Origin of the sequence: Lacticaseibacillus pantheris DSM 15945 = JCM 12539 = NBRC 106106 (assembly GCF_001311175.1) — a bacterium.
GTDB classification, from domain to species: Bacteria; Bacillota; Bacilli; order Lactobacillales; family Lactobacillaceae; genus Lacticaseibacillus; species Lacticaseibacillus pantheris.
On the sequence record NZ_BBAI01000009.1, the window covers coordinates 1 to 57,671 of the forward strand.

Annotated in this window: 39 protein-coding genes and 16 pseudogenes (1 of these 55 running past the window's edge); 36 read left to right on the top strand and 19 right to left on the bottom strand. The window is 54.6% G+C overall.

Translation table 11 applies throughout. The annotated features are described in order from the left end of the window. The first annotated feature begins 930 nt into the window (after positions 1-930). The 8 genes and pseudogenes from JCM12539_RS04500 to JCM12539_RS04535 all read left to right on the top strand — a co-directional run bounded on the left by JCM12539_RS04500 (position 931) and on the right by JCM12539_RS04535 (position 8,017). On the top strand, positions 931-1,308 hold the full coding sequence (locus tag JCM12539_RS04500; RefSeq protein WP_054649594.1) for a GntR family transcriptional regulator: 378 nt from the start codon (positions 931-933) through the stop codon (positions 1,306-1,308). Further along, positions 1,301-2,014 carry an ATP-binding cassette domain-containing protein gene (locus JCM12539_RS04505; protein ID WP_054649596.1) on the top strand — a complete coding sequence of 238 codons (714 nt, stop codon included), beginning with the start codon at positions 1,301-1,303 and terminating at the stop codon, positions 2,012-2,014. The genes JCM12539_RS04500 and JCM12539_RS04505 overlap by 8 nt, the downstream gene beginning before the upstream one ends. Beyond that, positions 2,004-2,282, top strand: coding sequence for a hypothetical protein (locus tag JCM12539_RS04510; protein WP_054649598.1), 279 nt, complete (start codon positions 2,004-2,006; stop codon positions 2,280-2,282). Before JCM12539_RS04505 ends, JCM12539_RS04510 begins: the two co-directional genes overlap by 11 nt. Further along, positions 2,270-2,761 (top strand): hypothetical protein, encoded by a 492-nt coding sequence (locus JCM12539_RS04515; RefSeq protein WP_054649600.1) that lies wholly within the window; start codon positions 2,270-2,272, stop codon positions 2,759-2,761. The genes JCM12539_RS04510 and JCM12539_RS04515 overlap by 13 nt, the downstream gene beginning before the upstream one ends. Before the next feature lie 92 nt (positions 2,762-2,853). Next, positions 2,854-3,417, top strand: a complete 564-nt coding sequence (locus tag JCM12539_RS04520) for a PepSY domain-containing protein (protein WP_054649602.1) — start codon at positions 2,854-2,856, stop codon at positions 3,415-3,417. A 376-nt stretch (positions 3,418-3,793) separates the two neighbouring features. Further along, positions 3,794-4,663, top strand: a complete 870-nt coding sequence (locus JCM12539_RS04525; protein ID WP_225350242.1) for a serine hydrolase domain-containing protein — start codon at positions 3,794-3,796, stop codon at positions 4,661-4,663. 72 nt (positions 4,664-4,735) lie between these two features. Then, positions 4,736-5,697: pseudogene (manA, locus tag JCM12539_RS04530) on the top strand (mannose-6-phosphate isomerase, class I). A gap of 971 nt (positions 5,698-6,668) precedes the next feature. Next, positions 6,669-8,017: pseudogene (locus JCM12539_RS04535) on the top strand (MurT ligase domain-containing protein). A gap of 63 nt (positions 8,018-8,080) precedes the next feature. On the opposite strand, the gene JCM12539_RS04540 reads toward JCM12539_RS04535, so the two are convergent. Beyond that, the gene (locus JCM12539_RS04540) at positions 8,081-8,590 is read right to left on the bottom strand and encodes a GGDEF domain-containing protein (protein ID WP_054649604.1); all 510 of its coding nucleotides are present in this window, start codon (positions 8,588-8,590) and stop codon (positions 8,081-8,083) included. A 121-nt stretch (positions 8,591-8,711) separates the two neighbouring features. Then, positions 8,712-9,257 carry a hypothetical protein gene (locus JCM12539_RS04545; protein WP_054649606.1) on the bottom strand — a complete coding sequence of 182 codons (546 nt, stop codon included), beginning with the start codon at positions 9,255-9,257 and terminating at the stop codon, positions 8,712-8,714. Positions 9,258-9,455: 198 nt separating this feature from the next. Between JCM12539_RS04545 and JCM12539_RS04550 the strand changes: the two genes are divergently transcribed. The 5 genes from JCM12539_RS04550 (at position 9,456) to JCM12539_RS13095 (ending at position 14,574) form a co-directional block, all read left to right on the top strand. Next, positions 9,456-10,112 carry a histidine phosphatase family protein gene (locus JCM12539_RS04550; protein ID WP_054649608.1) on the top strand — a complete coding sequence of 219 codons (657 nt, stop codon included), beginning with the start codon at positions 9,456-9,458 and terminating at the stop codon, positions 10,110-10,112. Positions 10,113-10,133: 21 nt separating this feature from the next. Continuing rightward, positions 10,134-10,784, top strand: coding sequence for a histidine phosphatase family protein (locus JCM12539_RS04555; RefSeq protein ID WP_056956841.1), 651 nt, complete (start codon positions 10,134-10,136; stop codon positions 10,782-10,784). A 101-nt stretch (positions 10,785-10,885) separates the two neighbouring features. After that, a complete protein-coding gene (locus JCM12539_RS04560) occupies positions 10,886-12,208 on the top strand; it encodes a C1 family peptidase (RefSeq protein WP_054649612.1) in 1,323 nt (440 codons plus the stop codon). Positions 12,209-12,268: 60 nt separating this feature from the next. Then, entirely contained in the window at positions 12,269-13,609 is a 1,341-nt protein-coding gene (locus JCM12539_RS04565) for a C1 family peptidase (RefSeq protein WP_054649614.1), read from the top strand. A gap of 794 nt (positions 13,610-14,403) precedes the next feature. Next, entirely contained in the window at positions 14,404-14,574 is a 171-nt protein-coding gene (locus JCM12539_RS13095; RefSeq protein WP_156302063.1) for a hypothetical protein, read from the top strand. Between the two features lie 59 nt (positions 14,575-14,633). Here JCM12539_RS13095 and rpiA read toward each other — a convergent pair. Both rpiA and JCM12539_RS04575 read right to left on the bottom strand, forming a co-directional pair. Then, positions 14,634-15,319 (bottom strand): annotated as a pseudogene (gene rpiA, locus JCM12539_RS04570) (ribose-5-phosphate isomerase RpiA). Next, positions 15,319-15,633, bottom strand: a complete 315-nt coding sequence (locus tag JCM12539_RS04575) for a GNAT family N-acetyltransferase (RefSeq protein WP_054649616.1) — start codon at positions 15,631-15,633, stop codon at positions 15,319-15,321. Before JCM12539_RS04575 ends, rpiA begins: the two are co-directional and overlap by 1 nt. A gap of 289 nt (positions 15,634-15,922) precedes the next feature. Between JCM12539_RS04575 and JCM12539_RS04580 the strand changes: the two genes are divergently transcribed. From JCM12539_RS04580 to rlmB, 11 genes and pseudogenes are all read left to right on the top strand, one after another. Next, on the top strand, positions 15,923-16,462 hold the full coding sequence (locus JCM12539_RS04580) for a dCTP deaminase/dUTPase family protein (RefSeq protein ID WP_054649618.1): 540 nt from the start codon (positions 15,923-15,925) through the stop codon (positions 16,460-16,462). 31 nt (positions 16,463-16,493) lie between these two features. Continuing rightward, a pseudogene (radA, locus tag JCM12539_RS04585) lies at positions 16,494-17,881 on the top strand (DNA repair protein RadA). 272 nt (positions 17,882-18,153) lie between these two features. Continuing rightward, positions 18,154-19,389: a PIN/TRAM domain-containing protein gene (locus JCM12539_RS04590; RefSeq protein WP_082405342.1), complete on the top strand. Its 1,236-nt coding sequence runs from the start codon at positions 18,154-18,156 to the stop codon at positions 19,387-19,389. A gap of 43 nt (positions 19,390-19,432) precedes the next feature. Then, positions 19,433-20,155 carry a sulfite exporter TauE/SafE family protein gene (locus tag JCM12539_RS04595; RefSeq protein ID WP_338043279.1) on the top strand — a complete coding sequence of 241 codons (723 nt, stop codon included), beginning with the start codon at positions 19,433-19,435 and terminating at the stop codon, positions 20,153-20,155. Between the two features lie 362 nt (positions 20,156-20,517). After that, a pseudogene (gene gltX, locus JCM12539_RS04600) lies at positions 20,518-21,931 on the top strand (glutamate--tRNA ligase); the annotation flags it as partial. Positions 21,932-22,142: 211 nt separating this feature from the next. Next, positions 22,143-24,170 (top strand): putative glycosyltransferase family protein, encoded by a 2,028-nt coding sequence (locus tag JCM12539_RS04605; protein ID WP_054649620.1) that lies wholly within the window; start codon positions 22,143-22,145, stop codon positions 24,168-24,170. A gap of 21 nt (positions 24,171-24,191) precedes the next feature. After that, positions 24,192-24,659: an NUDIX hydrolase gene (locus tag JCM12539_RS04610; RefSeq protein ID WP_054649622.1), complete on the top strand. Its 468-nt coding sequence runs from the start codon at positions 24,192-24,194 to the stop codon at positions 24,657-24,659. 1,084 nt (positions 24,660-25,743) lie between these two features. Next, positions 25,744-27,151: pseudogene (gene cysS / locus JCM12539_RS04615) on the top strand (cysteine--tRNA ligase). Further along, positions 27,148-27,567: a Mini-ribonuclease 3 gene (locus JCM12539_RS04620; protein ID WP_054649624.1), complete on the top strand. Its 420-nt coding sequence runs from the start codon at positions 27,148-27,150 to the stop codon at positions 27,565-27,567. Before cysS ends, JCM12539_RS04620 begins: the two are co-directional and overlap by 4 nt. Then, positions 27,551-27,748 carry a hypothetical protein gene (locus JCM12539_RS04625; protein WP_054649626.1) on the top strand — a complete coding sequence of 66 codons (198 nt, stop codon included), beginning with the start codon at positions 27,551-27,553 and terminating at the stop codon, positions 27,746-27,748. The genes JCM12539_RS04620 and JCM12539_RS04625 overlap by 17 nt, the downstream gene beginning before the upstream one ends. Next, complete coding sequence (gene rlmB, locus JCM12539_RS04630; RefSeq protein WP_054649628.1) at positions 27,745-28,437, top strand: 23S rRNA (guanosine(2251)-2'-O)-methyltransferase RlmB; 693 nt, start codon at positions 27,745-27,747, stop codon at positions 28,435-28,437. Before JCM12539_RS04625 ends, rlmB begins: the two co-directional genes overlap by 4 nt. 443 nt (positions 28,438-28,880) lie before the next feature. Here the strand turns inward: rlmB and JCM12539_RS04635 are convergent, their stop codons facing one another. Continuing rightward, complete coding sequence (locus JCM12539_RS04635) at positions 28,881-30,086, bottom strand: acetate/propionate family kinase (protein WP_054649630.1); 1,206 nt, start codon at positions 30,084-30,086, stop codon at positions 28,881-28,883. 194 nt (positions 30,087-30,280) lie between these two features. Here JCM12539_RS04635 and JCM12539_RS04640 point away from each other — a divergent pair. From JCM12539_RS04640 to JCM12539_RS04655, 4 genes and pseudogenes are all read left to right on the top strand, one after another. Continuing rightward, positions 30,281-31,131 (top strand): annotated as a pseudogene (locus JCM12539_RS04640) (NAD(P)H-hydrate dehydratase). A gap of 2 nt (positions 31,132-31,133) precedes the next feature. Further along, on the top strand, positions 31,134-31,655 hold the full coding sequence (locus JCM12539_RS04645) for a biotin transporter BioY (protein WP_054649632.1): 522 nt from the start codon (positions 31,134-31,136) through the stop codon (positions 31,653-31,655). A gap of 157 nt (positions 31,656-31,812) precedes the next feature. Then, entirely contained in the window at positions 31,813-33,120 is a 1,308-nt protein-coding gene (locus JCM12539_RS04650) for an NCS2 family permease (RefSeq protein ID WP_054649634.1), read from the top strand. Positions 33,121-33,258: 138 nt separating this feature from the next. Beyond that, positions 33,259-34,452, top strand: a pseudogene (locus tag JCM12539_RS04655) (DUF2075 domain-containing protein). Positions 34,453-34,560: 108 nt separating this feature from the next. Here JCM12539_RS04655 and JCM12539_RS15100 read toward each other — a convergent pair. The 12 genes and pseudogenes from JCM12539_RS15100 to JCM12539_RS04720 form a co-directional block, all read right to left on the bottom strand. After that, positions 34,561-35,276 (bottom strand): annotated as a pseudogene (locus JCM12539_RS15100) (homoserine O-acetyltransferase/O-succinyltransferase family protein). A 15-nt stretch (positions 35,277-35,291) separates the two neighbouring features. Further along, positions 35,292-36,416 (bottom strand): annotated as a pseudogene (locus JCM12539_RS04665) (trans-sulfuration enzyme family protein); the annotation flags it as partial. Between the two features lie 23 nt (positions 36,417-36,439). Further along, a pseudogene (locus tag JCM12539_RS04670) lies at positions 36,440-37,352 on the bottom strand (PLP-dependent cysteine synthase family protein). Between the two features lie 1,163 nt (positions 37,353-38,515). Further along, positions 38,516-39,256 carry an amino acid ABC transporter ATP-binding protein gene (locus JCM12539_RS04675; RefSeq protein WP_054649638.1) on the bottom strand — a complete coding sequence of 247 codons (741 nt, stop codon included), beginning with the start codon at positions 39,254-39,256 and terminating at the stop codon, positions 38,516-38,518. Beyond that, a pseudogene (locus JCM12539_RS04680) lies at positions 39,257-40,714 on the bottom strand (ABC transporter substrate-binding protein/permease). It abuts the gene before it with no gap. Positions 40,715-42,038: 1,324 nt separating this feature from the next. Next, complete coding sequence (locus JCM12539_RS04690; RefSeq protein WP_054649642.1) at positions 42,039-42,782, bottom strand: amino acid ABC transporter ATP-binding protein; 744 nt, start codon at positions 42,780-42,782, stop codon at positions 42,039-42,041. Beyond that, a complete protein-coding gene (locus JCM12539_RS04695; RefSeq protein ID WP_225350244.1) occupies positions 42,782-44,185 on the bottom strand; it encodes an ABC transporter substrate-binding protein/permease in 1,404 nt (467 codons plus the stop codon). The genes JCM12539_RS04690 and JCM12539_RS04695 overlap by 1 nt, the downstream gene beginning before the upstream one ends. A 207-nt stretch (positions 44,186-44,392) precedes the next feature. Continuing rightward, complete coding sequence (locus tag JCM12539_RS04700; RefSeq protein ID WP_054649646.1) at positions 44,393-45,625, bottom strand: chloride channel protein; 1,233 nt, start codon at positions 45,623-45,625, stop codon at positions 44,393-44,395. A 218-nt stretch (positions 45,626-45,843) separates the two neighbouring features. Further along, positions 45,844-47,067, bottom strand: a complete 1,224-nt coding sequence (locus JCM12539_RS04705) for an MFS transporter (protein ID WP_054649648.1) — start codon at positions 47,065-47,067, stop codon at positions 45,844-45,846. Between the two features lie 204 nt (positions 47,068-47,271). Further along, a pseudogene (locus JCM12539_RS04710) lies at positions 47,272-48,742 on the bottom strand (ABC transporter substrate-binding protein/permease). Between the two features lie 127 nt (positions 48,743-48,869). Next, positions 48,870-49,514, bottom strand: coding sequence for an MFS transporter (locus JCM12539_RS04715; protein ID WP_054649650.1), 645 nt, complete (start codon positions 49,512-49,514; stop codon positions 48,870-48,872). Then, entirely contained in the window at positions 49,511-50,092 is a 582-nt protein-coding gene (locus JCM12539_RS04720; protein ID WP_054649652.1) for an MFS transporter, read from the bottom strand. Before JCM12539_RS04720 ends, JCM12539_RS04715 begins: the two co-directional genes overlap by 4 nt. A 273-nt stretch (positions 50,093-50,365) precedes the next feature. Between JCM12539_RS04720 and JCM12539_RS04725 the strand changes: the two genes are divergently transcribed. The 4 genes and pseudogenes from JCM12539_RS04725 (at position 50,366) to nusG (ending at position 52,497) form a co-directional block, all read left to right on the top strand. After that, the gene (locus JCM12539_RS04725; protein ID WP_054649654.1) at positions 50,366-50,908 is read left to right on the top strand and encodes a hypothetical protein; all 543 of its coding nucleotides are present in this window, start codon (positions 50,366-50,368) and stop codon (positions 50,906-50,908) included. 584 nt (positions 50,909-51,492) lie between these two features. Then, a pseudogene (gene rpmG / locus JCM12539_RS12620) lies at positions 51,493-51,643 on the top strand (50S ribosomal protein L33). A 10-nt stretch (positions 51,644-51,653) separates the two neighbouring features. Continuing rightward, positions 51,654-51,848, top strand: a complete 195-nt coding sequence (secE, locus tag JCM12539_RS04730; RefSeq protein WP_054649656.1) for a preprotein translocase subunit SecE — start codon at positions 51,654-51,656, stop codon at positions 51,846-51,848. A gap of 106 nt (positions 51,849-51,954) precedes the next feature. Then, the gene (gene nusG, locus JCM12539_RS04735; protein ID WP_054649658.1) at positions 51,955-52,497 is read left to right on the top strand and encodes a transcription termination/antitermination protein NusG; all 543 of its coding nucleotides are present in this window, start codon (positions 51,955-51,957) and stop codon (positions 52,495-52,497) included. Between the two features lie 201 nt (positions 52,498-52,698). Here nusG and JCM12539_RS14595 read toward each other — a convergent pair whose 3' ends face one another. Beyond that, positions 52,699-52,929, bottom strand: a complete 231-nt coding sequence (locus tag JCM12539_RS14595) for a DUF1949 domain-containing protein (protein WP_263849747.1) — start codon at positions 52,927-52,929, stop codon at positions 52,699-52,701. Positions 52,930-52,980: 51 nt separating this feature from the next. Then, a pseudogene (locus JCM12539_RS14600) lies at positions 52,981-53,274 on the bottom strand (IMPACT family protein); the annotation flags it as partial. Positions 53,275-53,367: 93 nt separating this feature from the next. Between JCM12539_RS14600 and JCM12539_RS04745 the strand changes: the two are divergent. The 4 genes and pseudogenes from JCM12539_RS04745 to secA form a co-directional block, all read left to right on the top strand. Continuing rightward, a complete protein-coding gene (locus JCM12539_RS04745) occupies positions 53,368-54,681 on the top strand; it encodes a helicase-related protein (RefSeq protein ID WP_054649660.1) in 1,314 nt (437 codons plus the stop codon). A gap of 158 nt (positions 54,682-54,839) precedes the next feature. Beyond that, the gene (locus JCM12539_RS04750; protein ID WP_054649662.1) at positions 54,840-55,352 is read left to right on the top strand and encodes a ComF family protein; all 513 of its coding nucleotides are present in this window, start codon (positions 54,840-54,842) and stop codon (positions 55,350-55,352) included. A 124-nt stretch (positions 55,353-55,476) separates the two neighbouring features. Further along, positions 55,477-56,042: pseudogene (gene hpf / locus JCM12539_RS04755) on the top strand (ribosome hibernation-promoting factor, HPF/YfiA family). Between the two features lie 1,181 nt (positions 56,043-57,223). After that, a protein-coding gene (gene secA, locus JCM12539_RS04760) for a preprotein translocase subunit SecA (protein WP_054649664.1) crosses the window boundary here: on the top strand, positions 57,224-57,671 show its beginning. It continues 1,919 nt past the right edge of the window; only the first 448 of its 2,367 coding nucleotides appear in the window; it begins with the start codon at positions 57,224-57,226; its stop codon lies off the right edge, out of view.

A 57,671-nucleotide genomic window follows, 5' to 3' on the forward strand; every position in this document is an offset into this window, starting at 1 on the left:
ACTAGCCTCACGCTCACGCCCGTGCCGGGCTACCGCGAATTGCCGTAGCCCGAGCAAAAACCGCTCGGTCTAGCCAATTTGATTCTGTACGTCGTAACTGCCAGTATGTGCTGAAGCACGTACTGGCAGTAACTTCTACAGAACTACGGGCATGCAGCCGCCGCGGGCACACCCCCAATCACCTCCGCCAAGCTGACAACACAGACCTAATGCTTGGTGAACATAGATTGTGTATGGGTGTGGACCCCTTGCAAATCCTGGTAACTTGTATCAAAACTTTGTTCCGTTAGCCCCATAGATATCAATTGCGCGAGATAGTAAAGTTAATGGAGGCGCCGGTTTTTGAGAACGGTTTAGGTTGCTAGACCGGTATTCAGAACTCGATGGCGGCGTGATTTTGGTAGCTTAAATTGATTCTTACTCGTATTCACGTTGATTAGTTAAACAAGTCGAATGTTGATATATTTTGACGCAGTAGTGGGACCAATTGTCGAGTTAACATCTAACTAGGTTCGTGCGTCGGCAATGGCGGAGGTAGTCGGGGTTGCCCGTGACGGCTGCAAGCCCGTAGTTCTGTAGGAGCGAAGCCGACGTACAGAATCAAATTGTATAGACCGAGCGGTTTTTCTCGGGCTAGACAATTCGCGGTAGCCCTGTAAGGGCGTGAGCGTGAGGCTAGTAGCCGGTCACGGGCGACCCCGACTACCGGAGCCGTTGCCGACGTGCGAACCGGTCGGTAGAACTACACTCGGCAAATCGTCCCGAGAGCGTGAGGCTGGTAGCCGGTCACGGGCGACCCCAACTACCGGAACCATTGCCAACGCACGAACCGGTCGGCAGAAACAGAGCTCACACGTTGACAACCAAATCAATCCGCATTACGCTGTATTAGTAAACTAATACAGTATGCCAGTAAGAGGGAGGTGCGCCATGGAGTTTGACGATAAGGCGCCAATCTACTACCAAATTGAGCAGTACGTAATGCGCGAAATTATTGTGGGCCACCTCGACGCGGGTGCCCAGTTGCCGTCAATTCGTGAATTGGCTTTGCAGTTGGCGGTCAACGTCAATACGGTTCAACGGGCGGTCAGCGAGTTGATTAACGATCAGATTGTGGTTCCGCAGCGTGGCAAGGGTAACTTTGTCACCACCGACATGCAGGTGATTGTGGCGTTACGCGAACGCATCGTTAAGGAGCAACTAGGCGCGTTGTATAAAAATTTGGACGCACTGAAAATTACGCCCGCAGAGATGGAATTTTATCTACACAAATATATTGAGGAACAGGAGGCAGTGGGGAATGAGTAATGTTTTGAGCATTCGGGGGTTAACGTACAAGCGCAATTTTAAGGTGATCCTGCGTGACATCAACTGCCACGTGGAGTCAGGCCAAATTGTTGGTCTGCTGGGTGCTAACGGAGCGGGCAAAACTACCCTAATGCGCGTTATTGCCGGCAGCGCCCCACACTTTGTTGGCAGCGTGAGCGTCGACGGGGCGGTTCAGCCCGTAGAACGCAAAGCCGTGGTGAGTTTCTCGGAGCAGATCGGTGGTACCCCGATTAGTACGCGAACCGCCAAAGTGGTGCAGGACTGGGCAGATTGGTATCCAGACTTTGACCGTAGCAAGTTCGATGAACTAGCCCAGTTTCTGGATATCGACATGCACGCGCGGTTGTCCAGCCTGTCCAAAGGGAACATGAAAAAGGTGGTCATTGCCCTCAGCTTGGCGCGGCGGGTGAAGTTATACTTGTTGGATGAGCCGTTTGATGGCATCGACAGCATGACCCGCAAGAAAATTATTGCCACCATCATCCAGTGGAAGCCATACGACGCGACTTTGGTAATTAGTGACCACCACGTCGGGGATATCGCCAACATTCTGGATACGGTCATGATTATTAAGGGCCACGATTTGGTGACCGATAAGCCAGCTGATGATATTCGCGCCACCGGTAAGAGCATTGAGGAATACTTTGAGGACGTTTACGCGGGGAGGAATACTGATGGAAAATAAAGTGCACGTGTTGCGCCAATTGCTACGGCAACGATGGCGTCTAGCTAATTGGGTCGTATTGGTATACCTGGCCGCAGTTGTTATCACCTGTGTCTGGATTACGATTGTGGACGGGTTCATTAAGGAAGCAGTACTCGGGGTGACCATGGGCTATGGTTTTTTTCGCTGGGTGCGCGTTGTTTATCCTGTTGGCAATCGATCAGGAGCACGTTTGTTGGTAGCCGTTACCGGCTGGCACCAGTTGCGGACACAAAGTTGTACATACTGAACGTTCTGACCAGCTTTCTGGGCTTCCTCTACGGTGCCATCATTGGGACCGCGGTCATGGGCATTAGCGCGATTCCTTACCTGAACCGCGTATTCAGTCTGCCGCATACCGTGATGTTTGTGGTTTCCGGTGGGTTTCTGCTCATGTCGGTGTGCCTGTACTCCTGGATTTTTATCAGCATGGTGCACCTCGTGGGGGCGACGATCAGCGCCTTCTTACCGCCAATGCGGCAAAAGATTGTCACCTTTGTGTTCTACGTACTGGTCATTATCTTAGTGATTGTGGTGCTAAACGGCTTTGAGAACGGTATTGAGGAAATTCTACCCAACTACACACTGAGCTTCAGCCACGTGAATGCAATCAAAGACGCGGTGCCAGCCTTCTTTGCGGGTGGAGCAATCCTGTTACTTCAGGCTTCGCTGTATTCTGTGGTTAACGTACTGATGTTGCACAACTGGGTGGAGACGAAACAAGCGTAACCGGCAGAACTTTGTGTGGAAATCGTCCTTTGGGGTTGATACAATTGGTTTAGGAAGCGATTGCAACGACACCCTAACGGAGGACGGCAGCGATGAGATTATCGGCTTTAGCAGTTCTGAGTTTATTGGTGTTGGCCGGCTGTGGGCAACAATCGGCATCACACCATGATGGTTCGGCTAGTTCGGTTAGCAGTGCGAGCAGCGTTAGTGCGACGCCTAGCCGTGAGGTGAAGGTCTCGCTGAGTGCGGTGGTGGAGCTGATGCACGACCGCTGGGGTGATGACGTTGACCTGACCAGCATTGAGATTGAGCCGGTGGGCAGCCGCTATCAGTACGAGGTGGAGGCAGTCAACGACGATACCGAGTATCAGATGGTGCTAAACGGGCGGACGGGCAAAGTTGTGCGCCACAGCGAGCAACCGTTAGACGCCGACGAAGCCGGTGGAGCCGAGCGTCGTGAGAAGGGGATCGCCACCGATAAGTTGCGGGCGTTAGGCCACGTCACCGCCGCAGCAACCAAAGCGGTACCGGGGACGGCGACTGAGTGGTCGCTCAAAAAAAAGACGACGGCGTACCCGTGTGGTCCGTTAAGGTGCGGAGCAAGCAGGGCACGATGCATGAGGTCGACGTTCAGGCCGATAATGTGGCCGTATTGAGTAGTGAGGACGACGATTAACGATGGCTAGTTAGTCAATTAATTGAGGCGGCGACCGTATTTACGGTGGCCGCCTTTGCTATCCGTCGCCACTGTGCTGGTGTGCACTTGTGTTGGCCCGGTCCGTCCGCGCCACTTTGCCCGGTGCTATAATGGTGGGGATTGTGTGTCGTTCACGGCATAAATAAAGCAGCAGGGAAGCAGATAGACAATATGGATACAACCGAACAAACAGCGCGCATCGTGGCCGGGAACGCCGTCGTGCGGCCGGCGCTAGACGCTATGATAACCGCAGGAATAATGCCCGGGGCTGTATACGCATACTAGATGGCGACGACACGTACATACAGGTTTTGGGTCAGGCGGCGACCGCGCCGGTGCCGCTGCCATTGGATGCGGGGATGTTTTACGACCTGGCTTCGTTGACCAAAGTAGTTGGAACCACGCCGCTATTTCTCCGGGCCGTACAGGATGGGCTGTTGGGCGTGGATCAGCCCATCAAAGACGTGTTGCCTGAGTTCACGGCTCCGCACGTAACCTTCAGGATGGCGTTGACACACACGTCGGGTTTAGACGGCTACATCCCGCACCGCGACGAGTTACCGCCGGACGAGCTCCGGCACGCCCTATTAACGCAGCTGCACGAGACGGCGGGCACGGGCCACGTGGTCCAGTACCGCGACGTGAATTTACTGCTGGTTGGCTGGGCGCTGGCAAAGGTGTACGGCGACCCGATTCAGCGGCTGATTACCGCGCGGGTACTGCCCGCGTTCGGGATGCGGACTAACGCCACCTTTAGCCCGGACGTACAACGAACGGTGCCCACCACGTACGATACTGAGGGCGGATTGCGTCGGGGTGTGGTCCACGACCCGAAGAGCGCTATCTTGGGCGCTGATTCGGGGGCGGCGGGCCTCTTTGCCAATATTGACGGGATGGTGCAGTTTGCCCACGTCACCTTTGGTCGGGTACAGCAGATTTTTCTGCACGAGAACTGGGCGGAAAAGCTCCAGCGTGACTTTGCCGGCGGCCGTAGTTTGGGTTTTGACTTACTTGAAGGTCCCGTATCGCACCGGCAGTGGTTGTACCATACGGGGTATACGGGCACGTTCATGTTGCTTGACCCCACTGCACACCGGGGCTTGATTGTGCTGGCAAACCGGGTTCACCCGGTTGTGCACCCAGAATTCCTAGATGCGCGCGATCGGCTGATTCCTCGGTTTTTAAGCGCCACAGAAAGCGCTTAGTGTGGTATCCTTACAGGTGTGAACGCATACGCTTACACGCGTGAAAAAGCCATAGATGGGAGCTTGATAATAGTGACAGAACCACTTTTCCTGAAACCATATTTCCAGCCAAAGATTTGGGGTGGCCGCAAGCTAGAACAATTTGGCTACGACCTGCCCGAAGGTAAAATTGGTGAGTGTTGGGCCATTTCTGGACACCCGCACGGGCCGGCAACGATTAAGAATGGCCCCCTCGCTGGCAAAACGGTGAGTCAGGCTTACGCCGAAGATGGTGAGTACTTTGGCAATCCGACCGACACGGTTTTCCCGTTGCTGACGAAAATTTTGGATGCTGAGGACAGCTTGTCGGTGCAGGTGCACCCTGACGACGCCTACGCCGAGGAGCACGAGCATGAATTGGGTAAGACGGAGTCTGGTACGTCATTTCGGCGGAACCAGGCAGCTACTTGATTTATGGCCACCACGCAAAGACGCGGGCTGAACTCAAGCAGATGATTGAGGCCGGCGATTGGGACCACCTGTTACGCAAGGTGCCGGTGAAGACGGGCGACTTTGTTTACGTACCGAGTGGGACCATTCACGCGCTGAACAAAGGCATCATGGTACTCGAAACACAGCAGAGTTCCGACACCACGTACCGGTTATACGATTACGACCGGACGGACGATGCGGGCAACAAGCGTGAGCTCCACCTCAAGCAGTCGATTGACGTGACGACGGTGCCGAACCAGGATCCGCAGTTGGACATCAAGCACGAAAAGGTGGGCGACTCCACGTTGACGACGTTTGTCACGGCGCCGGTTAGTCCGTTCTTCTCCGTTTACCGTTGGCAGGTCCAGGGTCAGTTGCACTTGACCAAGTCGGCACCGTACACCTTAGTATCGGTGCTTGACGGCGAGGGCACGATCACGGTTGACGGCAAGAGCTTCCCGCTGAAGAAGGGCGACCACTTGATCCTGCCTACGCAGGTGGAGAGTTGGGACCTCGACGGGCAAATGGACATCATCGCTTCTACGCCTGGCCAGACTAAATAGTCATTTCTGTAGCTACACCTACGAATGTGGGTGTAGTTTTTTTAGCGGATGAAGGTAGTGGGTTGGGAGCGAACCCGCGGGTGGCCTTTGGGACTGCGGCTTACGTGTCCTACGCCGCAGGTTGCTACGTAGTGGTCGCCGGCAGCGTTGGTCGGGTTGGTGAGTTACGGCTTCCGTGGGCGCTCCGCGGTAATCCACTGCTAGGGCGAAACCTCCAACTCGCCAAGTGCATGCGAGTTTCCGGTGCGATTCTGAGCCTGCCCGGAAGCCCACCGGTCAGTCTCAGAATTCGTCGCGCCGTACGTCACTACGTTCCTACGGCGTTGCACCCCGGCAGTGGTTACCGCTCCGGCCCACACGCCTTCACTCACCAATCCGACCGACTCGGCCTTACACTAATGTAGTAAAAACGTCTCCGGGCACGACGCTCCCGTTCCCAAGACTACCCAGGAATGTACCACTGTTTAGTGGTTGTTCCGTGTATGCCCTAACGCTTCACGCTTAAGGAGGCGGATGAACCGGTGCCAGTATAAGGATGTATCAGCGCGATACTAGATTCTGAGAATGCTACTTTGCAAACTACAGATGATCCGGAAGTTAGCTAAATGTATACGATCTAACGGGTGCCGGCAAAGTGGTGGCGGGGTGGAGGCGACTGAACCCGGAGTTATGACCGCTACCGGGGTGTAACGTTCTTACAGCTTTAGCCGTTAGAACGCGACGAACTTTGAGACTGGCTGGTGGTTTTCCAGACAGGCTCAAAGTCGCACCGGAAACTCGCGTACTTTGCGAGTTGGAGGTTTCGCCCCAAAAGCGGTCATGACGGAGCGGTTCACAAAGCCGCAACCCCGCCACCGCTTTGTCTGCACGAACCGCAAGACTAATTTAAAACCACCAGTACCGGAACTATGCTAGAATTAACAGAGTTAATTACGGATGTGGGGGATGGAACTATCACAACTGAAAATCCAATTCGGTCCGCGACCGCGCGTGGCCTAGCGCGTTTGTCATACGGTATTTTGCACGGCATCTTCAAAGGGGGATCCGCCTTCCCTGGTAACCTCGCAGCACGAATCGATCCGGACGTACTGCGCGGCCTGGCGCGGGACTACGACGTGATCATCGTCACGGGGACGAACGGCAAGACGCTCACCACCAGTATGATCGTCAAGGCTTTGCGCCAGCAGTATCCCGACCTCATGACGAACCCGACCGGTAGCAACATGATGAGTGGCATCATTTCCGCCTTCATCGCTCAGGGACGGCACAAGGGTCAGGACCGGGGACTCGCGGTGCTTGAAGTCGATGAGGCCAACGTGGCGCCGGTATCGGCGTTGGTGAACGTTAAAGCTTACGTACTGACCAACATTTTCCGTGACCAGATGGACCGGTACGGCGAGTTTTATACTACCTACCAAAAGATCCTCGATGGTATCGAGATGCATCCTGATGCGTTGGTGGTGGCCAACGGCGATGCGCCCATCTTTAGTTCACGCGAACTCAAGAACCCAATGCGTTACTACGGCTTTGACACCGGCCGCCATGACAACCTCCTCGCCCCACCAAACACTGACGGCGTGCTGTGTCCGCGGTGCGAGCACATTTTGCACTACAAGGAACGGACTTACAGCAACCTGGGAAACTTTTTCTGTCCTAACTGTGGCTTTGCCCGGCCCGAGCTGGCGTACCACGTGTCCGGCGTGACCGAGCAGACGCCGACCAGTTCGACGTTCACCATCGATCAGCAGAACTTCACCCTCAACATTGGTGGCCTCTACAACGTGTATAACGCGCTCGCCGCGTACAGCGTGGCCGCCGAATTTGGTGTCACTCCGGCGCAAATGGCCGACGCCTTTGCCTACGACGAGAAGGTGTTCGGACGTCAGGAAGAAATCATCATTGACGGGAAGCGCGTCACGCTGGTGCTCGTGAAGAATCCGGTGGGGCTCAACCAGGTGCTCGACATGATTGGGCACGATGACCAGGATTTCGCGCTGGCCGTGTTACTGAACGCCAATTACGCCGACGGTATTGATACCTCATGGATTTGGGACGGCAACTTTGAGGAGTTCGTCCATGACCACCAGCAGAGCAGCTACATGGTGGGTGGCGAACGCTACAAAGACATTGAGTTACGGATGCAGGTCGCCGGCGTCAAGGCCGATGCGTTGGCGACGCGCCCGACCTGAATAACGTGGTGGACTGGGTCAAAGGCGTACCAGAACAGCACGTGTACCTGCTGGCAACCTATACGGCTGTCCTGCAAATGCGGAAGCACCTAGCCGACGGTGGCTATATCGCCGCGGGGTTCAACGCTTAGCAATAGAAAAAAAAGTATTACGTCAACCGCGAATTGCGTCGGTCAGCGTAATACTTTTTTGTCCTATTCACGAGCCTGCACCCGTTGTGCCTGACCAATCGTGATACCGCGAATCGTAATGGCGTTGCGGCCGTGATTCTTCGAGCTGTAGAGGTATTTGTCCGCGCGTTTGTAGATGTCCAGGTAGTTGCGATCGTCGGCAACGGACCGGTCCTGCCCGATCGATACGGTAATGTGAAATTCATCCCCGTTTTCCGTGTGGAAGGTGAGGTCACTGAGCGCATCCTTAACGGCGGTCGTATACTCCGTGGCTTTGCCAAAGTCCTCCACGACGTCGATGAGGAGGAAGCTAAATTCTTCGCCGCCGGTGCGGTAGGTTTGTGCGGGATAATCAAAGTTGGCGACGACTTGCTCTAGCCGCTTTGCGACCGCCTGCAGTATCGTGTTCCCGGACACGTGGCCGTACGTGTCGTTGACGCGCTTGAAGTGGTCAATGTCAAAGGTATAGAGTGCGTACAATTCACCGTGATCCTGTAGCCGGTCAAACGCAGCGTGCAGATCGGCGTCAAACACCCGAAAGTTTTTTTTAAACTGGTCAGGTCGTCAATCTGAGCCTCACTCACCAGTGCGGCTTCGTGATTTCGGCGGGCCACAAACCGGTAGTGAGTTTGCCACAGGCACCATAAGATAATGGTCAGGGTAATGACCTGCCACGGCCAACCGACGTCAATACCATCGAGCGATAGCCAATTCGCCAGAAAAAAAACGGCGCCATGAATAAAAAGCCGAACGGATAGTAGGTCAGTGCGCGTCGGCCAATGGTGGGGCCGAAACGCGTGGCGACGTACATCAGGACCAGTGAACATGCCGCCATCAGGGGCCATGTTGGAACCCGCGGTATCCACCAGTACCAGCCGACTACGACGAGACTGGTAAAGTAAAGTACCAGTCGTTGCCGCGAACTGAGCAGGGCGTACAGCAAAGTTGCGCCCTGAAAGTTGAGGTACGTCCAGCCGTAGCCTATCGGATTGTTTTGCGCGGCCATCGACAGTACGGACGAAAAATGGAATAGCACAACAAAAGCGATGGTGACGGCCACGAGCGCCGGCTGTCGCCACCTTTGCCAGCGTGGAGTGATGCTCCGCGTGTTTTGTAGCCAGTTAAAAAGCAGGGCGTACCCCACCAATACCAATATGTTAGTAATATATGTAGTCGTCCGTAATCCCCATGATACGAGCATGCGCGACTCCCCCTAAACCAAAAGTTTCCCCATGCGCTAATATAACATACTAGGGAAATAATTGGCTTGAATCGATAAAATAATAATGACGGTCATGCGGGATTGTTCTCCGGCAGATGCTTTACGTTACTTGTTGGTGTGCGCTTACAGTTGAATTCGTTATAATGGGCGTGTTAGTAAAACTTGGAGGTGGGTATTTTGGCGTACTTGTACTTGGTTAGACACGGTGAAACCCAGATCAACGCGCAGGGGCGGTTCAATGGCGGCGGGGTGGACACACCCCTCACTGCCAAAGGGGTAGCGAGTGCGCAGCAGCTGGGCCAGATGCTCCGGCCGGTCACCTTTGCCCGCATTGAAGTTTCTCCCCAGCAGCGGGCTATCAGTACGGCCAAACTCATTGAGGGGCCGGATACGCCGATGACGGTTGATGACCGCCTGCGGGAAATGCGGCTGGGTGACTGGGACGGCCAGCCGGGCGACTTTGCGCGCAGTTTTGCGGAGTACGACGACTACTTTCACCACCCGGACCGCTTTGACGGCCACGCGATTCACGCCGAGACGTATCAGGAAATGGTGGACCGCGCCACGGCCGCGTACCGTGACGCTGTCGCCGGACTGGGCGAGGAGGACCGTGCGCTCATCGTGGCGCATGGCATCTTGCTGTCCATTGTCAGTCAGGTGGTGACCGGCACGCCTTTGGGTCAAACCCGCGACCAGCCGTTACTCGCGAACACCAGCGTATCCGTGTTGCAAAACGATGCGGCGGGCTGGTACAAAGTCGCGTGGGGTGTGACCCCGGCGTCGTTGCCGCAACAGTCAGAGGCGGTACGGCAGCTGTTTATGGACGAACATTAATGTATAGCAAAGGGGAAGACAATGGCATATTTGTACCTAGTACGACACGGGGAGACACTATTGAACGCAGACGACCGGGTTAACGGTGGCACCGTTGATAGTCCGTTGACGGCCAAAGGGGTGGCGAGCGCCCGGGCGTTGGGGGAGTTGCTGGGCAACGTCCACTTTGACCGCATCATCAGTTCACCGTTACCCCGCGCGTTGGCGACCACCAAGCTAGTTGTAGGCGCGGACGTACCGATAATTACGGATCGCCGGCTCCGTGAGATGACGTTGGGCGATTGGGACGGGCTCCCGGTCGCAATGATTGCAAACGACGCCGAGTTTCACCACTTCAACGAGCACCTCGACGCGTTTGACCCCGCACCGATGCACGCGGAGCCGATTCCGGAGTTATGGCAGCGCGGGCAGGCGGCGTTACGCGCGGCCGTGGCGGGTGTGCCTGATGACGGCCGGGTGCTCGTCGTGGCGCACGCCATTATCCTCACGTTACTAGCGCGAGTGCTGACGGGTACCACCACCATCGATGCGTCGCGGGTCGATGGTGAACTCGCCAACACTAGCGTGACGGTGCTGCAGACCGACCAGACCGAGTGGACGAAGCTCGCGTGGGAGGTTACCCCGGACCGCGCCGATCAGCTGTCGGTGGACCAACTGCGGCTCTTTAATTAACAGTCACTTTGTGCTCATACGTTTTTAACGCTAATCATTTCAAACACTCACAAAAAGGCGTACACTAATTTTGATTACTATTTCAATAAGGGGGTCTTTAGGTGAGTAAAGCTATTTCATTAGCGCAAGTGCAACAGTACCGTGACGAGTTGGCTAAGGTTCCGGGTGCAGCGGCTTTGTCCCGCGCGGTTCAAAACGTGGGTATTAAGGCGGCCAGCCACCAGAACCTCGAACAGTCGGCCTTTGCACCCGTATTTTCCGATGAGGTGGACACTGGGGCGGTGACGAACCAAAAACATAGCGGGCGCTGCTGGATGTTTGCGGAGTTGAACACGATGCGTCATGCCGTGGCGGGTAAGCTCGGTGTGCGCGACCTAGAGTTTTCGCAGGCGTTTTTGGCCTTCTACGATCGGTTGGAAAAATCCAACGAGTTTCTCGAACACATGATTGCTACCGTGTCTGAGCCCACCGGTAGTCGCGAGGTGGACTGGTACCTCAACTGGGGCAACGGGGACGGCGGTCAGTACGAAAACGCCACGGCCCTCATTGCCAAGTACGGTGTGGTGCCAAAGTCGGTGATGCCGGAGACTTACAACAGTGCCAATACGACCGGGTTAAACGCCACGCTCAACCTCAAATTGCGCCAGGACGCGGTTGCGCTGCGCCAGGCGTTCGCTGATGGTGCGGATGAGGACCAGTTGCGGAGCCAAAAAGAGGAACAGCTCGGCGTAATTTACCGGATTCTGGCTATGGCCTACGGTGAACCGCCCCGCTCATTCGACTTTGAGTATCGCGACGACCAGCATCAGTATCATCGGGTGACCGGCCTGACCCCCAAGAGTTTCTTTGACCAGTATTTGGGTTGGGACTTCGACCAGTACGTCATGTTAATTAGTACGAACGCGACTGGTAAGGAATATTGGCACAGCTACACGTTGCCCGCTCAGGACCACGTGGTTGGTGGCCGCAACATTGTCTGGGTGAACGTACCCCAGTCGGTGTTGGAGCAGGCCAGTGTGGACCAGATACGGGGCGGCGAGACCGTGTGGTTTGGTAACGATGTACTGGCTGATTCGGACCGGCAAAGTGGGACTTTGGCGGGTGGACTGTACGCGCAGGGTGAACTGTTCGGCGTTGATTTCGGTATGGACGTCGGGACGCGCTTCGATACGCACCAAGCCGAAGTGAGTCACGCAATGGTTTTGACCGGCGTCGACTTGGTGGACGGTCAACCCACCAAGTGGAAGGTGGAAAATTCTTGGGGCAAGGAAAACGGCCACGACGGGTACTTTGTGGCCGACGAGCAGTGGTACCGCGATTATACGTATTCCGTTGCGATCAACCGTCAGTACCTGCCGCAAGCCGTGCTCAACGTATTGGCGCAGACCCCAACCGAATTAGCGCCGTGGGACCCGCTCGCATAATTTTCTCATTTTGTGCTAAACTACGGTTACGTTGAATTTTTTTTGAGGAGGAATTATCTGATGGCAAAAGCAATCACGTCCGCAAACTTGGACCAGTACGCCCAGGACTTTGCGGCGACACCCGCAGCACCGGCTTTGCAGAAAGCAGTCATGAACAACGGCATTTTGAAGGTGGCCGAGAACACCGACAGTAAGGTGGCCATGACGCCAACCTTCTCCGTGGAACTCGATACCGGTGCCGTGGCTAACCAGAAGCAGTCCGGTCGTTGCTGGATGTTCGCTGCCCTGAACACGATGCGTCACTCGATTCAGGCTCAGTTTAAGATTAAGGACTTTGAGTTGTCCCAAAACTTCACGTTCTTCTGGGACAAGTTTGAAAAGTCGAACTACTTCTACGAAAACATCATCGCCACGGCGGACCAGCCAACGGATTCACGCAAAGTGGCATTTTTGTTGACCACGCCACAGCAGGATGGTGGTCAATGGGACATGTTGACGGCCATTATCGACAAGTACGGGATCGTGCCTAAGTCGGTGATGCCTGAAACCTACAGCTCCAGCAAGAGTGCGGAACTCAACGCGACTTTGAACCTGAAGCTGCGCAAAGACGCTGTGGCACTGCGCAAGTTGGTAAACGACGGCGCGAGTGAGGATGACATTGCGGCGACGAAGAGCAAGTTCTTGTCCGAGGACTACCGTATCTTGGCCTACACGTTGGGTAACCCACCAACCAAGTTTGACTTTGAATACCGCGATGACGACAAGGAATACCACCGTGACGCTGACTTGACGCCGAAGAGTTTCTACGACAAGTACATCGGCTGGGATTTGGACCAGTACCAGTCCGTTATTCAGGCACCAACTGACGACAAGCCATACAACCACCTGTACACGGTGGAAATGTTGGGCAACGTGTTGGGCGGTCGCGAAGTACGCCACCTGAACTTGTCCATCGAGGACTTCAAGGCTGCAGCCATCAAGCAGTTGGAAGCCGGCGAGTCCGTGTGGTTCGGTAGTGATGTGGGTAAGGAATCCGACCGTCAGTTGGGTATCCTGGACACGAACATCTACGACCAGGATGGCCTGTTTAACACCAGCTTCCAGATGACCAAGGCAGAACGTTTGGACTACGCGCAGAGCCTGATGACTCACGCCATGGTCTTGACGGGTGTGGACTTGGTTAACGGCAAGCCAACGAAGTGGAAGGTCGAAAACTCCTGGGGTGACAAGGTCGGCGAGAAGGGCTACTTTGTGGCTTCCGACGACTGGTTCGACAACTACGTTTACCAGGTTGTGATTAACAAGCAGTTCCTGTCCGATGACATCAACGCCGTCATCAAAAAGGAATACGACCAGCCAACGTTGCTGGCACCATGGGACCCAATGGGTGCTTTGGCATAACCACATTGAAGGAGCCGACACGGTGAGTGTCGGCTCCTTTTGGTTAGGTGGGGTGCGAACACGCGAGCGGGGTTGGGGGTTGCGGCTTACGTGCCCTACGCCGTGATTGCTACACCCGCACGCTCCAGCCCGTGCCGGGCTTCCCGCGATTCTTTGAACCCGAAAATCGCGGTCTCAAAGAATTGCCGCCGTACGTCACTTCGTTCCTACGGCGCTCTGGGGTCGCAGCAACCACGTCTCCGGGCACGACGCCTCCACCCCCAACCCCGCCCGCGGGTTCCCGATACAGTGTGGTCGCAAGAGGGTGCTACGTCAGTTGTGAAAAGCTCTAAAAAGTGGGTTTTCGGGAATGATGGTACAATTTTGTCATCTACTCCGCACTAACTGATGGGTAGATTTGAAAGCGATGGCCCTGTTCTTTATAAAATTTGGCAATTACCGGAAGGTTCACACTGTCCACCTGGGCTACATGCACACGCCTTATGCAACAAGGTTGATCATTTTGCGTAATATCAAAGTAATTATGCTTTGTCTTGCTTGTTCCAGTGGTTATTAGTGGTTCTATGTTGGGCGTTGCGGTCTGGTGGTGGAGGTTGAGCGGGTGGCCTCTGCGCCGGCTTCGCGGTAGCCCGGTACGGGCGTGAGCGTGAGGTTTGTAGCTTCGGTCGCAGAGGCCACCCGCTCAACCGGAACCAGCAGACCACAACGCCCAGCCAATAGAACCAGAACAATACCACACCCCCATCGAAGTAGTAGAATGAGGATATTGATACAGCCCACAGAAGGAGAGCCTGATGAAGTATATTGCGTACATCGCGTTGCTATTACTGACCGTGTTTCTGAGCCCGCTGCTGAGCAGTCTGGTGCCACAGTACTCACTCTGGTGGTGGGTCATCGTGGTGGTTTATCTACTCATTATTGGGGCCGTGTACGCGGCCATCGAAAATGGAAGTCGTAAACGCTGACGGAACCAAAATGACGGTTATCCCCGTAACCAGGATAGCCGTCATTAACTTTGTCCATTCTACCGTCCGGCGTTAAGCACCTCAGCGCCCGACTCGGTACCCACCACGACTTTGTTCACGATATCCAAGAACAGTCCGTGCTCCAAGATTCCCGTCTGGGCGTCCAAAAATTGGGCGAGCAGGTGAGGTGGGCGATTTTGCCCACGTGTAGATCGAGGACGTAGTTACCGTTATGGGTTGTGACCAGCTCGCCCGCATCATTGCGGCGCCAAACCGGGTTGAGTCCCTCGGCCGCCAACCGCCGTTCGACCTGCGTGTGACCAAAGGGGATGACTTCGGTCGGCAGCGGGAAGGCGCCCAGCGTGTCGACGAGTTTGCTACTGTCGACAATCCAGATGTTTTGCGCACTCGTCGTGGCGACCATCTTCTCCAGCGTGTGGGCGGCCCCGCCCCCCTTGATGCCCTGGAAATGGCGGTCGATTTCATCGGCGCGTCAATAGTCAGGTCAATATGGTCGGTATCATCAATACCAATCATGGGAATTCCTAGTTCTTTGGCCTGGGTTTCGGTACGGCTGCTGGTGGAAACACCCGTAATGTGTAGGTGTTCTTCCCGTACGCGGCGAGCAATGGCTTCAACCAGGAAGAAGACGGTTGACCCCGTACCGAGCCCCAAAGTCATGCCGTCCTCGACAAAGTCGACGGCGCGTTCAGCCGCAACTTTTTTTCAGTGCACTTTGATCCATTATTTGTTCTCCTTTGCTTGTTCCAGTTCGGTCGGTGTGTGGCGCAATACGTCAGCGTACTCTGGGCGACGCTGAAACTCCGCGCGTGCAAATGTACACAGGGGCTCGATTTTGAGCTGATGACGTCGTGCGTGGTCGACCACCAGCTTAACGAGTCTACCGGCAATACCCTGTCCACGCAGGCTGGGGTCTACAAAGGTGTGGTCGATGCTGATGGCGTGACCGTCATCGATACTGGTGTACGTAACTTCTGCGGTTAGCTGACCTTCCTCGCCGGTGAGAAAGTATCGGCCGTGCTCATGTTGAAAGTCCATGTTGTGCCTCCGTTCGTCGTTTCTGCGTATAGTTTACCATGTTCCCAGGGTGGTTGATGACAGCAAAGGCGATTGCCCCCCCAAAAAAAAATTTACTACACACAAGGTCGCCAATGACGTCATTGGACGAATAAATGCGAAATTACACTTTGAACGGTGCTCCGAACTTGTCTGCCGCGACAAATGTTTAAGCTATGGTTTGTCCGTCGAAATATACGGGTACCACCGGACGTAATTGGTATATGGTATCCTTATCTCAATCAACAATTGTTACCCACAGGAGGAAAAAATGTCAAAACGTGGATTCGCAATCGTGTCTAAATATGCAGACGATGGCTTGCAGCTACCCGTGCGTTCAACCCAGAACGCGGCCGGCTACGACTTCTTTGCCCGCGAGGATTTTGTGCTTAAAAGTGTGTGGCGCTATGACTTTATCCGGTTATTCCGCCTCATTCGTAACGAACACCCGCTCACTGACAATGACTTTCAGCGGGCCAGCTCCGTCCTCAAACCGCAGCTGGTACCAACGGGCATTAAGGCGTTTATGCAACCAGACGAAGTGCTTGTACTCGCCAACCGTAGCAGTAACCCGCTCAAGCGCGGTCTGATTTTGCCTAACGGTATCGGGGTCGTTGACGCTGATTATTACAACAATGCGGATAATGAGGGGGAAATTTTCTTCCAGCTGGTGAACCTTGGACCGCGAACCAAAGTCATCAAGAAGGGTGAGCGCATTGGTCAAGGTATCTTCATGCCGTTCCTGACGGCCGATGGTGATGAGGGTGGTCTCCACCAGCGTAACGGCGGCTTTGGCTCGACCGGTAACTAACGTGACGACGAATTGAAAGTGGGGATGAAGAATGGCTAAGGCCAGAACGAGATATGTGTGTCAGAACTGTGGCTACGTGTCGGCCTCGTACGTTGGTCGTTGCCCCGATTGTGGTGGGTGGAATACCCTGATTGAGGAGACCGTCACCACCACGAGTAGTACCAGCACTAAAAGTCAGCCACGCCAAACTGTGAGTGGTAACCAGGTGCGTCCACAGAAAATGAATGCGGTCACCGCTACCCGCGAGCGACGCATTACTACTAACCTCAAAGAACTCAACCGGGTGTTGGGCGGTGGGGTAGTGCCCGGTTCACTCATCCTGATTGGTGGGGATCCTGGTATCGGGAAGTCGACTTTGCTGCTGCAAGTTTCCGGACAGCTAGCCGCGGAGCACGGCACCGTGCTGTACGTGTCGGGGGAAGAAAGTGCCAGTCAGATTAAACTCCGCGCGGACCGTTTGGGCGTAGCAATTCGGGGATGTACCTTTACCCCGAAACCGACATGCCCGCCATCCAGCAAGCCATTGATGACATGCACCCCGACTTTGTGGTGATTGATTCCGTGCAGACCATGAACGTTCCGGACATGAACTCCGCGATCGGTTCCGTGAGCCAGATTCGTGAGGTGACCAGCGAGCTGATGAGGATTGCCAAGAGCCAGGGCATCACCATCTTTGTGGTGGGTCATGTGACCAAAGAGGGCTCGATTGCCGGACCCAAGATGTTGGAGCACATGGTGGACACCGTCCTCTACTTTGAAGGGGACATGCACCACACTTACCGGATACTGCGGTCCGTGAAGAACCGTTTCGGTAGCACCAACGAAATTGGCATCTTCGAGATGCGTAATGATGGGCTGCAAGAGGTCGCTAATCCGTCCGAAATTTTCCTGGAGGAACGGATGCAGGGGGCTACTGGTTCGGCCGTCGTCGTGTCGATGGAGGGTACCCGGCCCATCCTCGTGGAAATACAGGCCCTCATTACCCCCACGCTGTTTGGCAACGCCAAGCGCACTAGCAGTGGGATTGACCGCAATAAGGCCAGCCTGATTATGGCGGTGCTGGAAAAGCGGGCGGACGTCATGCTCCAGAATCAGGACGCCTACCTGAAGGCAACCGGTGGTGTCCGTTTGGATGAACCGGCGATTGATCTGGCGGTGGCGATGGCTATCGTTAGTTCATACCGCGATGTGGAGATTGCCGCCACCGATGCGTTCGTGGGTGAAATCGGCCTGACGGGTGAGGTGCGGCGTGTGAACCGGATTGAAGACCGGGTCAAAGAAGCGGCGAAACTCGGCTTCAAGCGGATCTTTGTGCCGCGGAATAACCTGCACGGTTGGGATGTGCCCACCGACATCGACGTCGTGGGTGTCACCAGTGTGTCCGAGGCGCTGCAAAAGGTGTTCGGACGGCGTTCGTGATTTAATTTTGGTACCTGCAAGGCTAATTATGACCCGGGAAATTATTTCCCGGGTCATAATTAGCCTTTTTACGGTCGCGAGCAGTCAATATGTTTTTGTGTTGGCCGTCACTGCGAATGGTCCGAACAAACATTGTTAAAATTACGTGTACACTTTTGTCCAGACGGTCGCCTGTATCGATGATAAGGGCTAAAATGTAACCTAGGTAGTTGTCTTGCTCAGCTACCAATACACGAGTATTGCGTGTAAATCTTATTGGAGGAGGAAAGTACATGCAGAAACGAATTATCACCGCAATTTTTGCGGTTTTAGGTATCCCGGCCGGAATTGCCGTTATGCCCCGAGTGTGGGCATTAGCAGGTATGGATCAGAACGAACTATTTAATAACTTTATTGTTAATGCAATTATTGGCGCCTTATTCTTTATCGTTCTGGCCTTTTTGCTTGCAGGCGTGATCATGCGCCTAATCGCACGTGCTGACCAATTTTTGAGCGACAAATCGCCGACCTACATCTTATTCGGTAGTCTATCGACGATTGTGGGCCTGATTTTGGCGACGCTGATTTCGCAATTGATTTTCTTTCGGTTGCCCAACGGCTTTTTGTCCACAGTCCCACCCATCATCTTGATGATTATTTTTGGTTACTTAGGTTTCCGGGTGGGGACCACCCGGCGGCATGAGTGGCGGCGGTTATTGATGACGATGCGGCGGAACAATAACGATGCCAAACCAAAGCCGGACATTAGTCAGGCTGATGACGTTGAGGGGGTAGCATTCCACCAGTACAAAATCCTGGACACCAGTGTCATCATTGATGGACGCATCCAGGCGTTAGCCAAGACGGGGTTCATCGAGGGCACGCTGTTGGTACCCAACTTTGTACTCCACGAACTGCAGCTGATTAGTGATTCGGCGGACAGCTTGAAGCGTGAACGCGGACGCCGGGGGCTCGACATCCTTAACCAAATGCAGAAGGACAAGAACATCCGGATTGAGATGACGGATTCGGACTTTGAAGGTTCGCGCGAGGTTGACGGCAAGCTGCTCAAATTGGCCAAGGAAATGGATGCCGTCGTGGTGTCCAATGACTATAACTTGGGCAAAGTCAGTGAGTTCCAAAACGTACCAATTCTGAATATCAATGAATTGGCGACCGCGTTGAAGCCGGAAGTAATTCCGGGTGAGGAAATGATGGTGCACATCGTGAAGGCGGGTACCGAGCGCCAGCAAGGTGTTGCGTACATGCCCGAGGGCACCATGGTCGTGGTCGAAGATGGCCAGTACTACATGGACCAGAATCTGCGGGTTATTGTGACTAGTGCCATCCAGACCAACGCCGGCCGGATGATTTTCGCCAAGCCAGCGCACAGCGTTAATCCCTTAGGCAAAGACGTGACTACTGAGGCCACACCAGATCCTGCGGCGGCTGCTAACCAGACCGGCAATGCAGAACCGCAAAATGGGCGTCGTGGTCGGAGTAAAGCGCGCGGTGACAACAAGAATTAAGTAATAGTTGACTGAACGGAGTGGGTGACGGGTGTTGGGGACTTTGGTTTACGTAGTACCAGGCTTTTTTGCCGGCTTGGTGCAGAGCATTACAGGTTTTGGCTCGGGTATTGTGTTGATGACGTTCCTCCCGTTTGTGTTGCCCATTCCCCAAGGCGCGGGGGTATCGACGTTGACAATGTCGGGCCCGAACGCGGCGCTAGTTTGGCGCTACCGGCGTGGAATTCACTGGTTACACATTATTATCCCGTTCATCGTTTACTCAGTAGTGGCGACGGTTGCGGTGCACGTTGGCCAAAACCTGTCGGCACCACTACTGAAGGGGTTGCTGGGCGGACTATTGGTCGCCATTGCAACATATCAGGTGTTGATGCAGTACCGTGGACACACACCCAGCCATATTATTTGGCCGGTTGCGGTGGTGTTCATGGTGGTGTCCGGCTTCTTCAACGGGTTATTCGGCATTGGTGGCCCGCTCATGGCACTGTACTTCTTGACGGAAAGTCGGAGTACAACCGAGTACCTGGCTAGTATTCAGACGTTCTTCATGCTTGACACGGTGTACGTGACCACTTTGCGTTTTAGTCAGGGCATCCTGCAGTTACACCATCTGGGGTTCGTTGCTGTGGGGATGGTTGGCGCGGTACTGGGTACGGTGGTGGCCAACCGGGTGATTGACCGGCTGAACCTCGACCGGGTGCGGCGCATCGTCTACATCTTCATCGGTATCAGTGGACTGTACTACCTCGTTCAGTCGGTTATCTGACGGTTGTGCTAGTGTTGCCGGGTGCTGTGGGGTGCGGCTACGGTAGGGTGGTGCTGGCCGTGATCGGCTACTAGCCTCACGCTCACGCCCGTTCCGGGCTACCGCGAATTGCCATAGCCCGAGAAACCCACTCGGTCTAGCCAATTTGATTCTGTACGTCGGCTACGCTCCTACAGAACTGCGGGCTTGTAGCCGTCACGGCCAGCACCACCCTCCCTCCGACGCACCCCACGGCACCCTACATTAGTGGGTGCAAAATCCACTCAGCAACCCAAACCTGTAACTGGGCGGTGACAGTGAAGTATGGTACACTTATTATCGGAATTTTTAGTATTATTTAGTAGTCATTAGGAGGCAGAGAATTGGCAGAGCGACCAGTACGTGTGCGCTACGCACCGAGCCCGACCGGACATCTTCACATTGGGAATGCCCGTACGGCTTTATTCAACTATTTGTTTGCACGTCACAACAACGGCACCTTGGTTTTGCGGATTGAAGACACCGACACCAAGCGTAACGTCGCTGACGGTGAAAAAAAGCCAGATGGACAACCTCCACTGGTTAGGTATTGACTGGGATGAAGGTCCCGACAAGGGCGGCGACTTTGGCCCTTACCGTCAATCTGAACGCCGCGACATTTACGCACCACTGATTCAGGAATTAGTGGACAAGGGTCTGGCTTACGAATCCTACAAAACTGAGGACGAACTCGAAGCCGAACGTGCGGAACAAAAAGCCAACGGTGAAATGCCGCACTACGTTTACGAATATGCCGGTATGACTGAGGAACAAAAGCAGGCCGCCATCGACGCCGCTAAGGCCAAGGGGCTCGAACCTGTGATTCGTTTCCACATCCCCTCCGACCACAAGTACGAGTGGACCGATATCGTTAAGGGTGACATTAGCATTGACTCCGATTCCATCGGGGGCGACTTTGTCATCCAGAAGCGCGACGCATGCCGACGTACAACTTTGCCGTGGTTGTTGATGACCACCTGATGGAAATCACCCACGTTCTGCGTGGTGACGACCATATCGCGAACACGCCTAAGCAGATGGCAATTTACGATGCCTTTGGCTGGGAGCACCCCGTCTTTGGGCACATGACGCTGATCATTAACAGCGCCACGGGCAAGAAGCTGTCCAAGCGTGACGAGACCATCCTGCAGTTCATCGAACAATACAAGGAACTGGGCTACCTGCCACAGGCGATGTTTAACTTCATCGCGCTACTTGGCTGGTCACCAAAGGGGGAGAGCGAGCTCTTCTCCAAGAAGCAGTTCATCAAGCAGTTTGATCCGGAGCGCTTGAGCAAGAGTCCCGCTAAGTTTGACCAAAAGAAGTTGGAATGGGTTAACAACCAGTACGTGAAGAAGACCGACATGAACGATATCGCCGGCCTGGCCATGGACAACCTGATTCGTGCGGGTAAAGTTGACGCTGATCCTGACAAGGAACAGATCGAATGGGTACGGCAGGTGGTCAACATTTACCGCGACCAGATGAGTTACACCGCCCAGATTGTGGACGATGCGGACCTGTTCTTTAGTTCGCCGGCCGAACTGGACGACGCCGACCGCGAAGAACTGGCCGACGAACTGGCTTTGCCAGTCATCAAGGCTTTCCAGGCACAGATGCAGACCATCAAGCCGTTCTCCGCGCTGAACATTAAGCGCGCTACGCAAGCGGTACGTGCCGAAACTGGTGCTAACGGGCGTAAGTTGTACATGCCAATTCGCATCGCAACCACCCGGGTAATGCACGGACCACAGTTACCAGAAACTCTGGAACTAATTGGCCGCGACACGGTGCTGGCTAACATTGATTACGTATTAAACGCGCTGAAGTAAGGCGTTATTATGGGGGAGCAACTACGCGCGGAAACGGGCGCAGGGGCCCCCATTTTTTTGTTTATTGGGGTGGAGTGGGTAACTGCATACCACTCAACAGCGCTGAATTGATCCGATTGCACAAACAGGAGGTTACTGTGGCACAACAACTATTACGCAAAGTGCGCCGAGCGCGCTGCACGCCGATCATAATTATTGGCCTGGTGGCTCTACTGATGGTGGCTCCCCAACTGTGGAACCACAGCGTGATTTTAGGGATTGATTCCATTTTTCACCTGAACCGCTTCTACGATTCCTACCAACAAATTCGCCACCACGTCTGGAGTTATTTCCAGATGGATTACGGCTTTCAACGGACGGGCCGCGTGGTGAACGCACTTTACGGACCGCTCTTTAGTTATGCGGCGGGGTACCTACTTCTGTGGACCCGGAGTTGGTTAGCGCTGGAAGTGATTTTAGGCTGGCTGGTACTGTTCATCGCCGGTTGCGGAATGTACGTCCTGACACGGAAGACGGGCGTACGGCGACTTTGGGCGACCACGGCGGGATTAGTGTACATGCTGTCCGGCTGGGTGGCGGCGTGGCTGACGACGCAGGAGTTCACGGCATGGGGTGCGGCCCTGATGCCCATCATTTTGTTGGCGGGAGTCCGTATGCTGGAACATCCCGAGCGTCCCGTCCGGGTAGTACCTCTGGCCCTTATTATGGCGATTGTTCTGCAGACGCACGTACTGAGTGCCGTACTGGGCACGTTAGCGTTGGTGCCATTCGTGGTGATTGGCCTGTACCGGACGCCACGCAAATGGCGAATGGTGCTGAATCTATTACTTGCCGTGGGTATGACTTTGGTACTAACCGCTAATGTCTGGGGAGCAATGTTGGAAGTGTACACCAGCGGCCACGTATTAGCCCCGTACGCGCCCAACAACGTCAGCACCTACACCGTGGCGCCATCGTTCGCCAATTACGCGCGGGGCACCATTGACGGCACCGGCTTAGGACTGGTGATGACGTTACTATTTGGTGCGCAAATCATCACGGTCTGCACCCGCTGGCGATCCACACGCGTACTTAACCGGACATTTACGGTGACCGGAGCGGTCTTTTTGCTCATTAGTTCGCGCTTAGTGCCGTGGAACGCGATTGTGGCGCACTGGTCCGGTCTGGGCAACTTTTTGCAGTTTCCCAGCCGGCTATTGGTGGTCGCCGCAACCATGTTGGTTGCCGGCGCCGCGATGACGGTGGGTGACGGGACTTGGTGTTTGGGGCACACCGGCCGACTATGTTGCCGCGCGGCGGGCGTGATGGCTGTGGGCTTGTTGGGTTTGCAGACGGTGGCGGACGTGCAGCACTCCGCCGAGTCGTGGAACAACCCCCAGGTGCTACAGTCACAAAGTAGCATCACGATGAACGCCCCCGACGTGGCAACGATTCGCGAAACATTCGCTGGTCACCATCTGGGCCGCGCGCTCCAGATGGTGGCAAAGGCGACCCCTGATTACCTGCCAGTACCGGCGGCATCCGTCCGGTGGCTGCACGACAATAGCCAGTCAGTGCTGTACCACCAGCAACGGGTGGCCGTCACGAACGATCCCGACGCCAATGAGGGCGCAGTCGGTGGACGGATTAACTCCAAACTGTACAAGCAGCAGCAAGTCGCTTTGGATGATGCGAGCCCGTACAATATTTACTACGCACAGATTATCGCCAACATGCCGCAGTATAGTTACGCCGCGTACGCTAGCGGCGATCCGGAGCAGTATGCGCGTGATGAGGCCAAGAAGGGTGTAACTGTGACGGATGTTGCCGGCATGACCAAGACGACGCGATACCACAAGGCAACTTTGCCTAACGGTGCCCTGGCGACGAGTTGGATGGCTACGGAGAGCGGCGCGGTGCAATTGCCGGTTGTGGCGTACCCGCACACGCAGCTTTGGCTTAACGGTCAGCGGTTACGGCGCAGCGAGTATTCCCGGACGGATATCGGAGCGGTAATTGTGTATGCACGCAAAGGCGCGAACCAACTAGTGCAGCGATACGTGCCGGACAGCTGGTTCAATACCTTGACGCAGATCGTGGTGATTGGTTGGCTGTCGGTAGCGCTTTATGTGGCGGCAGATGCTATACTACGGGTAAGGCGCTGGCATGTGGACCAGCGAGGATAATTTCAAAACAAGGGTGATAACATGGCGGACTACATTCAAATGATTCGTAGCAAAGTGGGACACGAACCGGTGATACTGAACACGGCGGCTGGGATTGTGCTTGATGAGCAGAACCGCATTTTGCTACAGGAACGCAATGGCGAGGATAGCGGCTGGTGTGTGCCGGGCGGTTACCTGGAATATGGTGAAGGCTTCAAGGACGCCGTCATTCGTGAAATGAAGGAGGACACCGGGCTGGACGTCGCGGTGGTGCGGTCACTGGGGATGTTTGATAAGTACTTCATGGAATACCCTAATGGCGACAAGTTGCAGAACTGCGCGCAGTTGTTCCTCGTTCGGGTCGTCGGTGGTAGTTTGGACGACGCTGACCGCGAGGAGACTAAGCGGTGCGAGTACTTTGAATTTAACGACCGGCCGGTAACGTTCATTCAGCAGAACGAAGACATGGTGAACTACGTTGCGGCGCTGGTGGCGACCCACCAACTGTAAACTGATAGCAATGTTGAACTGGGACTCACTCCGGTTAACAATTAACGCACTGGCATCTCCGGATTAGCCCGGGGGTACCAGTGCGTTTGTTTGTGCACTCCTGGCTGGTGGCTGGTCGTACTGGCGTGCTGGTTCCGGTTGAGCGGCTGGTCCCCGCGACCGGCTACGTGCCTCACGCTCACGCCCGTGCCGGGCTACCGCGAATTGCCGTAGCCCGAGCAAAACCCGATCGGTCTAGCCAATTTGATTCTGTAAATCGTTACTGCCAGTAAGTGCTTGCGCACCAACTGGCAGTAACTCTAACAGAACTACGGGCATGCAGCCGTCACGGGGCCCAGCCGCTCAACCTCCACCACCACGCCAGTACGACCAACGGTGGAGGGGTACAGTTAAATTCAGGCTACAATTCAAACGGTAGAACGATTATAGACAAATTCGAAGTGTTCAATCACATGACTAGTAACGTCTATACTGATGCCCGTCCAGTTGCGTGATGATTGAGTATGGAATCTAGGCTAGTGGGATTAGAGCCCACGAATTATCGGGAACCGCGGGTAACCTTTGGGACGGAGGCGTCGTACCCGGAGACGTGGTTAGTACTGTAGCGGGAGGCCGCGTCGGTCGGGCCGGTGAGCGGAGGCGTGTGGGGTCGGAATGGTAACCACTGCCGGGGTGTAACGTTCTTACGGCTTTAGCCGTTAGAACGCGACGAATTTCGAGACTGACCGGCGGTTTTCCGGGCAGGCTTGAAATCGCGGCGGAAACACGCCCGTACTTGGCGGGTTGAAGCCTTCGCCCTAGCAGTGGATTACCATGGAGTACCCCACGTAAGCCGCAGTTCACCGGTCCGGCCAACGCGGCCGCCAACCACTACCGTAGCAATCACGGCGCAGGGTACGACGCCTCCGTCCCAAAGGCCACCGGCGCGTTCGTAACCACCCAGCTTTCGGCTTAGCAGTTGCTCACCACTCCTATACGGGCGCGCTCCGATTTTACCCCACTACAAGACGCGATATACTAGCCGCAGGGCGGGAAGTCTTGTATCATGGTAGTTAGCTTGAACTACGAAGGGAGGCGGCGGCCAATGTTGCGTTTGTACAACACACTGACCCGTCAAAAAGAGGAATTTAAACCCATTACACTTGGTGAAATCAGGATGTACGTGTGTGGCCCAACCGTCTATAACTATATCCATATTGGTAACGCGCGTTCGGCCATCGCCTTTGATACGATCCGGCGGTACTTTGAGTACCGGGGCTACAAAGTCGATTACGTCTCGAACTTTACCGACGTGGACGATAAAATTATTAACGCCGCGCACGAGACGGGGGAAGAGCCCCTCGACTTGGCTCAGCGGTTTATTGATGCATTTATGGCCGATACGAAGGCCATTGGGATTGAACCCGCAACCGTGAACCCGCGGGCCAGCCAGATGATTCCCGATATTATCGACTTCATTCAGGTCCTCATCGACAAAGGTTACGCGTATGCGAGTGACGGGGACGTGTACTTCCGCGCCCGTAAGGCTAAAAACTACGGTGCTCTGGCCAACAAAAACATCGACGAGCTGGAGCAGGGTGCGAGCCAGCACGTGGCCGACGCCGAAACGGCACGCAAAGAGGACCCCATCGACTTTGCCCTGTGGAAGGGTGCCAAACCTGGCGAGATTCGTTGGGATGCGCCGTTTGGCCCGGGCCGTCCCGGGTGGCACATCGAGTGTTCCGTGATGAGCACTAAATTGCTGGGCGATACCATCGATATTCATGGTGGGGGCCAGGACCTAGAATTTCCGCACCACCAAAACGAAATCGCGCAGAGTGAGGCCAAGACTGGCAAGACCTTTGTTAACTACTGGATGCACAACGGCTTCGTCACGGTTGGCGAGGACGATGAAAAGATGAGTAAGAGTCTGGGCAACTTTGTGACCGTCCACGATATTATCAGGACGGTTGACCCGATGGTGCTCCGGTTCTTCATGGCGACCACGCAGTACCGCAAGCCCATTCGGTATACGGAGGCCAACCTGGCGGCCGCAGCGACCGACCTCGAGCATTTGCGGACGCGCGCGCCAACCTGGTTTTCCGTCAGGACGGAGCTAGCAAAGGTGCCGCAGAGCAGATTACTACCGCGGTGACCGATTTGAAGCAGCGTTTCATTGACGCCATGGATGATGATGTCAACGTGGCCAACGGACTCGCGGTGCTGTACGAGCTGGTGAAGTTGATGAACGAGTACGCCACCAGCGACGTTGTGTACGCGGATAGTGTGGCGCTGTTACTGAGCACCTTTGACGCCTGGATGCAGATCTTTGGCGTACAGATGGCAACGGAAACCGAACTATTGGATGCAGATATTGAACAGATGATTCAGCAGCGCGATGCGGCGCGGGCGGCGAAGGACTTTGCCACCAGTGACCGGTTGCGCGATGAATTAGTGGCGCGCGGATTATCCTCGAGGATACCGCGCAGGGAACGAGGTGGCGTCGCGCATGACGATGGATCCGCGACATTTAAATGGAATTGCACTCGCCTACATGGGGGATGCAGTGTACGACATGTACGTACGGCAACACTTGTTGGAGCAAAGGGGCTTAACCAAGCCAGCGCAACTGCAACGGGTGGCGAAAAACTTTGTATCCGCTAAGGCACAAGCCGCTTTGATTGACGGCATGGAGCAACGGAGTGTCTTGAGCGACGAAGAGTGGGATATGTACAAGCATGGTCGCAACGCTAAAAGCTATACCCACGCAAAAAACACGGACGTGGTTACTTACCGTGTGTCGACTGGTTTCGAGGCCCTCTTTGGGTCACTGCACCTCGCCGGACGCGAAGACCGGGTACGCGAGTTAGCGCATTGGTGTATTGATTACGTAGAGCAAGGGGGGACTGGACATGGACAAGTCAAGTAAGGGTCGCGGACGCGAGACAATCGGCGTGGTGACGGCCGTCGTGACGATGATCGGCGGGCCGGTCGGGATGCGCGGCGGACTCCGCGGCGTGAGCAGGTTGCACCACGGCGTGAAGAACGAGATCCAGAAGCGGATGACAACGAGTTTGTATGGGGTCGGCACGCGGTTGCCGAGGCGTTGACGAATGGTAGTGCTGCAACCATCAACAAACTCTTCGTGCAGAAGTCGCTCAGTAGCGACCAGATTCACACGATTGTTGAGCGGGCCAAGAAGGCCAAGATTTTGGTGAGCGAAGTACCGAAGAGTAAGCTCGACCTGTTGAGCGATAACGGTAACCATCAGGGTGTGATGCTCGCGATGCCACCGTACGCTTACGCCAGCATTGACGACCTCTTTGACCACGCCAAGGAGGCCGGGCAGGATCCGTTCTTCCTGATTCTCGACAACTTGGAGGATCCCCGTAACCTCGGGGCCATCATGCGGACTGCGGATGCGGTGGGTGTTCACGGAATTATTATTCCGAAGCACCGTGCTGTGGGACTGACTAGCGCTGTCGCGAAGATTAGTACCGGGGCAATCGAGCACGTTCCGGTTGCGCGGGTGACGAACCTAGCTAATGCCATCAAGGAGTTGAAGGACCGCGGGCTGTGGATTTTTGGCACTGCGATGGAGGGCCAGGACTTCCGGCAGTGGAACGCGACGGGGCCCATTGGTCTGGTCATTGGTAACGAGGGCAAAGGTATTTCGCCGGGGATTCAGAAGTTGATGGACGCGACGTTATCCATCCCCATGGTGGGACACGTGCAAAGCCTGAACGCCAGTGTTGCAGCCGGCGTCTTGATGTATCAACCTTCACCAGCCGTCAGGTAACCGAATAGACAAAGCAATGGAGCCGGCACGTGGTTGTGCCGGCTCCATTAGTTTGTCTATTGGCTGGTCGTACTGGGGTGGTGGCTCCGGATGCGTCCGTTAAGCATGATAGCCGTTCGCTACGATAAGTTTTCCGCGGTAACTGTAGCTTGCACCAGGTATCTAACGCACACGTGCGGGTTGATCAAGAATGTTGGTATTAGTGGGGTAATGGTGGAGGTTGAACGGCCGGGCCCGAGACGGCTGCATGCCCGTAGTTCTGTAGGAGGCGTAGCGACGTACAGAATCAAATTGGCTAGACCGAGCGGGGTTTGCTCGGTCTAGCCAATTCGCGGTAGCCGGTACGGGCGTGAGCGTGAGGCACGCAGCACCGCCGCGGGCCCGGCCGTTCAACCGGAGCCATTACCCCACTAATACCAGCACCGTGCCATAATGCCACCAACCTACTGTGCAGGCTGCTGCGTGGTGACGAGGCGGTACGTGTCGCGGACAATCATGAGTTCTTCGTCAGTCGGCACGAGCCACGTCCTCACGCTGGCGTCGGGGTCGCTCAAATCCACTTCCGCGCTGTTGCGCGCATTTTGCTTCGCATCGATGGTGGCGCCCAGATACTGGAAGTGTGACATAATCTGTGCGCGAATGGCGCTGCTGTGTTCGCCGATGCCACCCGCAAAGGCAAAGGCGTCAACGCCGTTCATTTCGGCAACGTATGCCCCAACGTACTGTACAACCCGGTTCACGTACATATCGATTGCTAACTGTGCCTGCGGGTTGGTGTCCGCGGCGTCGGTCAGGGTCCGCATATCGTCGGACAGCCCCGAGATACCTTTGAGCCCCGACTCGTCGTTCAGCAGGTCGACCATCTGATCGGCCGTGACGTTGAGCTTGCGCATCAAGTACGCTAACAGTGACGGGTCCACATCCCCGCTCCGGGTGGCCGAAATTAGACCGGACAATGGTGTGAAGCCCATCGAGGTGTCGAGTGACTTGCCGTCTTTGACAGCTGTAACGCTCGAACCGGCACCGAGATGGAGTACAATCAAACGTAGCTGGTCGAGCGGCCTGCCAATCAGTTCAGCGGTCCGCCCGGCCACATAGCGGACACTGGTCCCGTGAGCACCGTACTTGCGGGCGCCATACTGTTTGTACCAAGTGTACGGCAGGCCGTAAAGGTAGCTGGTAGCCGGCATGCTTTGGTGAAAGGCACTGTCGAAGACCGCCACCTGGGTCGCCCACGGCAAGACCTGCCTGAACGTATCAATAAAGTTGGCTTGCACCGGATTGTGTAGCGGCGCGAGGTTACGTAAGTTGCGGATCTTCAGTAATACATCATCATTTACGATGACGGATTCGTTAAAGTCCTCACCACCCGCCACGACGCGGTGACCAACGCCGTGAATGTCGTGTAGCCGTTCAACCAAGCCTAACTTTTTGAGCTGGAGCAATAGATCGGCGACGACCCGACCGCAGTCCTTGGTGTCGGTATCGTACTTGACGGCATCCCGTCCGGGGACGTTAATCGTGACTGTTGCCGGCGGGGTGTTGATACGGTCAATTAGACCTTGACCCAGTAGCTTGGTGGCGGGCATGTCAAACAGGCGCCACTTGAGCGTGGAACTGCCTGCGTTGACCGCTAAATATTTGGGCATGAACCCACTTCCTTTCCCGAAAGGTAAACGGTGCTTATTAATAGTAAGCGGTTACCTAAACTCATTCTATAACGTTGTGATTTTTTTTGCAAACCATTTGGGCCAAAAATGTCGTAAACGGGTGGATAAATTTACTTAACGGCGTGGTTATGTGAAGATGGTGGTACAAATACGTACAGGGGGTACGAACCATGGTGGAAGTAATGACAAGGGCGCGCGCTGCGCAAGTCGTGCGTCCGCGGCAAGAGGCTAGTTACAAAGGTACATACGGCCGGATTGTTATTGTCGCCGGTGATGTACACTTCGGGGGAGCGGCCATCATGAGTGCCACCGCCGCGGTTAATGCTGGGGCCGGGCTAGTGACGGTGGCAACGGCCGCGGCTAACCACGCGCCTTTGCACGCCCGGCTACCCGAAGCCATGGTCTGCACGTGGGATGACGCTCTGTTACCTGAATTGTTGGCGCGGGCCGACGTGGTGGTTGTCGGGCCGGGACTCGGTGATGGCGCCGCCGCGCACGTGGTGTTGGAGCTAGTGCTGGCCACCGTGACCACACCACAGACGCTGATCATTGATGGATCGGCCATCGACTTGTTGGCGACGGGTGGGGACGCGCAGACGCACACTGAGCAGACGGTGTGGACACCCCACTCCATGGAGTGGCAGCGGTTGAGCGGCATTCCAATTGCTAAACAAACGGTGTCGCAAAACCAGGAGTTTGCCGCGACGATTCCGGGTCTGGTGGTGTGCAAAGGTGCGCCCACGGTGACACTCGACGGACAACGGGCGATCGCAAATTCCACTGGTGGTCCCGCCATGGCGACCGGGGGTTCGGGTGACACGCTCACCGGGGTCCTCGCCGCTTTTATCGGTCAGTTTGGCTTTTCAATTGAAGTTGTGGCGGCTGCGGTGTGGGTTCACAGTGCTGCCGCAGACCGGGTCGCCGCTACCCACTACGTTGCTTGCCCACGAAGGTGAGCGCGGAATTGGGCACGTTAATGCACGAGCTAGCAGATAGTGATACCACGGAAGAAGAGGAACAATAAATATGATACGCACACGCACTTTAACCAACATCGCTTTAGGCACGGCCCTGATGGCGGTCACAGCACCGTTCACGATCCCGTTAGGACCAGTGCCACTAACGTTACAAACCCTGATGGTCCCGCTGGTGGCAGGGCTGATGGACCGGCAAAGTGGTCTATGGGCCGTCATGCTCTACGTCCTCATGGGGGCAATCGGGTTGCCGGTTTTTGCTGGATTTACTGGCGGCATGGCGCATCTGGTTGGGCCCACGGGCGGCTACTTGGTGGGACTGTTGCTCTTCCCGGCCTTGCTGGGCGGCAGCGTTCGCCGGTCACGTAACGGGTGGTGGATTGGTTTAATTAACATCGTGGCAGGACTCCTACAGCTGGTCGTTGGCGCGGTTTGGCTACACGTAGTTACGGGCAGTACAATTGCGATTGGTATTGTGCCGTTCCTGGTTCCGTTACTCATTAAGGCCGCGGTGGCGACCCTAGGCACTGTGGCGGTGGCACCCGTGCTGCGACGGACAGGCATATTGATGTAATTTAACGATGACCCGGGCATACATCAATGTTCGGGTTTTGCCGATTTCAGAAAAAGATATTGACCGATTGTCCGCCTTGGTATACGATAAAACACGTTCGTTCGTCATATTTACTAATATAATTTTCGAGTGTGTACTCGTAGTGGGAGAACTTTTCATGGACAGTATCAAGTCATATTTTCAATTAGATCAGTTACACACCACGGTGCGGCGCGAGCTGCTGGCCGGGTTTACCACCTTCATTTCGATGGCGTACATTCTGTTCGTCAACCCGTCAGTGCTTGGGGCTTCCGGCATGGACAAAGGAGCCGTGTTTACCGCTACCGCGCTAGCTAGTGCGCTGGGCAGTATCCTCATGGGTGTGCTGGCACGCTACCCAATTGCCACCGCTCCCGCATTGGGGATTAACGCGTTCTTTGCTTATTCCGTTTGTATCGGTATGAAGGTACCGTGGGAAACGGCGTTGGCTGGTGTGTTCGTTGCTTCCATCATCTTTATCATTATTACTATTTTCAAATTGCGTGAAAAGATTATCGATGCAATTCCGAGCGATTTGAAGGCCGCTATTTCCGGCGGGATTGGCCTCTTCATCGCGTTCCTCGGTCTGAGCGATGGTGGCCTCATTACCGCCAACAAGTCGACTATTGTGGGCTTGGGCTCGCTCAGTGTGGGGACGACCTGGCTGACCATCTTTGGCCTCGTAGTCACGGCTATTCTGATGGTGAAGCACGTTCCCGGAGGTATTTTCATCGGGATGGTCGCCACCGTCATTTTGGGCCTGGTTACCGGTCTCATTAACATGCCAACCGGATTGGTATCGGCTGCCCCTAGCTTGAAGCCGACGTTTATGGTTGCGTTCAACCACGTGGGCGACATCAACAGCTTGCAGCTGGTGGTCGTCGTGCTGACCTTCTTGCTGGTGACGTTTTTCGACACGGCGGGAACCTTAGTGGGGTTAGCCACGCAGGCCGGTCTGATGCGCGACAACAAGCTGCCTCGCGTTGGTAAGGCGTTGGCTTCAGATTCGACGGCAATGCTGGCTGGTTCCTTGCTCGGTACGTCGCCAGTGGGTGCGTACGTTGAATCCTCGGCGGGGATTGCCGTTGGGGGTCGCTCAGGGCTGACCGCGGTGACCACGGGTGTACTGTTCATCGTGGGGATGTTCTTCTCACCGCTGTTAGGCGTGGTAACGACGCAGGTTACAGCACCGGCTTTGATTATTGTGGGTGTGCTGATGGCGCAGTCGCTGAAGAACATTGATTGGGGCAAGATGGAGATTGCGATTCCGTCGTTCCTGATCGTGTTGGGGATGCCGTTATCCTACAGCATTTCGGACGGGATTGCGTTGGGCTTCATCATGTACCCGATTACGATGGTGGCTGCCCGGCGTGGCAAAGAAGTGTCGCCAATCATGTACTTGTTGTTCTTCGTGTTCATTGGGTTCATGTGGATACTGAACGTGTAAACTGTGAATCGCTGCACTTTAAATAATACCTATAACGGGCCGCGCTAATCATTGCGCTGCCCGTTTTGCGTCCCCACCAAGTTGGTGCTAACGTGATAGGTAATACATTGACTCGATAATCACAAAGGAGTGCCCGTTATGCCGGATCTATCCACATCAACGTTTATTTTGCCCACCAACGCTACGCTGACGGCCGAACAGTCACACCTGCAGCAACAAGTATTGGCCTTCATTCGTAAGCACCGTCGCGATGAGCGGCCTGCAGTATTTGTCATCGAGGGTGACGCGGGCTCGGGCAAAAGTGTGGTGTTGAACGCTGTCTTTACCGCTGTGCAACGGGCGGCGCGGCGGGGCGATGACGAGCAACTGGTTGGTTTGGATGCCCACCTGCTCGTTAATCACAACGAAATGCTGAAGGTGTACAAAGAGGTGGCAGCGACCACCCCGGCTTTGCGGAAGAAGGATTTCGACAAACCCACGCCCTTCATTAACAGGCAACGCAAAGTCGGGCAGCGTGCCGACGTGGTGTTTGTGGATGAGGCGCACTTACTGCTCAGTCGGTCGGATCCATTCAATAAATTTACCGGCACTAACCAGTTAGACGAATTGTTGGCACTAACGCACGTGCTGGTACTAGTCTTCGACCCCGACCAAGTAGTGAAATTGAAGAGCCACTGATGGGGCCATGTTACGCCGGCATTTACAGGGTTGTACCGTAACGACATTTAAGTTGAACGCACAAATGCGGGTGCAGGATAGCGACGTGAGCGACTGGATTAACGCGCTCATCCACCAGCACTTGTTGCCGTTGCCACATCCCCGCCAGTTTGAGTTACGCGTCTTTGACGATGGCCAGCCACTCTACGATTGGGTGCGAGCGCGAAACGCCAAGTACGGGCTGTCCCGGCTCGTAGCGACAACCGACTTTCCCTTCCGGGTCTTTGACCACCGGGTGTGTACGTGGACGCGGGTACTTTACACTTACCGTGGGACAAAATTAATTTCACGGACCGGCCGTGGGCGAGCCGCCCCGAAACCGTTGACGAGGTGGGTTCTATATACACCATCCAGGGTTTCGACCTCAACTTTGCCGGTGTGATTATTGGTCCCAGCATTGATTACGATCCCGCGACGAATCGGATCGTCGTGCATCCTGATCGTTTCGAGGACCAGGAAGCATTCCGTCGCCGCAGTGACATTGCGGATTTGACCGGGGCGCGGATTGACGTCGTCCTCCACACGTTGAACATCCTGCTTAAGCGCGGCCGGATGGGACTGGGCATCTACGCTTGCCAGCCTCGGTTGCGCCGGAGGTTACGGGAATTAGGATAAGCAAAGAGAACGCTCCCACCGCAATTGTGCGTGGTGGGGCGTCCTCTTTGTTTGGGCTAACTTACGCTGTCAGGCTGGCGAATTTATCTTTGTGCTCGGAAACGAGACTTAACCACGCATCAAAAAAAATGTGGTCCGTGTTTGCTGCCAAGGGTACGCGGTCACGTCCTCATTGTTCCGCGGCTCTGGCCCGTTAGTTTCCCGAGCATGTTCCGCCCATAATCCGTCCTGCCGGTACTCCAGGTGGCCGAAAAGGTACGTGTTGTGTCCGTCGTCGCTGGTGGCCAGTAGGGGATGGTTGTCGGCCGTCACGGCGAGGAGCTGAATTCCGGACGCTTGCTCCAGTGCGGACACGGAAATATCGCTGTAGCGTGCGTGTGGTGCGACAAAACCTGCGGGTAATTGCTCGGTTAAGGCGGAGGTGGCCAGTGCCGTGTGACGAAAGGCGCCGAACAGCTTGTGTTCCAGCGCAACTTTGTGCAGACCAAAGTCGTGGTGTAACGCGGCTCGGCTCCCCAGCAGACGTTCAGTTGGGGGATGTGGTGGGCGGCAAGAACGTCCAGCAACTGGGTCACCTCGGAATAATAGTGCACCGCGGAAAAATCCAATCGGTCAATGGGCGCGCCCGTAATGATCATTGCGTCCAACGTGGGTACTTGACGTAGATCCAGTGGTTGGAGCCAAGGGGCGGGTTGGTGCAGCGGATGACTGACGGGGTGGAACCAGTGGAGGCGGACACCGGGCCCGAGCGCGTCGATGAAGTCCTGTTGGGTGGCCTGCTTGTCGTGCATCAACACCAACACGCCGATATCTAGCGTACTCATCGACGTGACGGCCGTAAAGCCGGCAGTGAGGTCGTCCTCCAGGTCAGCAATATCCTCGATGCCCACTGACAAACGTATCAGTTCGTCCTGGATACCATTCTGAATCCGAATTGGCCGGGGAATCGCGCCGTGCGTCATTAGTGCGGGAATTTCGATTAGGGACTCCAACGCACCCAAACTTTCAGCGAGGGTGATGATGTGCAGGTTTTCCACAAATTTTTGCGGCTCTAATCCTGGTTGGAGTTCAAAGCTGAGCATGGCCCCAAAGCCGTGCATTTGCCGCTTGGCAACCGCGTAATCCGGATTGTCGGGGTCACCCGGATAGTAGATTTTGGCGACGGCCGGCTGTTGCTTTAAATAGTGGAATAGACGCTCAGTGTTAGCTTGGTGTGCCTGCATCCGCAAACTGAGGGTCTTGATGCCGCGTTGGAGTAACCAGCTTTCCTGCGGGGCGAGGATGGCCCCAATTGCATTTTGCAGGAAACCAATCCGCCCGGCGAGCTGTGCGTCTTTGACCGCTACAACGCCAACGATGACGTCGGAGTGACCACCAAGGTACTTGGACGCGCTGTGCAGGACGATATCGACACCCAGAGTCAGTGGCTGCTGGACGATGGGGCTGGCAAAGGTGTTGTCGATAATGCTCAACAGGCTGTGAATATGGGCCAGTTCAGCAATGGCCGCAATGTCGGTGACGTGTAGTAGTGGGTTGGTGGGCGTTTCGAGGTAGATGGCCTTCGTGTCTGGGGTAATGGCCGCGGTGACGGCATCCAGGTCGCGGGTGTCGACTGCGGTGAAGCTTAGCCCCAGCCGCTTAAATACTTGGTCTAGCAAGCGGAAGGTGCCGCCGTAAACATCGTTACCAACTACGATGTGATCACCGGCGTTGAACATCGAGAAGACGGTGGCAATTGCCGCCGAACCAGAAGCAAATGCAAAGCCGGCCGTGCCGCCCTCAATGTCGGCGACTAGCGCTTCTACCGCCTGGCGGGTAGGGTTGCCGCTACGGGAATATTCCCACTGGGATTCGCCGATGTGCTGTTGGTGGAAGGTTGACGCCATGTAGATGGGGATGGAGGTTGCGCCGGTGTGCGGGTCTTCGGAAATGCCGCCGTGTAGTAATTGAGTTGATAATTGCATGATTTTCTCCTTTTAGTGTTTGGTTACAGGTCGTAAATGCTTTCGCTCAGGTACCGTTCGCTACTGTCTGGAAAGACGGTGACGATGTTGCTACCGGCGGGTAACGTTGCTGCGACTTTGAGCTAGCCGCCAAGGCCGCGCCGCTGGAGCTGCCGGCAAAGATGCCCGCGTCGGCCGCGAGGTTGCGGACTTGCGTAAACGCATCGTCATCGGTAATGGTGAGCGTCCGGTCCGCCTGTACCTCTTTGAAAAATGGGGGGATGAACTCCACCCCAATGCCTTCGGTGCGGTGGGCGTGCGCGGGTCCGCCATTGAGGATGGAGCCTCCGGTTCGACCACAACCGTCGTGGTAGTGGGGTCTTGTTCCTTGAGGAAGCGGGCAATACCGGCAAAGGTGCCGCCGCTACCAGCCCCAGCAACGAAGGCGGCGACTTTGCGACCATCGAGATCGCGGATGAGCTCGGGGGCGAGGGTGCGGTAATAGGTCTCCGGGTTGGCTGGGTTGTTAAACTGCATGGGTATGAAACTGTCTGGGATGGACTGGGCTAACTCTACGGCTTTGGCAATAGCTCCGCGAATTCCGTCATCGCTGGGTGTGTTGATAATCTTTGCGCCCAGGGCCTGCATGAGCGTCTGTTTTTCCTGGCTAAACTTGGCTGGTACCACCAGAATGACGGGGAGGTGACGCGCCTGCGCAGCCAACGCAACACCGATACCAGTGTTGCCGGCGGTTGGTTCGATGATGGTACTCTGGTCGGTTAGTAGGCCGCGGTTATCGGCGTCCTGGAGCATATACTCGCCGAGGCGATCCTTGATGCTGCCGCCGGGATTGAACATTTCGAGTTTGGCAAAGATGTGGTTGCCGTTCGTAATGGGAATGGGTAGGTCGATGAGCGGCGTGTTGCCGATGGTGGATTGAATATTGTGGATGAGCATGGTGGTGGGTCCTTTCTGAGTTGGGGTAAGCAAAGCTGATGTTTGGGCAATTATTCTTAATCAAATTGAGTGTGCTGCTACCGGGTATTCTGTCGCGATTGTTCTGGTAACGGTGAAATCAGTGAGTACCACAGTCTCTGAGCAGTTTGGTTCTGCATTCTCCGAGCTAAGTTTGACTGTGACGTTAGTGTGGACTCTACAACATTAGTTCTGACAACGGTGAAATCAGTGAATACCACAGTCTCTCGGCGGTGCTTTGCGCAGCTACTCGCCGCGCAAAAAAAAGGCGCGCCCCAGAAAAACCTGGTGAGCGCGCCAAAGCGATTGTCTAGTCCCCCTGGGCACTAGACTCGTGGTTCAACCGAGTCAAAGCAAACAGGCCGGACATCGCATCGTGCGCGCTATCCGACAGCAACAGTTAAAGTTGTAGTGACTGTTTGCTAACATCTCGTGAACCTCCCGTAATTGAATTGGGTTAACTATATGTTATAGCCGCACCATTTGTCAACTGCTACCGACTCGCATTGATTGGTGTGTGACGACTCTCATTGATTGGTGCGAACACGCGGGTGGCCTTTGGGACTGCGGCTTACGTGCCCTACGCCGTAGGTTGCTACACCCGCACGCTCCAGCCCGTGCCGGGCTTCCACGAATTCTGGAGCCAAAGAAAACCACTTTGTCTCCAGAATTTGCCGCTGTAACTCGCTCCGCTCGAACAGCGCTCTGGGGTCGCAGCAACTACGTCTCCGGGCACGACGCTCCATCCCAAATGCCACCCACGGGTTCCCGATAGTTCGTGAACTCTAATCCCAGGGATCATGAATCAATGCTCAGACTTTACTCAACTGACTGGTATACACGTTACTATTCATGTGATTATGCCGACAGTTTCGTTTGGAATTGATTTACCATTAAAATTTTGGGCTGTTGGCGGACCCGTAAACTTAACGTTAGACCTCTACCGTTGGTCGTACTGGCGTGATGGCTCCGGTTGAGCGGTTGGTCCCCGCGACCGGAGCCATCACGCCAGTACGGCCAGCCACCAGCAGCGGTCCACCAAGTCGCAGTACACCACGGCACCCCCGCCGGGCAGAACCGCCACCCGTACACTAAATAATGCGCATATAAAAACCGCCGCAGCCAGGCCGCGACGGTATTGTTAGCTATGCTTCCAGCACCTGCTTCAAGAACGTTTGTAACCGTTCGTGTTGTGGGTGCTCAAAAATTTGTTCTGGCGTTCCTTGTTCCAGTACCTTGCCATCGCCGAAGAATACGACACGATCGGCCACTTCCTTGGCAAAGCCCATCTCGTGCGTCACGATGACCATCGTCATACCCTCTTTGGCCAACTGGCGCATGACACCCAGCACGTCGCCGACCATCTCGGGGTCCAGCGCACTGGTTGGCTCGTCAAACAACATGATGTCGGGGTGCATCGCCAACGCACGGGCAATCGCCACCCGCTGCTTCTGGCCGCCTGACAAGGAGTCTGGCATTGCGTCAGCCTTGTCGGTTAAGCCGACCTGTTCCAGAAGCTTGATGGCTTCTGCGTCGGCCTCGGCCTTGGTCCGTAAACCGAGTTCGGTAGGGGACAAAGTAATGTTTTGCTTGACCGACATGTTCGGAAACAGGTTGAAGTGCTGGAACACCATCCCGATTTTCTGGCGTACCTGGTCGATGTTGACGCCGGGTTTGGCGATGTCCTCGCCGTCGATGACAATGTCGCCTGACGTAGTGGTTTCCAGGCCGTTAATCATGCGCAAGACGGTACTCTTACCGGCACCAGACGGTCCAATCAGCACGACCACCTCGTTATCCTCAACTTTGAGGTCAACGCCCTTGATGACGTCGTTGTTGCCGTAACTTTTGTGCACATTTTGCATTTCTACTCGAGTTTTAGTCATTTATTTTACCTTCTTTTGTACCCAGTTAGACAGCCACGTGAGCAAAGTGATGATGATTAAGTACATCAGCGCGACCATCGTCCAAATCTTAAAGCCTTCCATGTTGCGGGCAATGATAATCTTCCCGGTTTGGGTCAGTTCGAGCAAGCCAAGGACGGACAAAATCGACGTGTCCTTTAGCGTAATTATAAACTGATTGATAAACGATGGAATCATAATTTTGATACCCTGTGGCAGAATGACTTTGCGCATGGATTTGGTCCACGGCAACCCCAGACTACGGGCAGCTCCATCTGACCACCGTCAACCGCCTGGATACCACCCTTGACGAACGCGGCGGTGTACGCCCCCTCGTTCAAGGTCAGGGTCACGACGCCGGCGATTAGTGCCGGTATCTTAGCGCCAATTAGTGACGGAATCCCCGTGTAGATAAAGAGGGCGAGCACCATCAGCGGCAGTCCACGGAAGATGTAAATGAACGTTGTGGCAACACCCTGGGCAAACTTGTTGGGGATAACCCCGATGAGCCCAAAGATAATCCCGATAACGGTGGCAAAGACGATTCCCAGTACGGTGAGCTGCAGGGTTTCACCCAAGCCGCCCATGAGGGTGCCCCAATTAGATTTCAGCAAACCCATAAAGCTGTGGTCACTGTCGTTCGTCTTCGCTGCGGTTTTGGCCTGCGACTTTTGCGATCCGTTACCCAGGTATTTGCGCACGATTTTCGCGTACGTACCGTTGGCCTTAATCTTCTTGAGGCCCGCATTGACTTTGGGTAGGAGATCATTGGCGTGGGACTTGGCAATCGCGATGCGTAGTAGCCCGACTTTGCGGGTTTCGTCACGATTTTGAGGCTCAGCCCGGTGGCGATACCGTACTGCATGACGGCTCATCTTCAAAGCAGGCGGCGGAGTTCCCAGTGATGACGTCCTGATACATATTGTTCGAGTCGTCAAAGGTGACCACTTTAAGGTGGTACTTGTCCTTAATACTGTGTACGTAGTCAGCGGCGCTAGTACCGGTTTTGACGGCAACGCGCTGACCGCGGAGGGAGTTCAAAGTGTGATATTTGCTGCCAGTTTTGACGGCGCCAACAACCCCCGATTTATAGTACGGGTTACTCATGGCAAATTTAGCTTTTCGTTCCGGTGTGATGCTCATACCGGCAATGACGCCGTCAATCTGGTTGGCCTCCAGCGATTGTACGGCGGCGTTGAAGCCGAGCGGTTTTATGTTGACTTTGAAGCCTTCAGCTTTCGCGATGGCGTTCATGATATCGATGTCGATACCCACGTATTTATTACTCTTGTTGGCGTATTCGAACGGAGGAAAAGTGACGTCCGTGCCGATAGTATACGTCTGTTCGGCGGCGTTGACTGGTGTTAACTTCGGTGAGTTCCAGGCGAGGAACAAAGCAGCAGCCATGGCGAGCAGCGGCCAGAACCATTTCTTCTTCATGTGGCTAAAAACACCCTTTCTAGTTGGTACAGCGCGGCAGTTTTCGTGCCACGCGTGCGTGCAAAGAAACATCAATGTTTTCAGTCTACCGAACCGGCGGGAGGTAGTCCATGGTTTTTGTCAGGTTTGATTACACAAAGCAGTCATCTTTTACATGTATCGGCTGCTTGACTGGCAGCTTGGCTGGTTGTGCCGGTCCGGCGGCTCCGGTTAGGTGGTTGCTTGGCTGGTCGTACTGGAGTAATGGTTCCGGTTGAGCGGCAGGCTCCCGCGACCGGCTACGTGCCTCACGCTCACGCCCGTGCCGGGCTACCGCGAATTGCCGTAGCCCGAGCAAAACCCGCTCGGTCAAGCCAATTTGATTCTGTAAGTCATAAATGCCAGTAAGTGCTGGCGCACAAACTGGCATTAATTCCGACAGAACTACGGGCATGCAGCCGTCGCGGGACCCTACCGCTCAGCCTACACCATCACCCCAGTACGACCAACTTCGTGTGCTGATCAGTCAATAGAATTTATTGGTATTACGGGTCAACCCAAGCCGTCTAGAGTTGATTAAAACTTTGTGCCAGCTCGCATACGGACGACTACAATCATACGGGCAACTGCAAAATGTATGTTTGTGGAGCAGCTTGCCGTGTTATTCCTGACTATGCACGGAACTAATTGACATGATTTCCTAAGGCAAGAGCAATTGTTTAGCAACGTGGGCTTGATTCTTGCCTGGAGGAATAATTTTCAACCAATTTTGTTTTAATGTTTCCAAATAAGAATTGCACATATCACACCACGATTTATGGTGGTGCGACGTCACGGTTGCGTTGTTTTTAGCCCGGCTATAACTACACCTCCATATCGATTAGGCCAAGTATCAAGTTTTGGTTCGGTAGTGAGATGAAAATAATAGGTGAACACGTCTGGCTTTGCGTCCACAATGTTGGTTGTAATGGGGTGATGGTGGAGGTTGAGCGGGCGGTGGCCGCGACAGCTGTAAGCCCGCAGTTCTGTAGGTTTACTTCCAGTTGACGCTTTAGCGTCTTACTGGGAGTTAACTCGACGGTCTGGCAAGGCCAGCCCTAGAGCGGAGCGACGTACAGAATCAAGTATTTGAAATCGAGTGGTTTTTCTCGAGTTCAAATACTCGCGGTAGCCCGGCACGGGCGTGAGCGTGAGGCTCGCAGCACCGGTCGCGGCCACCGCCCACTCAACCGGAGGCACCACCCCATTACAACCAGCCACGTAAACAACCATCCCAAACCACACAAAAATGGAGCCGGAACAAAAGTTCCGACTCCATTTGTTGTGGTTGCCGCTACATAGCAGGCTATGCTTCCAGCACTTGTTTCAGGAAGGTTTGCAGGCGGTCGTGCGTAGGGTGGTTGAAGATTTGGTCCGGTGTGCCTTGTTCCAAGATCTGGCCATCCCCAAAGAAGATGACGCGGTCCGCAACTTCCTTCGCGAAGCCCATCTCGTGGGTCACGATGACCATCGTCATCCCTTCCTTCGCCAGTTTGCGCATGACACCCAGTACGTCGCCGACCATTTCGGGGTCGAGGGCGCTTGTGGGTTCGTCAAATAGCATGGTGTCGGGATGCATCGCCAACGCCCGAGCAATCGCTACCCGCTGCTTTTGACCACCAGACAGCTGGGCTGGCATCGCGTCAATTTTGTCGGTGAGCCCCACAATTTCAAGCATATCGCGAGCTTCTTTTTCCGCTTGCTCCTTGGACATGAGTCCTAATTCGGTTGGCGCGAGGGTGATGTTCTGCAGCACTGACATGTTAGGGAAGAGGTTAAAGTGTTGGAACACCATCCCGATGTTTTGCCGCACCTTATTCATGTCCACACCACTTTGCGCGATGTTTTCTCCGTCCACCACGACGTCACCGCTGGTTGTAGTCTCCAGACCGTTAATCATGCGGAGTACGGTACTTTTGCCAGCACCGGACGGGCCAATCATTACGACCACCTCGTTATCCTGCACGGTCAGGTCAACCCCTTTGATGACCTCGTTGTCACCATAGCGCTTGTGGACATCCTTCATTTGAACTCTTGTAGTTGTTGTCATTATGCACGCACCTTCTTCTGTACCCAGTTAGATAGCCATGTCAGCAAAGTGATAATGATTACGTAGATCAGCGCGACCATCGTCCAAATCTTGAAGCCCTCCATGTTGCGGGCCACGATGATCTTCCCGGTTTGCGTTAGTTCCAGCAGGCCGATAACGGATAGGATCGAAGTGTCCTTGAGGGTGATGATGAACTGGTTGATGAATGATGGAATCATGATGCGAATACCCTGCGGCAGGACGACGCGCTTCATGGTTTTACCCCAGGTCAACCCAAGGCTCCGTGCGGCTTCCATTTGCCCCACGTCCACGGCTTTGATACCGCCCTTAACGAACGCCGCGGTGTACGCGCCCTCGTTCAGGGTCAACGTGATAATACCGGCGATGAATGCGGGAACCTTGGTGCCAATCAAAGTCGGCACGCCAGTGTAGATGAACAGTGCCAGCACCATCAGTGGGAGGCCACGGAATACATAGATAAAGGTGTTAGCGGCACCCTGAGCAAACTTGTTCGGCAGCACGCCGAGTAGTCCTACAAGGATCCCAACAATGGTTGCACAAACGATACCCACAACCGTGAGCTCAAGGGTTTTACCGAGGCCACTGGTCAGCGTACCCGCGTTGGCGCGGAGGAGACCGAAGAAGCTCCGGTCGGACTCAGTCTGCTTGGCAGTCTGCTTTGCCTGGGACTTCTGCGAACCGTTGCCCACGTACTTAGCTACAATCTTAGCGTACTGGCCGTTAGCCTTGAGGGCTTTCAGACCGGCGTTAACCTTCTTAACCAGTTCACCCTCGGACTTTTGGAAGGCGAATCCGTAAGTGCCGGCGTCAGGTTCCTTGAAGTCAGAAGCTAGCTTGAGCTTAACACCATTGGCGATGGCGTACTGCATAACGGGCTTGTCCTCGAAGCAGGCTACCGTGTTGCCGGTGAGGACGTCCTGGTACATGTTGTCGTCGGAATCAAAGGTGACGACGCTAAACCCGTACTTTTTCTTCATGCTGTTAGCGTAGTCGGCGGCGGTGGTCCCGGTCTTAACCGCAACTTTTTTGCCTTTGAGGTCCTTCAGACTCTTGATGCTGGTATCCTTAACGGCCATGTACGTCCCGGACTTGTAGTAGGGGTGGCTGAACAGGAAGGTTTTCTTACGTTCGTCGGTGATGCTCATCCCGGCGGCAACCGCATCAATTTGTTTGGCCTGCAACGCCTGAACGGCACCGTCAAATCCGAGTTGCTTCCACTCAATTTTGAAACCTTCGCGCTTAGCGATGGCGTTGAGTAGGTCGATATCAATCCCGACCGACTGGTTCTGCTTATTGGTAAAGGCAAACGGTGAAAACGTCGTGTCAGTACCAAAAGTATATGTTTGTTCGGCGGCATGCACCGACTGTTCTTGTTGCGGCACCCACCACGCGACGACGAATGCAACGAGTGTGGCTAGGAGCCACACAAAGTGTTTTTTTTCCTCATTCCCGATACACCACTTTCCTTAGAAGATGGGTCTAGCTTAGTGGATGGTACCGGGCAAAGTCCAGACAAAATGTTAGTAAAGCTGACATTAGTCTAAGAAAAATTAAATTTTATTGCCATTGTTTACTAATCAACGGTAGTTCTATAATTCGCGCAAAAGGGCGAATTGATCGCCAAATTGATCTCGGAGGTACTGCCGGCCGCGGCCTAATAGCCAGAGAATGCCAGTAGTGGTGATGACCACCGGTAGTAAATTGGGTGGCAGGAACATGACGCCCATCACCCCACCGGCGACGAGCGGGGATTCAAGGATGGTACCGCCCATACTGATGGCGATGACGCCAATAGCCATTACGGGGTCGACGGATGGTAGCAAGTGGGCAACGGCAATGCCCTGTGCGGTGGCACTGAACAAAACGGGAAAGATGTCCCCACCCAGCCAGCCCGTGTTGAGGCAGATAGTGAGTAGGCCTAGTTTAAGGATGGACTGGCACCAAAGAAAGCCAATTCCCTGGCTTTGCCAAGTGGTCGCTAACAGGTAGAAGTTGTGCATCCCGGAGAAATTGATGGCGGGGGCAAAGAGTGTGGCACAGTAGATTGCGATTGCCCCGACGATGAGGAGGCCGATATTACTCCTCACGCGGTTAGTTAGTACCTTGCGTAGTAGCACCATACCTTTGAGGTAGACACGACCAGTGAGCCACCCGATTATAACTAGCGGCAATAGCCACACTAAGTCGGTAGCAGTCCACTTCGAGTGCCCCAGGTACACGATGACAGACGGTTCACCACCGAACTTGCAGGTGAGGTAAAAGCAGACAATACCGATGGTCAGGTAAGCCGCCGTTAGTGGCGACCAGAGGCTTTGGTGTCGGGCCGATGCCGGCCGTGGTGTGCGGTAGCGGTGGGGCGTCATGCACACTCGGAGTAGTTGCATGAACCCGTTACTCCGTATTTCCGCATAGTGTTGTTCGAGGTAGCGCATCTTATCGGTAATCCAGAGGCCATACAGAACGGTTGAACTGACCAGTGTGGCCTCGGGTCCCAGACTGGTCCCACTGGTCAACATAATGGCGGGAATAAGCATCTGGAGCCAGACAAATTTGTAGCTGCTGGTCCCCACATGCCGGAGGTCGGCCCGGATGAGACCCAAGCTCTTTGGCAGTTGACCGGTTGTACGCTGAGTCCAATAGATTAGGGTGCCAACGATACCTAACCATACCGCGTTGAACAAGGGGCGAAAATAGCTGCCAGGCCATACCCACTCGATGAACCAACCCTGCAGTAGATAAAAACCGCCCAGAATGGCACCACAAATAGCACTGAGTAGCGCTCCGTATGTAAAAATAAATCCTTTATGTGCGTGAATGTGCATGCTTTTGGCTCCCTCATCAACTGCTTTCTGAAAACACAACGCGTTTCAGTATACGGTCGCGTGGCTGGCGGGTCAAATTGACAGGGCGGGCTGACTGATTGTCACCGCAGGCAGCAGGGGAACAAAAACCCCTACGTTAGCAACGTAGGGGCAACATATATTGTGGTGACGATTGTGGCGTATGCATTTTCAATCAAAGCCCGGACTGTCCGGTTATACTACACCGCCTTTGATCCTCGTAGTGAGGGCTCTGTAAACCACAACAAAACAAAGTTGATCAGAAGCAGGACCGCTGTCGACATAAAGACCATGTTGTAGCCGAACATACCGGCGACGGCTCCACCCCAGAGGGCCCCGAACATGCTACCGAGGGCCTGGAACGATTGGTTCCAAGCAAAGATGTCGGATAACGCTTCTGGTGGGGAGTTCTTTGTCAGCAAGGTTTGAATTGTAGGGAACAACGCCGCATCCGAAATTCCCACGAGAAACCGCAAAATTCCTAAGATCCACAAGCTGGCAAAGAATCCTTGTGGCAGGTAGACGAGAATTGCGAACAGGTAACCCGCGATTAAAACTTTGCCCGACCCGTGATGGTCGCCGTATTGGCCCAGACGTGGTGCGGCCATAATGTTGGAAATCCCTGGCAAAGCCGAAATCACCCCGGCAATGACGGTGATGGCGCCGTGACCGTGCATTAGTTGACGCACATACAGACTGATGATGGGGAAAATCGATGAGTTGCCCAGCTGAACAATCAGGGTTGAAATCAGCAGCACCATGATTAACCGCGGATTACTGAATTGCTTGAGTAATCCACCTTTGCGTTTGGTGTGTGTTGCGACGGTTTTACCATCCGGAACGTGCTCTTTAACCAGCGAAACCGACAGGAACGCGACGATAAGCAGTAGTCCACCCGTTATGAAGAACGTTTGTCGAATAGAGAAGATGTGCGACAAGACCCCACCCAGCACTGGGCCGACCAGCACGCCCGACGTGGAGCCGGTCATGAGCGTACCTAACAGACGGCCACTTTTGTCGCGCGGTACTTGTGCAGCAACTAAGGCCTGGGCGTTCGGAATGTAGCCGGAAAACGCCCCGATAGCGGCACGCGCCAGGAACAGTAACACCACGTTGTGCACAAAACCGGTGAGTATGTAAATGATTGCCATCCCCCCCGCAGTTACGAACAGGATGATACGGTGACCGCGATTACTGGCCAATTTGCCCCAGAGCGGCGCCATGAACGCGGTCACCAAAAATGACACCGCGTAAATAATGCCGCTATAAAAATTAAGTTCTTGATGGCTAAAATCGCCAATCTGACTGATGAACAATGATAAAAATGGCCCTACTTCACTGAAGGCGATTCCGGCCACAAACGTGCAACCCCACAGAACGTAGAGGTTGCGCCGCCAAATTGGCCGACTAACTTTGTTTTCCATTGCACGACCCCCTGAAGGTGATTTTGCGCCTGGTGGGCATTAATTGTAAAGCGTAACGGTTCGACAGAACGTCGTAGCACGACCCGGTGATTGAAAAGTATGGCAGTGAGGATGCGGTGAGCAAGTGCATATGCGTCAATTAACCGCAAAAAAAGTCACCGTCCGGGCGGTGACTTGCATGTGGAAATTAACGATAGTACGACTTTATGCTTGGTACCGTTTCTGTACCCAGTTCGAAATCCACGTTAAGACCGTAATGATGATCAGGTAAATCAGGGCGACCATGGTCCAAATCTTAAAGCCTTCCATGTTGCGGGCAATGATAATCTTACCGGTCTGGGTTAACTCCAATAATCCGAGTACCGACAGAATCGACGTGTCCTTCAGGGTAATGATGAATTGGTTAATGAACGACGGAATCATAATGCGGATTCCTTGCGGCATTATGACGCGCCGCATGGCTTTGCCCCATGGCAGTCCCAAGCTACGAGCAGCTTCCATCTGACCAATATCAACCGCCTGCATACCACCCTTGACGAATGCGGCCGTGTACGCCCCCTCGTTAAGCGTCAGCGTAATGACACCGGCAACGAACGCAGGAATCTTGGTGCCAATCAGGCTGGGAATACCAGTATATATGAAGAGTGCCAGTACCATAAGTGGCAGACCCCGGAAAATGTAGATGAACACCGTCGCGATACCCTGGGCCCAACGGTTGGGGATGACTCCGACCAGGCCGATGATGATCCCGATGATGGTGGCACCCACAATGCCGACAAAGGTGAGTTCAATGGTCTTACCGAGGCCGCCCATGAGCGTGCCCCAGTTGGATTTGAGCAGGCCGATAAATGAATTGTCCGTATCCTGGCTAACTTTGTTCTTCTTGGCCTGGGACTTGGTGGAGCCGTTGCCGACGTACTTGCTGATGATTTGATCGTACTTGCCGTTGGCCCGCAGCTTTTTCAGCCCGCGGTTAATCTTGACCAGTAGTTTGTGTTGCTGAGATTTAGGCAAAGCAATCCCGTAACCACCAGTTTGGGCTGGCTTGCTGATAATGTGCAGCTTCACGCCAGTAGCCATAGCGTACTGAATAACTGGTTTATCGTCGACGCAAGCCGCCGAATTACCCGTCGTGACGTCCTGATACATGTTGTCAGAATCGTCAAAGGTGACCGTGGTAAAGCCATACTTATTCTTGACGCTGTTAGCGTAGTCCGCTGCTGCAGTACCAGTCTTGATGGCTACCCGCTTACCGCGTAGATCCTGCAAGTTTTTTAATGCTACTACCAGACTTGCCGGCAAACACGATACCGGATGGGTAGTAAGCGTCACTCATGGCGAACTTGGCTTTGCGTTCGGGCGTGATGTTCATTCCGGCAATCACGCCGTCAATTTGACCAGCTTCTAGCGACTGGACGGCCGTGTTGAAGCCCAGCTCCTTGACTTTGACCTTAAAACCCTCTTCTTTGGCAATTGCCCGAATCAGGTCGATATCAATGCCGACATAGACGTTATGTTTATTCGCGAACTCGAATGGAGGATAAGTAACATCCGTCCCAAAGGTATATGTTTTGGTTGCGGCGACAACGGGTTGCTGTTGGTTATTGGGGGCAGTCCAAATTGCGACCGCTGTAACTAACGCGCCCAACAGAACCCAGAACCATTTCTTCTTCATTACGCTTCACCACTTTCTTATTATTTATTCATTGAGTCCAGCTTACTTTTTCAGTGGCGGGCTGTCTACGCTTTCGGTCAGGTTTACTGACAAGAAAACGTTTACTAAGCAACGTTATGCAAAATTATCAACAATTTACGGCCGGTTGCCCAATTTGTCGGCTTGCGATTTTGCGGGAAAGATACTGGTATGCGTGGTAGTAATGATGCCACAGATGCCCAAAGCGGCAGCAATGACTGCGGATAGTAGCAGGACCGCCACGCGGGATGTGATGAGTCCAAACAAAATGGGTCCCACGGCACCTAACAAGTACCCCAAAGACTGCGACATACCGGATAGACGCGCCGTATCCACCGCCGTCGCAGCTTTTTTTCTGAAACAGGATGATAGCCAGGTTGAACGCGGCCCCGCTACCACAGCCCGCGATTAATGCAGCGACAACATTTGCGGTAAAGTTGGTGCCGCTAAAGAGAATGCCGAGTACGCCGAGCAGGTAGCCACCGGCGCTAATGGCTACGACGATGGCCTCACCGTGGTGCCGGTAGGCGAGCGTGGGTACCAGCAGGGAAAATGGCAGTCCGGCAAACTGGAACACCGTTGTCAGTGTGCTGGCTGCGACTTGACTAAAGCCAGCCGCTACCCAGATTGAGGGCAACCACGTTAACAGTGAATAGTAGAGCAGTGATTGTAGACCAAACACCAACATGATTGCCCACGACAATGGCGCGCTCATGATGGGGCGGAGGCGGTCGGTGTTATTGCCATTGTTCAACTTACGTGGGTGCCCGTAAAACGGCGCACATAGGGCCCAAAAAAAACGAGGGCGACGATGCTGACGGTCGAGAGTGTGGCCATGGTCGACCGACTACCAATATGCACGGACATAACGCCGGCAAAGGCCGTGGCTAACGATGCCACGATGCTCATGGTGGTGCTGTAGACGGCGGTTAACGGTCCAATTTTGGTGGGAAATTTTTCTTTGATTAAAGCGGGCAGCAACACGTTGCCCCCGGTAATGCCGACACCGACCAGCGCGGTGCCCAGTAGCAACGCCCAAGCACCGTTGATAATGCGCAGGTAACTACCACCCACGAGGATAATCATCGTTAATAGTAGTGTTTGTCCAGTCCCACGACGGATACCCAGTTGGGCCACGATTGGTGACAAGAGAGCGAACATTAACAGGGGGATGGTAGTCAGTAGTCCCGCCAGGCTGGTGGGAAGCTCCGCAGCTCGACGCACACTGTCGAGCATGGGTGGCATCATCGTGATGGGCAGGCGTAGGTTGGCGCCGATGAGTAAGATTCCGGTAGTGAGTAGAACGGTGGCACGGCGACTGGTTGTGGACATGGGCAAAGTACCTTCCTTGGTTATCTGTTGGTTTCAGGTTACCACACGCGTTGCCCGCTGACGTTTTTTTTGTCGTTACGGGCTGCATTTCGGTGCTTCCCCAAGGCTGGATTATTGTGGTCGTGCCTAGCTTTGAAGTCAAACGGTATGTTTTTCAAATTGGCAACTGTTATTCCCCTGGTTATGGTGGGGCCATCACGCATTAGCTCGAAGCGGTTTGCAGGTATGGGGCGGGGTGGTGTGTGAAAATTCACTTTAATTGGGGGAAGCTTGATGGAACGGCAAGAGTTAAGGGACTTGAAGGCGGCGATTGATGATGATCGGCTCCTTGAACAAAATTTTATGCGGTATATCCGCATACCACGGCGCTTAATTGGCCTCTACAATATCCGCGGTTTTGACCGCGCGGACTGGTATCAGGAGGCGCGGATTGCGCATCTAACGGCGGTACGACAGTTTGACGGTGATGGGGGATCGCAATTTGGCTGTTACTACCGCATGATCCTGTCGGCACATTTCTACTCCTTGATGCGCCGGGCGATGGCCCAAAAGCGGATTGGAGATTTGTACGCCCAGCCGCAGGGCATTGTCGGTGAAGAGGAAGAGGGCATTGGTGGTGGCCAGTATCCGCGCCATAGTTCGGTTGAGGGTGACTGCGTAATTCGGGCTGGTATTGAAGAGCTGTGGGGTCGGTTGAGCAGTACCGAGGCCGAGGCCCTGCGGTTAACGTTGTCCGGCAGACAGAGCACAACTCGTCGGCACCGCCAGGCGATGGGGCGGGTGCGGGCAAAGATGGTAGAGTTTTTGTACGCGTGAAGATTGTCTGGAACCAAGCGCTAATGTCCGGCCTTCGTTAAACATGCGGGTGCGCGGGGTACTGCGACTTTGTGGACCACTCCACGGTGACCGCTGCTAGGGCGAAACCTCCAACCGCAAAAACCGCGGTTTCCGGTGCGACTTAGAGCCTGCCTGCCAAGTACGGGCAGCCAGTCTCTAAGCTCGTCGCGCCGTACATCGCTGCGCTCTTACGGCGGCAAGCCCCCAACAGCGGTCACCGTTCCGGGTCCAGTCGTCTCCGCACCCCACGGCACCCGCCCCGGCTAGAACCACACTTACGAATGGGTTTATGGTCGATGGGCTATTAAATCCCACTATAGTGTAAGTTGGTTGCATAACTTACCAACTATCGGGACCCCGCGGGTGGATGTTGGGACGGAGGCGTAGGACACGTAAGCCGCAGTCCCAACGGCCACCCGCGGTTTTGTAACCACCAAACCTTCTAACTGCAGTGACTTAACTGTAGTGATTACGCTATGGTCTATGGTTGGGTTGGCGAAGTGGTTGCGACTCCGCGGGCACTCGTGGTAAACTGTTGAGGATATTATTAGAGGAGGTGCGCCATGAGTGTCCGCAAAGTAGCGATGGCATGCAGCGTGTGCGGCCACCGGAATTACTTTATTCCGGAAAAAAAAGGAGCGCACCGAGCGCTTAACGTTAAATAAGTTTTGTAAGTACTGCGGTAAAGTCACGCCGCATCAGGAAACACGGTAAGGAGATAGCTATGAACTTCATCAAGGGTGTATTTCACGAAATGAAAATGACAACCTGGCCGACATGGAAGGAAAACCGTCGCGACACCACGACGGTTATCATCACGTCGATTATCTTTGCCGTTTACTTTGCATTGTGCGACTGGGCAATCACTGCTATTTTGGAGAAGTTTGTTTTTTTAGCTAATCCAGCGTCCTGCTCGTGACAACGTACGGATAATTTGTTAAGATTAAAGCATCTTGAAACCAATACCCACGGGTGGCGGTTTTTTTTATTTGCTCACGCGCATCGCGATTGAAAGGAAGACAACAATGGAATCATCTTCAAAGCAATGGTACGTACTACATACGTACGCTGGTTACGAAAACAAGGTTAAAACTAACCTCGAGTCCCGAGCCGCCTCAATGAACATGGAGGATTACATCTTCCGCGTTATTGTGCCAGAAGAAGAACAGCACAAAATTAAGGACGGCAAGGACAAGGTTGAGGTTGAAAAGACCTTCCCTGGTTACGTTCTGGTCGAGATGGTGATGACGGACGAATCATGGTTTGTGGCCCGTAACACGCCTGGCGTAACTGGCTTTGTCGGCAGTCATGGTGGTGGGAGTAAGCCCGCTCCGCTGATGCCTGATGAGGTGGAGAAGATTCTACGCGAAATCGGGATGAGCACGCGGAACTTGGACGTTGAGTTTGCGGTTGGCGAAAAGGTGCAGATTATTGATGGGGCCTTTTCCGGAATGGCCGGCACCGTTACGGAAGTCGACAAGGAACACTACAAGTTACGCGTTAACATCGAAATGTTTGGCCGCGAAACGAGTGCGGAACTCGACTTTGCCCAGGCTGACAAATTCTAAATTAATTGGTCAAACCAAAAAGGGGCTGTGCCAAAAGGCGGTTAGCTCCCGATATACAAGACGCATCAGTGAAAATCCCGAACTTAGGATTTCTGCTGATGCCGTCTTTTATGTTAGGGAGCTGCCTTTTGGCGCGCGACCACGATGTATCGTTTGTGTGCTAAAGGCTTCTATCACAATCCCTTTTTATTTATGTGTAATTTAACGCACGGGTACGGGCACCTCAACAATCCGTTGATCGCCCGTAACGATGGTTGCACGGCCGTTCGTTAGTTCCGTGAGCTGCGCGGTCACCGCCGTAATGTCTGCCGCCGGTACGTAGACGGTGGTGGTCACGTCCGCCAAGAATGTGGGTTCCTCCTCGGCCCAGCCATGTTCGGCCAAGAACGCTGTTAGTGGCTGATAGGTAGCGTAATCAACCGTAATGTGCAACGCGATGCGTGGCTCGAGCGCGACGATGCCCAGAGCCTGAATCGCGGTTGTGACCGCTTGGGTGTACGCCCGAATTAGTCCGGAAGCCCCCAACTTAACGCCGCCAAAGTAGCGGGTGGTCACGGCAGCCGTATCGGTCAAATTGTGTACTTGAAGGCCTCGCAAAGTGGGTGCACCGGACGTGCCGGAGGGCTCACCGTCGTCGCTAGCGCGTTCAATCAGCGGTGCGTCCCCGAAACGGGCTGCGCTGACGTTGTGGTTAGCCTTTTTGTTGGCTGTGCGCGCCTCGGCCACAAAGTCGTCGAATTCGTCTTGGTTATGTACGCGGCGAATGGTCGTGATGAACCGCGATTTTTTTGATTATAATTTCGGCACTGCCATTTTTGGCGATAGTTTTTGCGACCATTTCGGCTAAATCTCCTTTTGAGGTGATACAGAATGGTTGAAACGGATTTATGGCCCGCACTGGCTGGACAACAACTAACTGAACGTGAGGCCATTAATGCGGGCATTCCCGCCAATAGTTTAGCACAAGTACCCGCCGTGTCCGCTGTTGAGGCAGACAAGCATGGCTGGCAATGTGCTCGTTGTCAGGCATGGTCGCCGGCAAAGGTGTCTACTTTGCCAGCAGGATGGGGTTACTGCGCGGAGTGTATCGTGCTCGGTAGGCTAACGAGTCAGGACAAACTGTACCGGTTCCCGCCCGATTCGAAGCCCGAACAGCCAAATCTTACAATGACGTGGTCGGGACAGCTAACCCCGGAGCAGGACCGTGTGGCGCGGGAGCTGATTGGAGCGTTTAAAGCTGGAGAACGCCGATTATTGTGGGCGGTAACTGGCGCTGGCAAAACGGAAATGCTCTTTCCCGTCATTGAGCACGCATTACGCACGGGCGGGCGGGTGGCCATCGTGTCCCCGCGGGTTGACGTGATTCTGGAACTGGCCCCGCGTCTGCAACAAGCATTCGCGGATGTTGAGCAGGTTGTGCGCTACGGCGGTACCGGCCCCGCGGCCTCCGTCCCCCTAGTGCTGGCGACGACGCACCAGTTGCTGCGGTACCGGGCGGCCTTTGCACTAGTGGTCGTCGACGAGGTGGATGCCTTCCCCTACACAACGGAACCGATGCTGGCGCGCGCGGTTGACCAGGCCGCGGCCGGTGCCGTGCTCTACCTAACGGCGACACCTGGAGCGGACTTGCTGCGACAGGTGCGCCGCCATCAACTCGCCGTTAGCTACCTGCCACGGCGATTTCACGGGGCGCCTTTGCCTGAACCACGGGTCACCCTCGCGCCGGACGGTGGGGTGGGGATGCCCGGCCGGTTAGTGCGTTTGGTGCGGGAGGTGATGAGCAAAGACGGTTCGCAAGTCATGATCTTTGTGCCGGCGATTCGACAGCTGCAGCGCGTGCAAACGGCGCTGGCTAACCGCGATATCCCCGCGGAGACCGTCTATGCCGGCGACCCCCGGCGTGCAGAGAAGGTCCAGGCATTCCGCAAAGGGCAACCGCGGGTACTTGTGACGACCACCATTCTGGAGCGGGGCGTCACCATCTACAATTGTGCCGTCATGGTTCTGCACGCCGATACTGCTTTGTTTGGCGTATCCGCTCTGGTGCAGATGGCCGGACGGGCTGGACGCGACCGGGACCACCCCGATAATTCGGTGTGGTACGTATGTACGCACTATACGGTGAACATTCGGGGCGCGTTGCGGCAGATTAAGCACCTCAATGCGCGTGGTGCGGACAAATGAGGTGCTGCTTGTGTCAGCGTCCGTTAACTCAAAGCTGGTCGTTAAAGTTATTGCTGAGCGCTGAGCCGCTGGTTCCACCGAGCTTGTGTAGTGAGTGTCGCGGGGGCTTCACCGTCATCGATCAGGAAAATATTTGTGCGGGGTGTGGACGGCCGCTGGTGGACCGTTTATGCAGTGATTGTCAGTATTGGCAACAACGTGACGGCATTAGCCTGCATAATCGGGCCGTGTATCACTATAACGACAATCTGAAGGACTTGATGCACCAATACAAAGCTGTGGGTGATTACCGGTTGCACGTGGCCTTTCAGTCTGACCTCATGGGCCTGTGTCGGCGGGTTGGGCGGTTAGTGCCACTCACAACCGAGCCGGAGCATTTTGCGCGCCGGGGGTTCGACCCGGTGTTGGGATTGTTCGGTCACCTACCACTGTGGCCGTGCTTGGCAAAGGGCAACACCGACCAACCCCAGGCCCGCAAAAAACGGGGGGCACGCTTGCGGACACCGCAGAGCTTTACATGCACGGCGACCTTGAGTGAATTACAACGGGTGAAACATATTTGTTTAGTCGACGATTTGTACACGACAGGTACAACCCTCCATCACGCCGCCGCAGCGCTACGTGACGCGGGTTACCGCGGGCAGATTACTTCCAGAACATTAATTCGGTAACAACTTTGTGAAAAAGATAATTGTTTCACTAGCCGGGTAACGGTATAATGAATTTAAGGAAGTTAAGCGCTTCCGCATTTACCCGTCACCGTTGAGTAACGGTGACCGAAAGGGGAGAGGTTTTATGCTTACTTACAATGTACGTGGTGAGAACATCGAGGTTACCGAGGCGATTCGGAACTACGTGGAAAAGCGTATCAACAAGTTGAATAAGTACTTCAACGAGGGTGCACAGGCGATTGCGCATGTGAACCTGAAGGTCTACTCCAACAAGCAGGCCAAGGTCGAGGTAACGATTCCCATGCCGTACCTAACGTTGCGCGCTGAGGAAACGAACCCAGACCTGTACGCGTCGATTGACCTGGTGACGGATAAGTTGGAACGCCAGATCCGTAAGTTTAAGACCAAGATTAACCGGAAGTCCCGCGAAAAGGGCTTTGCCGACTTGGTGGAAACGCCTGAGGAACCAGATTTGGAAGAGGCCGACGATGATTCAACGGACGCGGCCGACCTGAACGTGTCCGGACAAAGCGGGTAGCGTTGAAGCCGATGGACTCCCAGGAAGCCATCTTGCAAATGGACATGTTGGGCCACAACTTCTTCATCTTCGAGGATGCGGAAACGAACGGCACGAGCATCGTGTACAAGCGCCGCGATGGCCGGTACGGTTTAATCGAAACCGACGAATAATTGAACATTTTACGGGCGGACTCCCTTTGCGGGGAGCCCGCTTTTTGGTGTGGTATGGCGGCAGCGTAGGCCGGGCTGGTGAACTGCGGCTTATGTTCGGTGTGAACACGCGGGTGGAGTTTGGGGTTGCGGCTTACGTACCCTCCGCCGTGATTGCTACACCCGCACGCTCCAGCCCGTGCCGGGCTTCCCACGAATCTTGGAGCCAAAGGAGCCCACTTTGTCTCCAAGATTTGCCGCTGTAACTCGCTGCGCTCCTAGGGCTGGCTCCGCCAGACCGTCGAATTAACTCCCAGTAAGGTGCTAAAGCACCAACTGGAAGTAAACGCACAGCGCTTTGGGGTTGCAGCAGCCACGTCTCCGGGCACGATGCCTCCACCCCAAACCCCGCCCGCGGTTCCCGATACGTCGTGGTGGTTACTCTTCTTCCGAGTGCAAATGCTAGGCTGTCAGGCCTAGGCGTCCTCCCACCCTAGGAATAAAACGTGGGGAGGTGGAAGTCGGCATAATCGGCGCGTCAAGGGGTACCCATTCAGGTCAAACAGTATTCTGTAACAGCTGCTGAATTATATTTGAGCGGTATGTGCTTCTGACATGACGAATGACAGTCCCGGCTAGTTTATTATGGAGGTCTAACACCGGTAATGGTCTTACATCCGCGTAGTGACGGGTGCCGGCAAAGCGGTGGCGGGGTGGAGGTGTCGTTTCCATAGTTGTGGTTGCTACAAAAGTAGTGTGAGGCCGCGTCGGTCGGGTTGGTGAGTGGAGACGTGTGGGTCGGAGCGGTGGCCACTGCCGGGGTGTAACGCCGTAGGAACGTAGTGACGTACGGCGCGACGAATTCTGAGACCGGCCGGCGGGTTTCCGGGCAGGCTCAGAATCGCACCTCCAACTCGCATGCACTTAGCGAGTTGGAGGTTTCGCCCTAGCAGTGGATTACCGCGGAGTGCCCACGAAAGCCGTAACTCACCAGCCCGGCCTACGCTGCCGCCGACCACTACCGTAGCAATCACGGCGCAGGGCACGTAAGCCGCAACCCCACCGCCACTTTGCTTGCACAACCATGCCAGTGGATACGCACGTTACAAAAATGTTACCTTCCATTAGTACAAATGCAATGGTATCAATGTTACAATTAGCAAGATGCTGTACGCACTTCTAGTGTGGGAGAGGATTTACTAATGCCAAATATGATTCGTAAATGGGTTGAAAGTGATGCCCGTGAAGTGAAAAGAATCGGCAAGATTGCCGACCAAGTCATGAGCTACGCTGATGAATTTGCCAAGCTGTCCGATGAGGAAATTCAAGCTAAGACGCCCGCATTTAAGGAGCGCCTAGCTAAAGGGGAAACCCTGGATGATATTTTGCCGGAGGCCTTTGCGGTTGCCCGTGAAGGTGCGCGTCGGGTTCTGGGACTGTACCCTTACCGCGTGCAAATCATTGGTGGTATTACCCTGCATGAGGGTAACATTGCCGAAATGAAAACCGGTGAAGGTAAGACGCTGACTGCCACGATGCCGGTGTACCTCAACGCCCTCTCTGGGTTGGGTGTGCACGTTATCACGGTCAACGAATACCTGAGTGAACGTGACGCCACCGAAATGGGTGAACTGTACAACTGGTTGGGCC

What these genes read in the sequence shown, in the direction of transcription:
- JCM12539_RS04620 (WP_054649624.1), top strand. Translation starts at nt 27,148, where the DNA reads ATGACGATGGATCCGCGACATTTAAATGGAATTGCACTCGCCTACATG.
- JCM12539_RS04510 (WP_054649598.1), top strand. Translation starts at nt 2,004, where the DNA reads ATGGAAAATAAAGTGCACGTGTTGCGCCAATTGCTACGGCAACGATGG.
- JCM12539_RS04635 (WP_054649630.1), bottom strand. Translation starts at nt 30,086, where the DNA reads ATGCCCAAATATTTAGCGGTCAACGCAGGCAGTTCCACGCTCAAGTGG.
- JCM12539_RS04675 (WP_054649638.1), bottom strand. Translation starts at nt 39,256, where the DNA reads ATGACTAAAACTCGAGTAGAAATGCAAAATGTGCACAAAAGTTACGGC.
- secE (WP_054649656.1), top strand. Translation starts at nt 51,654, where the DNA reads ATGAACTTCATCAAGGGTGTATTTCACGAAATGAAAATGACAACCTGG.
- JCM12539_RS04720 (WP_054649652.1), bottom strand. Translation starts at nt 50,092, where the DNA reads ATGTCCACAACCAGTCGCCGTGCCACCGTTCTACTCACTACCGGAATC.
- JCM12539_RS04500 (WP_054649594.1), top strand. Translation starts at nt 931, where the DNA reads ATGGAGTTTGACGATAAGGCGCCAATCTACTACCAAATTGAGCAGTAC.
- JCM12539_RS04745 (WP_054649660.1), top strand. Translation starts at nt 53,368, where the DNA reads ATGGTTGAAACGGATTTATGGCCCGCACTGGCTGGACAACAACTAACT.
- JCM12539_RS04590 (WP_082405342.1), top strand. Translation starts at nt 18,154, where the DNA reads ATGCAGAAACGAATTATCACCGCAATTTTTGCGGTTTTAGGTATCCCG.
- nusG (WP_054649658.1), top strand. Translation starts at nt 51,955, where the DNA reads ATGGAATCATCTTCAAAGCAATGGTACGTACTACATACGTACGCTGGT.
- JCM12539_RS13095 (WP_156302063.1), top strand. Translation starts at nt 14,404, where the DNA reads ATGAAGTATATTGCGTACATCGCGTTGCTATTACTGACCGTGTTTCTG.
- JCM12539_RS04520 (WP_054649602.1), top strand. Translation starts at nt 2,854, where the DNA reads ATGAGATTATCGGCTTTAGCAGTTCTGAGTTTATTGGTGTTGGCCGGC.
- JCM12539_RS04650 (WP_054649634.1), top strand. Translation starts at nt 31,813, where the DNA reads ATGGACAGTATCAAGTCATATTTTCAATTAGATCAGTTACACACCACG.
- JCM12539_RS04555 (WP_056956841.1), top strand. Translation starts at nt 10,134, where the DNA reads ATGGCATATTTGTACCTAGTACGACACGGGGAGACACTATTGAACGCA.
- JCM12539_RS04725 (WP_054649654.1), top strand. Translation starts at nt 50,366, where the DNA reads ATGGAACGGCAAGAGTTAAGGGACTTGAAGGCGGCGATTGATGATGAT.
- JCM12539_RS04580 (WP_054649618.1), top strand. Translation starts at nt 15,923, where the DNA reads ATGTCAAAACGTGGATTCGCAATCGTGTCTAAATATGCAGACGATGGC.
- JCM12539_RS04700 (WP_054649646.1), bottom strand. Translation starts at nt 45,625, where the DNA reads ATGCACATTCACGCACATAAAGGATTTATTTTTACATACGGAGCGCTA.
- JCM12539_RS04690 (WP_054649642.1), bottom strand. Translation starts at nt 42,782, where the DNA reads ATGACAACAACTACAAGAGTTCAAATGAAGGATGTCCACAAGCGCTAT.
- JCM12539_RS04610 (WP_054649622.1), top strand. Translation starts at nt 24,192, where the DNA reads ATGGCGGACTACATTCAAATGATTCGTAGCAAAGTGGGACACGAACCG.
- JCM12539_RS04575 (WP_054649616.1), bottom strand. Translation starts at nt 15,633, where the DNA reads ATGGACTTTCAACATGAGCACGGCCGATACTTTCTCACCGGCGAGGAA.
- JCM12539_RS04565 (WP_054649614.1), top strand. Translation starts at nt 12,269, where the DNA reads ATGGCAAAAGCAATCACGTCCGCAAACTTGGACCAGTACGCCCAGGAC.
- JCM12539_RS04705 (WP_054649648.1), bottom strand. Translation starts at nt 47,067, where the DNA reads ATGGAAAACAAAGTTAGTCGGCCAATTTGGCGGCGCAACCTCTACGTT.
- JCM12539_RS04645 (WP_054649632.1), top strand. Translation starts at nt 31,134, where the DNA reads ATGATACGCACACGCACTTTAACCAACATCGCTTTAGGCACGGCCCTG.
- JCM12539_RS04625 (WP_054649626.1), top strand. Translation starts at nt 27,551, where the DNA reads ATGGACAAGTCAAGTAAGGGTCGCGGACGCGAGACAATCGGCGTGGTG.
- JCM12539_RS04505 (WP_054649596.1), top strand. Translation starts at nt 1,301, where the DNA reads ATGAGTAATGTTTTGAGCATTCGGGGGTTAACGTACAAGCGCAATTTT.
- JCM12539_RS04545 (WP_054649606.1), bottom strand. Translation starts at nt 9,257, where the DNA reads ATGCTCGTATCATGGGGATTACGGACGACTACATATATTACTAACATA.